This window comes from Pseudomonas sp. GW821-FHT03C07 (genome assembly GCF_059420925.1).
Genome location: NZ_JBWKUQ010000013.1, coordinates 1 through 55,867 on the forward strand (window position 1 = coordinate 1; position 55,867 = coordinate 55,867).

Here is a 55,867-nt window from a genome sequence, read left to right on the forward strand (position 1 = left end):
CCTATCTGCGTATGCAGGTAGGGGTTTTGTTTTTGTGCTGCGCAAATGTCCGGCGCCAGGTCCGGCCTCCTGTGGCGGCTGTTCGATCGTCATCGCCAGCAAGCTGGCTCCTACAGGGGGCGGGTGTTCCAGCGCAGGGATGGCGTCGTGCCCGGTCTTTGTAGGGGCTGGCTTGCCGGCGATGGCGGCCGCATGGGCGCTGCAAGGCTCAAGGGTCATATGCAAGCTCTCGGCGCATGGCTATCATGCCTGCCTCATTGTGAGTCGAGACCTGCATGCTGACGTTGTTGAAACTCCTCAAAGATGGTCGATTCCACTCCGGGCAAGCGCTGGGGGCGGCGTTGGGCGTCAGCCGTAGCGCTGTCTGGAAACAGCTCCAGCAACTGGAGGCGGAATTCGGGCTGGTTATCCATAAAGTCCGTGGTCGAGGTTATCAACTCGCCAGTCCATTGGTGTTGCTGAGTGAGCTGGAGATAGCCGCGGCACAACCCTCGGTCTCCTGGCCGGTGCATGTCTACGACACCATCGACTCAACCAATGCCGAGGCGCTGCGCCTGGTGGAGAAAGGTGTTGTTGCACCTTTCATCGTGGTGGCCGAGCGGCAAACCGCGGGGCGAGGGCGTAGGGGGCGGCCGTGGGTCAGCCCGTTCGCGGAAAATATCTATTACAGTCTGTTGCTCAGGATCGAAGGCGGCATGCGCCAGCTGGAAGGCCTGAGCCTGGTGGTCGGCCTGGCCGTTTTAAGCGCATTGCGTGAGCTCGGTATCGCCGGGGCGGGGCTGAAGTGGCCAAATGACGTGCTGGTCGACAACAAGAAGATCGCCGGCATTCTGCTGGAGCTGGTCGGCGACCCCGCGGATGTCTGTCACGTCGTTCTGGGTGTCGGGATCAACGTCAATATGCAGGTTGCCGAACAGGTGGATCAGTTGTGGACATCGGCTCGCCTGGAAGCGGGGCGCTCGATCGATCGCAATCAACTGATCGCCAGCCTCGGGGAAAAGTTGCGCTTTTACCTGGAGTGGCATCAGTCCTCAGGTTTTGCCGCGATCCAGGCCGAGTGGGAGCAGAATCATCTCTGGCAAGGGCGCAAGGTTGCCCTGGTTGCCGGGGTGAACCAGGTCGAAGGGATCGTGCTGGGCATCGATCAGCAGGGCGCCCTGCGTCTGCAGGTGGATGGCGTGGAAAAGGTTTTCAGTGGTGGCGAACTCAGTCTGCGCTTGCGTGATGATGCCTGAGTTCGAAGTCGCTAGCGGTTTTCGCAAGGGTTGGGCGCATTGGCTGCCCGCCCTGGTATTGGTTGGCTTGGCGGTGGCGTGTCCGCTCGATTGAGGTTCCTATGCGTTGGTTGTTTCTGTTGCTGCTGGTGCTCAATGGTGTCTATTACGTCTGGCACCAGCAGGAAGCGCCCTTGAGGGCCAAGGAAGTCGCCCCTCTTTCGCTGTATCGCAGCGCTCACCAGGATATCCAGTTGCTGAGCGAGTCGGATGGCGCCGGCGGGCGTCGCGCAGTCTCCGCGGCGCCGGAGCGCGAGGGTGATTGTGTCTATCTGGGCGCCGTGACTCGCCAGGATCTGGCGCAGACCATCGCCCAGCGCCTTCAGGGCAGCAATATCAAGGCGCGGGTCGGGCAGGTCAATCTGCCGGATTCAGCGGGCTACTGGGTACGCATCGCACCTGAAAGCCAGCATTTGCTGGACGATGCCCTGCTGCAGAGCCTTGCTAAAGAATTCAATGAGTTAAAACATAAAATAATGCCGTGCGAAGGCATTGCAACTGTCGAATAGTTTGAATAGAATGGCGCCCGCTTCGCAGTGAACACCTCTTGAGGGACTGGCTACGAAGCGTGTCAACGCAGCTAACCTCATAATTTAAATGAGAAAAATGCTTGACAGAAGGTCGACATGATGTAGAATGTCGGCTCGCTTAGGAGGGGTTCCCGAGCGGCCAAAGGGATCAGACTGTAAATCTGACGTCTACGACTTCGAAGGTTCGAATCCTTCCCCCTCCACCATATTTAAGCGTGAGCTGCAAGCTCCGCGGGTATAGTTTAGTGGTAGAACCTCAGCCTTCCAAGCTGATGATGCGGGTTCGATTCCCGCTACCCGCTCCAAGTTTGCTGTTTGTGCACCGTGTTTTGCTCTTGTAGCTCAGTTGGTAGAGCACACCCTTGGTAAGGGTGAGGTCAGCGGTTCAAATCCGCTCAAGAGCTCCATAATAACAAGGCAGATATGCAAATATCTGCCTTTGTTTTAATGGCTGATGCAGCTTGCTTAATTCTTCTCCTGAGGGTGATTTCGATGGCTAAGGAAAAGTTCGAACGTAATAAGCCGCACGTCAATGTGGGTACCATTGGTCACGTCGACCACGGTAAGACCACCCTGACCGCCGCTCTGACCCGGGTTTGTTCCGAAGTGTTCGGTTCGGCCAAGGTTGAGTTCGATAAAATCGACAGCGCCCCGGAAGAAAAAGCTCGCGGTATCACCATTAACACCGCTCACGTTGAATACGACTCGGCCGTGCGTCACTACGCACACGTTGACTGCCCAGGTCACGCCGACTACGTAAAAAACATGATCACCGGTGCTGCGCAGATGGATGGCGCGATTCTGGTTTGTTCGGCCGCTGATGGTCCGATGCCGCAAACCCGTGAGCACATTCTGTTGTCCCGCCAGGTTGGCGTTCCGTATATCGTGGTTTTCCTGAACAAGGCTGACCTGGTAGACGACGCTGAGCTGCTGGAGCTGGTTGAGATGGAGGTGCGCGATCTGCTGAGCACTTACGATTTCCCGGGTGACGACACTCCAATCATTATCGGTTCTGCCCGTATGGCGCTGGAAGGTAATGACGAAAACGGCATGGGTACTTCGGCTGTCAAGAAGCTCGTAGAGACTCTGGATAGCTATATCCCTCAGCCGGAGCGCGCAATCGACAAGCCGTTCCTGATGCCGATCGAAGACGTATTCTCGATCTCGGGTCGCGGCACTGTTGTAACTGGTCGTATCGAGCGCGGTATTGTTCGAGTTCAAGATCCACTGGAGATCGTTGGGTTGCGTGACACTGCTGTCACCACCTGCACCGGTGTTGAAATGTTTCGTAAGCTGCTCGACGAAGGTCGTGCAGGTGAAAACTGCGGCGTCTTGCTGCGCGGCACCAAGCGTGATGACGTCGAGCGTGGCCAGGTGCTGGTCAAGCCGGGTTCGGTCAAGCCGCACACCAAGTTCACCGCAGAAGTTTACGTTCTGAGCAAGGAAGAAGGCGGTCGTCATACGCCGTTCTTCAAAGGCTATCGTCCGCAGTTCTACTTCCGTACGACTGATGTGACTGGTAACTGCGAGCTGCCGGAAGGCGTCGAAATGGTAATGCCAGGTGACAACATTCAGATGACTGTCACTCTGATCAAGACCATTGCGATGGAAGATGGCCTGCGTTTCGCTATCCGTGAGGGCGGTCGTACCGTCGGCGCGGGTGTGGTAGCGAAAGTAATCGAATAAGTAGTTGAAATGCCTCTCTCAGGTCGACATAATGGTCGGCCTGATTCAAGTTTTAGGTCAGTAGCTCAATTGGCAGAGCGACGGTCTCCAAAACCGTAGGTTGGGGGTTCGATTCCCTCCTGACCTGCCAGATTCACTCGGTGTGTCTGGCTTTCTTTTCACAGGATTCTCTTAGATGACCTCCAACGCTGAAGCCCAAGGCTCTCGCTTCGATCTTCTCAAGTGGCTCGTAGTAGTCGCTTTGGTGGTGATTGGTGTTGTTGGCAACCAGTATTATCATGGTTCGCCGATCCTGTACCGCGTACTGGCTCTGCTTGTCATCGCTGCCGTAGCTGCCTTTGTAGGCCTGCAGACCGCGAAAGGCAAGTCGTTCTTCGTGCTGGCAAAGGAAGCTCGTACCGAGATTCGTAAAGTCGTATGGCCGACTCGCCAAGAAACCACGCAGACCACGTTGATCGTGGTGGCTGTTGTTCTGGTAATGGCGTTGCTGTTGTGGGGGCTTGATTCCCTGCTCGGCTGGCTTGTTTCCTCGATTGTAGGCTAAGGGTGTCCCGTGGCTAAGCGTTGGTACGTTGTGCATGCTTACTCGGGTTACGAGAAGCATGTGATGCGCTCGTTGGTCGAGCGTGTAAAGCTGGCAGGCATGGAAGATGGCTTCGGCGAAATTCTGGTCCCTACTGAAGAAGTAGTGGAGATGCGTAACGGCCAGAAGCGCAAGAGCGAGCGTAAGTTCTTCCCTGGCTATGTGCTGGTACAGATGGACATGAACGAGGGGACTTGGCACTTGGTCAAGGACACGCCTCGGGTGATGGGTTTCATCGGCGGTACCGCCGACAAGCCTGCGCCGATCACCGACAAAGAAGCAGAAGCGATTCTGCGTCGTGTCGCTGATGGTAGCGACAAGCCGAAGCCGAAGACGCTGTTCGAGCCGGGCGAAGTCGTACGTGTTACCGATGGTCCGTTCGCTGATTTCAACGGCACCGTCGAAGAGGTCAACTACGAAAAGAGCCGCATCCAGGTGGCTGTGCTCATTTTCGGACGCTCTACTCCGGTAGAGCTGGAGTTCAGTCAGGTCGAAAAGGTCTAGCTGAACAAGCATCCCAACCCCACAGTCCAAGGCTGTGGGGTTTTGTCGTCACTGGGATAAACGCGCAAGTAACCGGGGAGCCTTTCGAGGCGTTAGAACCCGTAATTGGAGTGCCTCATGGCCAAGAAGATTACCGCTTACATCAAGCTGCAAGTGAAGGCCGCTCAGGCCAACCCTAGCCCACCCGTCGGTCCAGCTCTGGGTCAGCACGGCGTGAACATCATGGAGTTCTGCAAGGCCTTCAACGCCCGTACCCAGGGTCTTGAGCCAGGTCTGCCGACGCCTGTGATCATCACTGTTTACAGTGACCGCAGCTTCACTTTCGAAACCAAGTCCACCCCGGCTTCGGTTCTGCTGAAAAAGGCCGCTGGCCTGACCAGCGGTTCCGCTCGTCCGAACACCGTTAAGGTTGGCACCGTGACCCGTGCTCAGCTGGAAGAAATCGCGAAAACCAAAAACGCGGATCTGACTGCAGCTGATATGGATGCAGCCGTGCGTACCATCGCCGGTTCTGCTCGTAGCATGGGCCTTAACGTGGAGGGTGTGTAATGGCTAAGCTGACCAAGCGCCAAAAGGCTATCGCCGGCAAAATCGAAGCAGGCAAGGCCTACAACTTTGTAGAAGCCGCTGCTCTGCTGTCCGAGCTGTCGACTGTCAAGTTCAGCGAGTCCTTCGACGTTGCTGTAAACCTGGGCGTTGACCCACGTAAATCCGACCAGGTCGTACGTAGCGCTACTGTGCTGCCACACGGCACTGGCAAGACCGTTCGCGTTGCTGTGTTCACCCAGGGCCCGGCTGCTGAAGCCGCTCTGGCTGCCGGCGCCGATCGCGTTGGTATGGACGACCTGGCTGCCGAAATGAAAGGCGGCGACCTGAACTATGACGTCGTTATTGCTTCTCCGGACGCAATGCGTGTTGTAGGTCAACTGGGTCAGATCCTCGGTCCACGTGGTCTGATGCCTAACCCGAAAGTCGGCACCGTAACCCCAGACGTAGCCACCGCGGTTAAAAACGCCAAGGCTGGTCAGGTTCGTTATCGCACCGACAAAAACGGTATTATCCACACCTCCGTTGGCAAGGTCGGCTTCGACGCCGTCAAGCTGAAGGAAAACGTTGAAGCCCTGATCGCTGACCTGAAGCGTATCAAACCAGCTTCCTCGAAAGGTATCTACGTCAAGCGCGTAACCCTGAGCACCACCATGGGTCCAGGCCTGGTCATCGACCAAGGTTCGCTGGAAGCGTAAGACGCGATGGGTGCAAGCGATTGCACTCATCGAAAAAAATTGGGGTCCCTGCCTGGCGGGGGCTATCCAAGACCGTAGGCGGCGCAAGTCTTAAACCTCAAGCCTACGCAGATGGTGCTCCCGGTTCCTTACCGAATCAGACACCAAAACGACATCCGGCCTCGGCCAGATGAAACGGTAACAAGCAGGAGTTAAACCCGTGGCAATTAAACTCGAAGACAAGAAGGCCATCGTCGCTGAAGTCAACGAGGCTGCCAAAGTCGCTCTGTCCGCTGTCGTGGCTGATGCCCGTGGCGTAACAGTAGGCGCGATGACCGGACTCCGTAAAGAGGCCCGCGAAGCTGGCGTATACGTACGTGTCGTACGTAATACCCTGCTCAAGCGCGCTGTTGAAGGCACCGAGTACTCGGTCCTCAACGACGTGTTCAAAGGCCCGACCCTGATTGCTTTCTCCAAGGAACACCCGGGCGCTGCTGCTCGTCTGTTCAAAGAGTTCGCAAAGGGTCAGGACAAGTTCGAGATCAAGGCAGCTGCGTTCGAGGGCAAGTTCCTCGCAGCCAATCAGATCGACGTACTGGCAACCTTGCCGACCCGTGACGAAGCAATCTCCCAGCTGATGAGCGTGATTCAAGGCGCTACCAGCAAGTTGGCTCGTACTCTGGCGGCTATTCGCGACCAGAAAGAAGCCGTTGCAGCCTAAGGCTGAGCACTTCTTTTCGCGTATTTTTGTTTATTTCGATGGTCGCGTAGGCCGTCCCCCAATTCAGGAAATACAGTAATGTCTATCTCCCAAGAAGATATCCTCAACGCCGTAGCTGAAATGTCGGTTCTGCAGGTTGTTGAGCTGATCAAAGCTTTCGAAGAAAAATTCGGTGTTACCGCTGCTGCTGCTTCGGCAGGTCCTGCTGCTGCTGCCGCTGTTGTTGAAGAGCAAACCGAATTCAACGTCATCTTGCTGGAAGCTGGCGAGAAGAAAGTTAACGTGATCAAGGCAGTACGTGAACTGACCGGTCTGGGCCTGAAAGAAGCCAAGGCTGTAGTTGACGGCGCTCCTGGCCTGGTTCTGGAAGCTGTTGCCAAAGACGCAGCTGACAAAGCCAAAGCAACACTGGAAGAAGCAGGCGCTAAAGTCGAGCTGAAGTAAGCTCTGACTTTGCGTCTCCAGCCCGAGCGTTAAGCGACAGGCTGATGGCTGGTGGCTCTTGCCACCGGCCTTTTTCCGTTACTGGCGGCCGACTCGGTCGGTGCCTCTGACGTGCTTCAACCACCCGATGCGGTGGCGCAAACCATGGGGTTTGCACGATTTTCTGGCTGCTCCCGTCGGGGAGGGGCCAAACAAGCAGGTGACCAAGCTGGGGAACGCTGATGGCTTACTCATATACTGAGAAAAAACGTATCCGCAAGGACTTTAGCAAGTTGCCGGACGTCATGGATGTGCCGTACCTCCTGGCCATCCAGCTGGATTCGTATCGTGAATTCTTGCAGGCGGGAGCGACTAAAGATCAGTTCCGCGACGTGGGCCTGCATGCGGCCTTCAAATCCGTTTTCCCGATCATCAGCTACTCCGGCAATGCTGCGCTGGAGTACGTCGGTTATCGCCTGGGCGAACCGGCATTTGATGTCAAAGAATGCGTATTGCGCGGTGTGACTTACGCCGTACCTTTGCGGGTAAAAGTGCGCCTGATCATTTTCGACAAAGAATCGTCGAACAAAGCGATCAAGGACATCAAAGAGCAAGAAGTCTACATGGGTGAAATCCCCCTGATGACCGAGAACGGTACCTTCGTTATCAACGGTACCGAGCGTGTGATCGTTTCCCAGCTGCACCGTTCGCCGGGCGTGTTCTTCGACCACGACCGCGGCAAGACGCACAGCTCCGGCAAACTGCTGTACTCGGCGCGGATCATTCCTTACCGCGGCTCGTGGTTGGACTTCGAGTTCGACCCGAAAGACTGCGTCTTCGTGCGTATCGACCGTCGTCGCAAGCTGCCGGCTTCCGTGCTGCTGCGCGCTCTGGGCTACGCTACCGAAGAAGTGCTGGACGCGTTCTACACCACCAACGTTTTCCACGTGAAGGGCGAAACCCTGAACCTGGAACTGGTGCCTCAGCGTCTGCGCGGTGAAATCGCCGTCCTCGATATTCTCGATGACAAAGGCAAGGTGATTGTCGAGCAGGGTCGTCGTATTACCGCTCGTCACATCAACCAGCTGGAAAAAGCCGCGATCAAAGAGCTGGAAGTGCCGCTGGACTACGTCCTGGGCCGCACCACCGCCAAGGTCATCGTGCACCCGGCTACCGGCGAAATCCTGGCTGAATGCAACACCGAGCTGAACTCCGAGATCCTGGCGAAAATCGCCAAGGCCCAGGTCGTTCGCATCGAGACCTTGTACACCAACGACATCGACTGCGGTCCGTTCATCTCCGACACGCTGAAGATCGACTCCACCAGCAACCAACTGGAAGCGCTGGTCGAGATCTATCGCATGATGCGTCCTGGTGAGCCACCGACCAAGGATGCCGCCGAGACCCTGTTCAACAACCTGTTCTTCAGCCCTGAGCGCTATGACCTGTCTGCGGTCGGCCGGATGAAGTTCAACCGTCGTATCGGTCGTACCGAGATCGAAGGTTCGGGCGTACTGAACAAGGACGATATCGTCGCGGTCCTCAAGACCCTGGTCGACATTCGTAACGGCAAAGGCATCGTCGACGACATCGACCACCTGGGTAACCGTCGTGTTCGCTGCGTCGGCGAAATGGCCGAGAACCAGTTCCGTGTTGGCCTGGTACGCGTTGAGCGTGCGGTCAAGGAACGTCTGTCGATGGCGGAAAGCGAAGGCTTGATGCCGCAAGACCTGATCAACGCCAAGCCAGTGGCTGCGGCGGTGAAAGAGTTCTTCGGTTCCAGCCAGCTGTCGCAGTTCATGGACCAGAACAACCCGCTGTCCGAGATCACCCACAAGCGCCGTGTCTCCGCACTCGGCCCTGGTGGTCTGACCCGTGAACGCGCCGGCTTCGAAGTCCGTGACGTACACCCGACGCACTACGGTCGTGTTTGCCCGATCGAAACGCCGGAAGGTCCGAACATCGGTCTGATCAACTCCCTGGCCGCCTATGCGCGCACCAACCAGTACGGCTTCCTGGAAAGCCCGTACCGTGTGGTGAAAGACGCCCTGGTCACCGACGAGATCGTGTTCCTGTCCGCCATTGAAGAGGCCGATCACGTGATCGCCCAGGCTTCGGCGACCATGAACGAGCAGAAGGTGCTGATCGACGAGCTGGTTGCCGTGCGTCACCTGAACGAGTTCACCGTCAAGGCGCCGGAAGACGTCACCTTGATGGACGTTTCGCCGAAGCAGGTTGTCTCGGTGGCGGCGTCGCTGATCCCGTTCCTCGAGCACGACGACGCCAACCGTGCGTTGATGGGTTCCAACATGCAGCGTCAGGCTGTACCGACCCTGCGTGCCGACAAGCCGCTGGTAGGTACCGGCATGGAGCGCAACGTTGCCCGTGACTCCGGCGTTTGCGTCGTGGCTCGTCGTGGCGGCGTGATCGACTCCGTCGATGCCAGCCGTATCGTGGTGCGTGTTGCCGATGACGAAGTTGAAACTGGCGAAGCCGGTGTCGACATCTACAACCTGACCAAGTACACCCGCTCGAACCAGAACACCTGCATCAACCAGCGTCCGCTGGTGCGTAAGGGTGATCGCGTTCAGCGCAGCGACATCATGGCCGACGGCCCGTCCACCGACATGGGTGAACTGGCGCTGGGTCAGAACATGCGCATCGCCTTCATGGCATGGAACGGCTTCAACTTCGAAGACTCCATCTGCCTGTCGGAACGTGTTGTTCAGGAAGACCGTTTCACCACGATCCACATCCAGGAACTGACCTGTGTGGCCCGTGACACCAAGCTTGGGCCAGAGGAAATCACTGCGGACATCCCGAACGTGGGTGAAGCCGCACTGAACAAGCTGGACGAAGCCGGTATCGTCTACGTCGGTGCCGAAGTCGGCCCGGGCGACATCCTGGTCGGCAAGGTCACTCCGAAAGGCGAGACCCAACTGACGCCGGAAGAAAAACTGCTGCGTGCGATCTTCGGTGAGAAGGCCAGCGACGTCAAAGACACCTCCCTGCGTGTACCAACCGGTACCAAGGGCACCGTTATCGACGTTCAGGTCTTCACCCGTGATGGCGTCGAGCGCGACACCCGTGCACTGTCCATCGAGAAGAGCCAGCTCGACGAGATCCGCAAGGACCTCAACGAAGAGTTCCGCATCGTTGAAGGCGCGACCTTCGAACGCCTGCGTTCTGCGCTGGTTGGCCACAAGGCCGAAGGCGGCGCTGGCCTGAAGAAAGGCCAGGAAATCACCGACGAAGTGCTCGACGGTCTGGAGCATGGGCAGTGGTTCAAACTGCGCATGACTGAAGATGCGCTGAACGAGCAGCTCGAGAAGGCCCAGGCCTACATCGTTGATCGCCGCCGTCTGCTGGACGACAAGTTCGAAGACAAGAAGCGCAAGCTGCAGCAAGGCGATGACCTGGCTCCGGGCGTACTGAAGATCGTCAAGGTCTACCTGGCAATCCGTCGTCGCATCCAGCCGGGCGACAAGATGGCCGGTCGTCACGGTAACAAGGGTGTGGTCTCCGTGATCATGCCGGTTGAAGACATGCCGCACGATGCCTATGGCACCCCGGTCGACGTCGTCCTCAACCCGCTGGGCGTACCTTCGCGTATGAACGTCGGTCAGATCCTCGAAACTCACCTGGGCCTGGCGGCCAAAGGTCTGGGCGAGAAGATCAACCGCATGATCGAGGAGCAACGCAAGGTCGCTGACCTGCGCAAGTTCCTGCACGAGATCTACAACGAAATCGGCGGTCGCAACGAGGACCTGGACAGCTTCACCGACCAGGAAATCCTCGACTTGGCGCACAACCTCAAGGCTGGTGTGCCAATGGCCACCCCAGTGTTCGACGGTGCCAAGGAAGTTGAAATCAAGGCCATGCTGAAACTGGCAGACCTGCCGGAAAGCGGCCAGATGCAACTGTTCGATGGTCGTACCGGCAACAAGTTCGAGCGTCCGGTTACCGTTGGCTACATGTACATGCTGAAGCTGAACCACTTGGTAGACGACAAGATGCACGCTCGTTCTACCGGTTCGTACAGCCTGGTTACCCAGCAGCCGCTGGGTGGTAAGGCGCAGTTCGGTGGTCAGCGTTTCGGGGAGATGGAGGTCTGGGCACTGGAAGCATACGGTGCCGCATACACTCTGCAAGAAATGCTCACAGTGAAGTCGGACGATGTGAACGGTCGGACCAAGATGTACAAAAACATCGTGGACGGCGATCACCGTATGGAGCCGGGCATGCCCGAGTCCTTCAACGTGTTGATCAAGGAAATTCGTTCCCTCGGCATCGATATCGATCTGGAAACCGAATAACACGTGACGCGAATCGAGAGCGGGGCTGTATGGCCCGCTCTCTGCTCCGCCAGGAGGAAAGGCCTTGAAAGACCTACTGAATTTGCTGAAAAACCAGGGTCAAGTCGAAGAGTTCGACGCCATCCGTATTGGATTGGCATCGCCTGAGATGATCCGTTCGTGGTCGTTCGGTGAAGTTAAAAAGCCGGAAACCATCAACTACCGTACGTTCAAACCTGAGCGTGACGGCCTGTTCTGCGCCAAGATTTTTGGCCCGGTCAAGGATTACGAGTGCCTGTGCGGTAAGTACAAGCGCTTGAAGCACCGCGGTGTGATCTGCGAGAAGTGCGGCGTTGAAGTCGCCCTGGCCAAGGTTCGTCGTGAGCGCATGGCGCACATCGAACTGGCTTCGCCGGTTGCCCACATCTGGTTCCTGAAGTCCCTGCCGTCGCGTATCGGCTTGCTGATGGACATGACCCTGCGTGATATCGAGCGCGTTCTCTACTTCGAGAGCTACGTCGTTATCGACCCGGGCATGACCACCCTTGAAAAAGGCCAGCTGCTGAACGACGAGCAGTACTTCGAAGCCCTCGAAGAGTTCGGTGATGACTTCGACGCCCGCATGGGTGCTGAAGCTGTCCGTGAACTGCTGCACGCGATCGACCTGGAACACGAGATTGGCCGTCTGCGCGAAGAAATTCCGCAAACCAACTCCGAAACCAAGATCAAGAAGCTGTCCAAGCGTCTGAAGTTGATGGAAGCCTTCCAGGGTTCCGGCAACCTGCCAGAGTGGATGGTGCTGACCGTTCTGCCGGTTCTGCCGCCAGACCTGCGTCCACTGGTTCCGCTCGATGGCGGTCGCTTTGCGACTTCCGACCTCAACGATCTGTATCGTCGAGTGATCAACCGTAACAACCGTTTGAAGCGCCTGCTGGACCTGTCCGCGCCTGACATCATCGTGCGCAACGAAAAGCGCATGCTGCAGGAAGCTGTGGATGCCCTGCTGGACAACGGTCGTCGCGGTCGCGCCATTACCGGTTCGAACAAGCGTCCTCTGAAATCCCTGGCTGACATGATCAAGGGTAAGCAAGGTCGTTTCCGTCAGAACTTGCTCGGTAAGCGCGTTGACTACTCGGGTCGTTCGGTTATTACCGTAGGTCCGACCCTGCGTCTGCATCAGTGCGGTCTGCCGAAGAAGATGGCCCTCGAGCTGTTCAAACCGTTCATTTTCGGCAAGCTGGAAATGCGTGGTCTCGCGACCACCATCAAGGCCGCGAAGAAGATGGTCGAGCGCGAACTGCCAGAGGTTTGGGACGTTCTCGCTGAAGTGATTCGCGAACACCCGGTCCTCCTCAACCGTGCGCCGACCCTTCACCGTCTGGGTATCCAGGCGTTTGAACCGGTACTGATCGAAGGTAAGGCTATCCAGCTGCACCCGCTGGTCTGTGCTGCGTACAACGCCGACTTCGACGGCGACCAAATGGCCGTGCACGTACCGCTGACGCTGGAAGCCCAGCTCGAAGCGCGTGCGTTGATGATGTCGACCAACAACATCCTGTCGCCCGCCAACGGTGAGCCAATCATCGTTCCGTCGCAGGACGTTGTATTGGGTCTGTACTACATGACCCGTGAGGCGATCAACGCCAAGGGCGAAGGTCGTATTTTCGCCGACCTGCAGGAAGTCGACCGCGTATTCCGCGCCGGCGAAGCCGCCCTGCACGCCAAGATCAAGGTTCGTATCAACGAAACCGTCAATGATCGTGATGGTGGCAGCGTCAAGAACACCCGTATCGTCGACACCACTGTCGGCCGTGCGCTGCTGTTCCAGGTGGTTCCGGCCGGCCTGTCGTTCGACGTCGTCAACCTGCCGATGAAGAAGAAGGCGATCTCCAAGCTGATCAACCAGTGCTACCGCGTGGTTGGTTTGAAAGAGACCGTGATCTTCGCTGACCAGTTGATGTACACCGGTTTTGCCTATTCGACCATTTCCGGCGTTTCCATCGGCGTTAACGACTTCGTTATCCCGGATGAAAAAGCCCGCATCATCGGTGCCGCCACCGACGAAGTGAAAGAGATCGAAAGTCAGTACGCCTCCGGCCTGGTCACCCAGGGCGAGAAGTACAACAAAGTGATCGACTTGTGGTCCAAGGCGAACGACGAAGTGTCCAAGGCGATGATGGCCAACCTCTCGAAAGAGAAGGTCATCGACCGTCATGGCGACGAAGTCGACCAGGAATCCTTCAACTCGATGTACATGATGGCCGACTCGGGTGCGCGGGGTTCCGCTGCACAGATTCGTCAGCTGGCCGGTATGCGTGGCCTGATGGCCAAGCCGGACGGTTCCATCATTGAGACGCCGATCACCGCGAACTTCCGCGAAGGCCTGAGCGTACTCCAGTACTTCATCTCCACTCACGGTGCTCGTAAAGGTCTCGCGGATACCGCGTTGAAAACCGCGAACTCCGGTTACCTGACCCGTCGTCTGGTAGACGTGGCGCAGGATCTGGTGGTGACCGAAGTCGACTGTGGCACTGAGCAAGGCTTGCTCATGACGCCGCACATCGAAGGCGGCGACGTTGTCGAGCCGTTGGGTGAGCGCGTTCTGGGTCGAGTGATCGCCCGTGACGTCTTCAAGCCGGGCACCGAGGAAATTATCGTTCCTGCCGGTACCCTGGTCGACGAGAAGTGGGTTGAATTCATCGAGCTGAACAGCATCGATGAAGTCATCGTGCGCTCGCCAATCAGCTGCGAAACCCGCTATGGCATCTGCGCCAAGTGCTACGGCCGTGACTTGGCTCGTGGTCACCAGGTGAACATCGGTGAAGCGGTCGGCGTTATCGCTGCCCAGTCCATCGGTGAGCCGGGTACCCAGCTGACCATGCGTACGTTCCACATCGGTGGTGCGGCAAGCCGGACCTCCGCAGCCGACAGCGTTCAGGTGAAGAATGGCGGTACCGTCCGTCTGCACAACCTGAAGCACGTTGAGCGAGTGGATGGCCACCTGGTTGCGGTGTCCCGTTCCGGTGAGCTGGCGATTGCCGACGACTACGGTCGTGAGCGCGAGCGCTACAAGCTGCCGTACGGTGCGGTGATTTCGGTCAAAGAAGGTGACAAGGTCGACGCTGGCGCAATCGTGGCCAAGTGGGATCCGCACACTCACCCAATCGTTACCGAAATGAAAGGTACCGTGACCTACGTGGGCATGGAAGAAGGCATCACGATCAAGCGTCAGACTGACGAATTGACCGGTATGACCAACATTGAAGTCCTCGACGCCAAAGACCGTCCAGCAGCCGGCAAGGACATTCGTCCTGCGGTGAAGATGGTCGACGACAACGGCAAGGATCTGTTGCTGCCAGGCACTGACGTTATCGCTCAGTACTTCCTGCCAGCCAACGCCCTGGTCGGTGTGGCGGATGGTGCGAAAATCGCGATCGGTGATGTTATCGCGCGGATTCCGCAAGAAACTTCGAAAACTCGCGACATCACCGGTGGTCTGCCGCGTGTTGCCGACTTGTTCGAAGCTCGTCGTCCGAAAGAAGCCTCGATTCTGGCTGAAGTCAGCGGCACCATCGCGTTCGGTAAAGAGACCAAGGGCAAGCGCCGTCTGGTCATTACCCCGAACGACGGTAGCGATCCGTACGAGGAGCTGATTCCGAAGTGGCGTCACCTGAACGTCTTCGAAGGCGAACAAGTGAACCGCGGCGAAGTCATCTCCGACGGTCCGAGCGATCCACACGATATCCTGCGTCTGCTGGGTGTGAGTGCGCTGGCCAAGTACATCGTCAACGAGATCCAGGACGTTTACCGTCTGCAAGGCGTGAAGATCAACGACAAGCACATCGAGACCATCCTGCGTCAGATGCTGCGTAAAGTTGAAATCGCTGAATCCGGCGATTCCACCTTCATCAAGGGCGACCAGATGGAGCTGACTCACGTTCTGGTAGAGAACGAGCGTCTGGCTGGCGACGACAAGTTCGTTTCCAAGTTCACTCGCGTTCTGCTGGGTATCACCAAGGCGTCGTTGTCGACCGAATCGTTCATCTCGGCGGCCTCTTTCCAAGAGACCACCCGCGTACTGACCGAAGCGGCCGTTACCGGCAAGCGCGACTACCTGCGCGGCCTGAAAGAAAACGTGGTTGTGGGTCGTCTGATCCCGGCCGGTACCGGTCTGGCTTATCACAGCGAGCGCAAGCGTCGTCGTGAACTGGACAAACCGTTGCGCGTAAGCGCCAGTGAAGTGGAAGCTGCACTGACCGAAGCGCTGAACTCTAGCGGTAACTGAGTTCCGCGGTAGTGAGAACAAGGCCCTGGTAGCCTCCGCCAACGCCATCGAGACATTTTTTGTTGCGATGGTCGGTGTGAGGAGATCGGGGCCTTGTCTTGACTGGGGGCAAGATCCTCTTTAGACTCTTGTACCCCTAAATTTGGCGGGAATTCGTTCCTGCCATTTTGCTTTTCTTGCAAGACAATAGCGTCGCAAGACAACAGTGGAGCTAGTAGATGGCAACTATCAACCAGCTGGTACGTCAGCCGCGTAAGCGTATCGTCGAGAAATCCGACGTACCTGCGCTGCAGAACTGCCCGCAACGTCGTGGCGTGTGCACTCGTGTGTACACCACCACGCCGAAAAAACCTAACTCGGCACTGCGTAAAGTATGCCGTGTGCGCCTGACCAACGGTTTCGAGGTTTCCTCGTACATCGGCGGTGAAGGCCACAACCTGCAAGAGCACAGCGTGGTGCTGATCCGTGGCGGTCGTGTAAAAGACTTGCCAGGTGTTCGTTACCACACCGTTCGCGGCTCCCTGGATACCTCCGGCGTCAAAGGTCGTAACCAAGGTCGTTCGAAATACGGTACCAAGCGTCCGAAGTAATCGGCCGTTTGCTGCAGTAACTGATTTTTATTTTTTTGAGTCGATAAGAGTAAGGTCGGGCGTACATCCACTGGGTGTCATGTTCCCGGGCTAACCTGAAGACCGTTTGAGGGCTTATCAATGCCAAGACGTCGTGTAGCAGCCAAGCGTGAGATTCTGGACGATCCGAAATACGGTAGCCAGATTCTCGCCAAATTCATGAACCACGTGATGGAAAGCGGCAAGAAAGCCGTGGCCGAACGTATCGTTTATGGTGCTCTGGATAAAGTTAAAGAGCGCAAAAACGCTGACCCCCTGGAACTCTTCGAGAAAGCACTCGACGCCATCGCTCCGCTGGTCGAAGTGAAGTCGCGCCGTGTAGGCGGTGCTACTTACCAGGTTCCGGTCGAAGTTCGTCCGTCCCGTCGTAACGCTCTGGCAATGCGCTGGTTGGTAGACTTCGCCCGCAAGCGCGGCGAGAAGTCCATGGCTCTGCGTTTGGCTGGCGAACTGATGGACGCCGCTGAAGGTAAAGGTGCTGCAGTTAAGAAGCGTGAAGACGTGCACCGTATGGCTGAAGCCAACAAGGCTTTCTCGCACTACCGCTTCTAATTTTAGCGTCACTCAATTTGCGAGGGCTTTATGGCTCGTACAACCGATATTAAACGCTACCGTAACATTGGTATCGTTGCTCACGTGGACGCGGGTAAAACCACGACTACTGAGCGCGTCCTGTTTTACACGGGCGTAAACCACAAAATGGGCGAGGTGCACGACGGCGCCGCGACCATGGACTGGATGGTGCAGGAGCAGGAGCGGGGTATTACCATTACCTCCGCTGCGACCACCGCATTCTGGGAAGGTTCTGCCAAGCAGTTTCCCAAGCACCGCTTCAACATCATCGATACCCCCGGCCACGTTGACTTCACCATTGAAGTAGAGCGTTCGCTGCGCGTACTCGACGGTGCGGTCGTTGTGTTCTGCGGTACTTCCGGTGTCGAGCCTCAGTCTGAAACCGTATGGCGTCAAGCCAACAAGTACGGTGTTCCACGTCTCGTTTACGTGAACAAGATGGACCGTGCCGGTGCGAACTTCCTGCGCGTTGTTGCGCAGATCAAGCAGCGCCTGGGTCACACTCCAGTGCCTATCCAGTTGGCTATCGGTTCCGAAGACAACTTCCAGGGTCAGATCGATCTGATGTCCATGGAAGCGGTCTACTGGGACGACGCTGACAAAGGCATGGCTGCTCGTCGCGAGCCGATCCCTGCAGAACTGCAGGAATTGGCTGAAGAGTGGCGTGGCAACATGGTTGAGGCTGCTGCCGAAGCCACTGAAGAGCTGATGAACAAGTACCTCGAAGGTGAAGAGCTCACCATCGAGGAAATCAAGGGCGGCCTGCGTCAGCGTACTATCGCTGGTGAGATCGTTCTGGCTGTTTGCGGTTCTTCCTTCAAGAACAAGGGCGTTCCCCTGGTTCTCGACGCTGTTATCGACTACCTGCCTGCACCTGTCGACATTCCTGCCATCAAGGGTTCCGACCCGGATGACGAGACTATCGCCATGGAGCGTCATGCAGACGACAGCGAACCGTTCTCCGCTCTGGCGTTCAAAATCGCCACCGACCCATTTGTGGGTACCCTGACCTTCGCTCGCGTTTACTCGGGCGTGTTGAGCTCCGGCGACGGCGTGATCAACTCGGTCAAGGGCAAGAAAGAGCGCGTGGGTCGTATGGTGCAGATGCATGCCAACACCCGTGAAGAGATCAAGGAAGTACGCGCTGGCGACATCGCGGCCTTGATCGGCATGAAGGACGTCACCACCGGTGACACCCTGTGCTCGGCTGACAAGCCAATCATCCTGGTTCGCATGGACTTCCCGGAGCCGGTTATTTCGGTTGCCGTTGAGCCGAAGACCAAGGATGACCAGGAAAAAATGGGTATCGCTCTGGGCAAACTTGCTCAGGAAGACCCATCTTTCCGCGTCAAAACTGATGAAGAGACTGGTCAAACGATCATCTCCGGCATGGGCGAATTGCACCTGGACATCCTGGTTGACCGGATGCGCCGTGAGTTCAACGTCGAAGCCAACATCGGTAAGCCTCAGGTTTCCTATCGTGAGAAAATCACGAAGAACTGTGAAATCGAAGGCAAGTTCGTTCGTCAGTCCGGCGGTCGTGGCCAGTTTGGTCACTGCTGGATTCGTTTTGCACCGGCTGACGAAGGTCAGGAAGGTCTGCAATTCGTGAACGAAGTGGTTGGTGGTGTGGTTCCTAAGGAATACATCCCGGCTATCCAGAAGGGTATCGAAGAGCAGATGAAGAACGGCGTTGTTGCCGGCTATCCGCTGATCGGCCTGAAGGCGACTGTGTTTGACGGTTCTTACCACGACGTCGACTCCAACGAGATGGCGTTCAAGGTGGCTGCTTCCATGGCGACCAAGCAACTCGCGTCCAAGGGCGGCGGTGTTGTGCTTGAGCCGATCATGAAGGTAGAAGTTGTAACACCTGAGGACTACATGGGTGACGTGATGGGTGACCTGAACCGTCGTCGTGGTCTGATCCAGGGTATGGAAGACACGGTTTCCGGCAAGGTGATCCGCGCCGAGGTTCCGTTGGGCGAAATGTTCGGTTATGCGACCGATGTTCGTTCCATGTCCCAGGGTCGCGCGAGCTACTCTATGGAATTCTCCAAATACTCCGAAGCTCCGTCGAACATCGTCGAAGCTCTCGTTAAAAAACAAGGCTGATTCAGCCCTTTAGGCTAGGAGTTAATTGTCGTGGCTAAAGAAAAATTTGATCGTTCCCTCCCGCACGTCAACGTTGGCACCATCGGTCACGTCGACCACGGTAAAACCACGCTGACCGCTGCTCTGACTCGTGTTTGCTCCGAGATTTTCGGTTCGGCCGTCGTTGATTTCGATAAAATCGACAGCGCACCAGAAGAAAAAGCTCGTGGTATCACCATCAACACCGCGCACGTCGAGTACAACTCGAAGATCCGTCACTACGCTCACGTTGACTGCCCAGGTCACGCTGACTATGTGAAGAACATGATCACTGGTGCTGCCCAGATGGACGGCGCGATCCTGGTTTGCTCGGCCGCCGATGGTCCGATGCCACAAACCCGTGAGCACATCCTGCTGTCCCGTCAGGTAGGCGTTCCGTATATCGTGGTTTTCCTGAACAAGGCTGACCTGGTAGACGACGCTGAGCTGCTGGAACTGGTTGAGATGGAAGTGCGCGATCTGCTGAGCACTTACGACTTCCCAGGTGATGACACTCCAATCATCATTGGTTCCGCGCGTATGGCGCTGGAAGGCAAAGACGACAACGAAATGGGCACCACTGCCGTTCGTAAACTGGTTGAAACCCTGGACAGCTACATCCCAGAACCAGTTCGTCTGACCGACAAGCCATTCCTGATGCCAATCGAAGACGTATTCTCGATTTCGGGTCGCGGTACTGTTGTGACTGGTCGTATCGAGCGCGGTATCGTTCGCGTTCAGGACCCACTGGAAATCGTTGGTCTGCGTGACACCACCGTCACCACCTGCACCGGTGTTGAAATGTTCCGTAAACTGCTCGACGAAGGTCGTGCAGGCGAGAACTGCGGCGTTCTGCTGCGTGGTACCAAGCGTGACGACGTTGAGCGTGGCCAGGTTCTGGTCAAGCCAGGTTCGGTCAAGCCGCACACCAAGTTCACCGCAGAAGTTTACGTTCTGAGCAAGGAAGAAGGCGGCCGTCATACTCCGTTCTTCAAAGGCTACCGTCCACAGTTCTACTTCCGTACGACTGACGTGACTGGTAACTGCGAGCTGCCAGAAGGCGTTGAAATGGTAATGCCAGGTGACAACATTCAGATGACTGTCACTCTGATCAAAACCATCGCGATGGAAGACGGTCTGCGTTTCGCTATCCGTGAAGGCGGTCGTACCGTCGGCGCTGGCGTCGTAGCCAAAATCATCGAGTAAGCTTCTCTTTTGAGATCGCTTCGATGCTTTGAAAAAACCCCCGCCTAGCGGGGGTTTTTTTATTAGGTTGACACCTATCTGGGCCGTCTATAGAATTGCGCCTCCTTTTAACGGGCGTATTGCGCTCGCTGGGAATAGCAGCCGGAGTCTGAAATCCAATGCAAAATCAGCAAATCCGTATCAGGTTGAAGGCTTTTGACCATCGCCTGATCGACCAATCCACCCAGGAAATCGTGGAAACCGCGAAACGTACTGGTGCTCAAGTGCGTGGTCCAATTCCACTGCCTACCCGTAAAGAGCGGTTCACCGTTCTGGTCTCCCCGCACGTCAACAAAGACGCGCGCGACCAGTACGAGATCCGTACTCATAAGCGTGTACTGGACATCGTCCAGCCAACGGATAAAACCGTTGATGCGCTGATGAAGCTTGATCTTGCGGCAGGTGTGGAAGTGCAGATCAGCCTCGGCTAAGACTCGGTCTTAGTCGTGTAACGCTCTGAAATGGGCGGCCATAGCGGGTGAAAGCCCCGTACACTCATGAGGTTTACAACATGACTATTGGTGTAGTCGGTCGTAAATGCGGTATGACCCGTATTTTCACCGAAGAAGGTGTCTCCATTCCGGTTACGGTCATTGAGATCGAACCGAATCGCGTCACCCAGTTCAAAACTGAAGAAACCGATGGCTATCGTGCAGTGCAAGTCACTGTCGGCGAGCGTCGTGCTTCGCGTGTTACAGCCGCTCAAGCTGGCCACTTCGCTAAAGCGAACGTTGCCGCTGGTCGTACCGTAATGGAATTCCGCCTTGAAGAAGGCGACTACCAGGCCGGCGATCTGATCAACGCTGAAATCTTCGCTGCTGGTCAACTGGTTGATGTAACCGGTCAGTCCAAAGGTAAAGGCTTCCAGGGTACGATCAAGCGCTGGAATTTCCGCGGGCAAGATAATACCCACGGTAACTCCGTGTCCCACCGCGTTCCAGGCTCTATCGGCCAGTGCCAGACTCCTGGTCGTGTATTCAAGGGCAAAAAAATGTCCGGTCATATGGGCGCTGAGCGCGTGACCGTGCAGTCCCTCGAAGTAGTGCGCGTGGACGCTGAACGCAATCTGTTGTTGGTCAAGGGCGCTGTTCCTGGCGCTACTGGCGGCAACTTGGTTGTACGTCCAGCAGCCAAGGCTCGCGGTTAAGGGGAAGCTGACATGCAATTAAATGTAAATGACGCTCAAGCGATCGAAGTTTCCGAACTGACATTTGGCGGCGAATTCAACGAGACGCTGGTTCACCAAGCAGTCGTGGCCTACATGGCCGGCGGCCGTCAGGGTAGCAAGCAGCAAAAGACCCGTTCCGACGTTTCCGGTGGCGGCAAGCGCCCATGGCGTCAGAAAGGTACTGGCCGTGCTCGTGCCGGTACTATCCGTAGCCCAATCTGGCGTGGCGGCGGTACCACTTTCGCAGCTCGTCCTCAGGATCACTCCCAGAAGCTGAACAAGAAGATGTATCGCGCAGCAATGCGTTCCATCCTTGCTGAGCTGGTGCGTACTGATCGTCTGGTCGTGGTTCAGGATTTCGCCGTTGAAACGCCGAAAACCAAAGACCTGCTGAACAAGCTGACTGGCATGAGTCTGACCGACGTTCTGATCGTGTCTGACGCTGTTGATCAGAACCTGTACCTGGCTGCTCGTAACCTGCCTCACGTCGATGTCCGTGACGTACAGGGTTCCGATCCAGTTAGTCTGATCGCATACGACAAGGTGTTGATCACCGTGTCGGCCGTGAAGAAATTCGAGGAGCTGCTGGGATGAACCAGGAACGCGTATTTAAAGTTCTGCTTGGCCCGCACGTTTCCGAGAAGGCTACGGTCCTGGCAGACAAGAAAGGTCAGTTCGTTTTCAAGGTTGCGACTGACGCAACCAAGCTGGAAATCAAGAAGGCCGTCGAAAGCCTGTTCAGCGTGAAAGTAGAGCGTGTGACTACCCTGAATGTCCTGGGTAAAAGCAAACGCACTGCTCGCGGTCTGGGCAAGCGTAATGACTGGAAGAAGGCAGTTATCTCCCTTCAGCCAGGCCAAGATCTCGATTTCAGCAGCAGTGCTGAGTAAGGAAGGGGTGCATCATGGCAATCGTTAAATGCAAACCGACTTCCCCTGGCCGCCGTTTTGTGGTCAAGGTGGTCAACAAGGAGCTGCATAAAGGCGCTCCTCACGCACCGCTGCTCGAGAAAAAATCGAAGACTGGTGGTCGTAACAACAATGGCCGTATTACCACTCGTCACATCGGTGGTGGTCATAAGCAGCATTATCGTCTGGTCGATTTCCGTCGCAACGACAAAGATGGCATCTCTGCCACTGTCGAGCGTATCGAATACGATCCAAACCGTACTGCTCACATCGCTCTGCTGCTGTACGCAGACGGCGAGCGTCGCTACATCATCGCCCCTAAAGGCGTGAGTGCTGGCGACCAGCTGATCGCAGGCGCTCTGGCTCCAATCAAGCCAGGTAACGCTCTGCAACTGCGCAACATCCCAGTGGGTTCCACCGTACACGGCATCGAATTGAAGCCAGGTAAAGGTGCACAGATCGCTCGTTCCGCTGGTGCTTCGGCTCAGCTGATCGCTCGTGAAGGTGTCTACGTGACCCTGCGTCTGCGCTCCGGTGAAATGCGTAAAGTGCTGTCGGAATGCCGTGCGACGCTGGGCGAAGTCTCGAACTCCGAGCACAGCCTGCGTTCCCTGGGTAAAGCCGGTGCCAAACGCTGGCGTGGCGTTCGCCCAACCGTTCGTGGTGTTGCCATGAACCCGGTTGACCACCCACATGGTGGTGGTGAAGGTCGTACCTCTGGTGGTCGTCATCCGGTATCGCCGTGGGGCTTCCCGACTAAGGGCGCGAAGACTCGTGGTAATAAGCGTACCGACAAAATGATCGTCCGTCGTCGCAAGTAAATAGAGGGATACGACAGTGCCACGTTCTCTGAAAAAAGGTCCTTTTATCGATCTTCACCTACTGAAGAAGATCGAAGTGGCGGCGGAAAAGAACGATCGCAAACCAGTTAAGACCTGGTCGCGCCGTTCCATGATCCTGCCACAAATGGTCGGTTTGACCATTGCAGTGCATAACGGTCGTCAACACGTCCCCGTTCTCGTGAACGAAGACATGGTCGGCCACAAACTGGGCGAGTTTGCCGGTACCCGCACATATCGTGGGCACGTGGCTGACAAGAAAGCCAAGCGTTAAGGGGTTAGGAAATGGAAGTAGCCGCTAAGTTGTCGGGCGCTCGAATCTCCGCCCAGAAAGCCCGCTTGGTCGCCGACCAGATCCGCGGGAAGAAGGTGGGCGAAGCGCTCAACTTGTTGGCTTTCAGCAGTAAGAAAGCCGCCGAGATCATGAAGAAAGTGCTGGAGTCGGCCGTAGCCAACGCCGAGCATAACGAAGGCGCAGACGTTGATGACCTGAAGGTCAGCACCGTTTTCGTCAACGAAGGGCGTTCGCTGAAGCGCATCATGCCACGTGCCAAAGGCCGGGCTGATCGCATCGTCAAGCGGTCTTGCCATATCACTGTCAAGGTTGCTGACAAGTAACGGAGTCGAAGAGATGGGTCAGAAAGTACATCCCATTGGCATTCGCCTGGGAATCGTCAAGGAGCACACCTCCGTCTGGTACGCAGACGGTCGGACTTATGCGGACTATTTGCTCGCAGATCTGAAAGTGCGTGAGTACCTCCAAGACAAACTAAAAAGCGCGTCCGTAAGCCGTATCGATATCCATCGTCCGGCCCAAACTGCACGCATCACCATCCACACCGCTCGTCCAGGTATCGTTATCGGGAAGAAGGGTGAGGATGTTGAGAAACTGCGTCAGGACCTGACCAAGCAAATGGGTGTGCCTGTGCACATCAATATCGAAGAGATCCGCAAGCCGGAGCTCGACGGTATGCTGGTTGCCCAGAGCGTAGCTCAGCAGCTGGAGCGTCGTGTGATGTTCCGTCGCGCCATGAAGCGCGCCGTACAGAACGCCATGCGCATTGGTGCCAAAGGCATCAAAATCCAAGTGAGCGGTCGTCTCGGCGGTGCTGAAATCGCACGTACTGAATGGTATCGCGAAGGTCGTGTGCCACTGCACACCCTGCGTGCCGACATCGACTATGCCAACTACGAAGCTCACACCACTTACGGTGTGATCGGTGTAAAGGTTTGGATCTTCAAAGGCGAAGTAATTGGTGGTCGCCAAGAAGAACTGAAACCACAAGCACCAGCGCCTCGTAAAAAAGCTGCTAAGTAAGGGGTACGCCAAATGTTGCAACCAAAGCGTACGAAGTTCCGCAAGCAGATGACAGGCCACAACCGTGGTCTGGCTCAGCGCGGTAGCAAAGTCAGCTTCGGCGAGTTCGCGCTGAAGTCTGTTGCTCGTGGTCGTCTCACCGCTCGTCAGATCGAGTCAGCGCGTCGTGCTCTGACCCGTCACGTAAAACGTGGCGGCAAGATCTGGATCCGTGTATTCCCGGACAAGCCTATTTCCAAAAAGCCCCTCGAAGTTCGGATGGGTAAAGGTAAGGGTAACGTGGAGTACTGGGTTGCCCAGATTCAGCCAGGCAAAGTCCTGTATGAAATCGAGGGTGTTACTGAAGAGCTGGCGCGTGAGGCTTTTGCCCTGGCTGCTGCAAAGCTGCCGCTCGCCACCGCTTTTGTTAAACGGACGGTGATGTGATGAAAGCGAATGAACTTCGTGAAAAATCAGCACAGCAGCTGAACGAGCAACTGCTCGGCCTGCTGCGCGACCAGTTCAATCTGCGTATGCAGAAAGCAACTGGCCAGTTGGGGCAGTCTCACCTGCTCTCGCAAGTTAAGCGCGATATTGCTCGTGTGAAGACTGTGCTCAACCAGCAGGCAGGTAAGTGATCATGGCTGAAGCCGAAAAGACCGTCCGTACGCTGACTGGCCGTGTTGTCAGCGACAAAATGGACAAGACCATCACCGTTCTGATCGAGCGTCGCGTAAAGCACCCGATCTACGGTAAATACGTTAAGCGTTCGACTAAGCTGCACGCGCACGACGAAACCAACCAGTGCCACATTGGCGACAAGGTCACGATTCGTGAAACTCGTCCGATGGCCAAGACCAAGTCTTGGGCGCTGGTTGATGTTCTCGAACGCGCTGTGGAAGTCTAAGGGCTAGGGGTCGGAGAAATTATATGATTCAGACTCAATCCATGCTCGATGTGGCCGATAACAGCGGCGCTCGCCGCGTTATGTGCATCAAGGTGCTGGGTGGCTCGCATCGTCGTTACGCTGGTATCGGTGACATCATCAAAGTAACCGTCAAGGAAGCAATTCCGCGCGGTAAAGTGAAGAAAGGCCAAGTGATGACTGCTGTTGTAGTCCGCACTCGCCATGGCGTCCGTCGTGCTGACGGCTCCATCATCCGCTTTGATGGCAACGCTGCTGTTCTGTTGAACAACAAGCAAGAGCCGATCGGCACCCGTATCTTTGGGCCAGTGACCCGTGAACTTCGTACTGAGAAGTTCATGAAGATCGTCTCGCTCGCCCCAGAAGTGCTGTAAGGAGATCCGACATGCAAAAGATTCGTCGTGACGACGAGATCATCGTGATCGCCGGCAAAGACAAAGGTAAGCGCGGTAAGGTGCTTAAGGTTCTCGCTGATGACCGTCTGGTCATCGGTGGTCTGAACCTGGTCAAGCGTCATACCAAGCCTAACCCGATGTCGGGCGTACAGGGCGGTATCGTCGAAAAAGAAGCGCCACTGCACGCTTCCAACGTCGCCATTTTCAACGGCGAAACCAACAAGGCTGACCGCGTTGGTTTCAAAGTAGAAGACGGCAAAAAAATTCGTGTCTTCAAGTCGACCCAAAAAGCGGTTGATGCTTGAACACTGCTAGGTAGAAGACCATGGCACGACTGAAAGAGATTTACCGGAAGGAAATCGCTCCGAAGCTTAAGGAAGAACTTAAGCTCGCGAACGTGATGGAAGTTCCGCGCATTACCAAGATCACCCTGAACATGGGTCTGGGCGAAGCGATCGGTGACAAGAAAATCATCGAGCACGCTGTGGCTGACCTGGAGAAGATCACCGGCCAGAAAGTCGTTGTGACTCACGCTCGCAAATCCATCGCTGGCTTCAAAGTCCGCGAAGGTTGGCCGATCGGTGTCAAAGTGACCCTGCGTCGCGATCGTATGTATGAGTTCCTGGATCGTCTGCTGTCGATCTCCCTGCCTCGGGTTCGCGACTTCCGCGGCCTGAATGCCAAGTCCTTCGACGGTCGTGGCAACTACAGCATGGGCGTGAAAGAGCAGATCATTTTCCCGGAAATCGATTACGACAAGATCGATGCTCTGCGCGGTCTGGACATTACCCTGACCACCACTGCCAAGAACGATGATGAAGGTCGCGCATTGCTGCGTGCTTTCAAATTCCCGTTCCGCAACTGATTGGAGTAGGAAAATGGCCAAGAAGAGCATGAAAAACCGTGAGCTGAAGCGTCAGCTCACCGTTGCCAAGTACGCCACCAAGCGTGCAGCACTGAAAGCTATCATCGTCGATCTGAACGCAAGTCCAGAAGCACGTTGGGAAGCTTCGGTTGCCCTGCAGAAGCAGCCACGTGACGCCAGCGCTTCGCGCATGCGTAACCGCTGCCGCATCACCGGTCGTCCGCACGGCGTTTACCGCAAGTTCGGCCTCGGCCGTAACAAGCTGCGTGAAGCGGCCATGCGTGGTGACGTACCAGGTCTGGTTAAAGCCAGCTGGTAAGCCATACCGCCCAAGTCGCGGTGGTCGGACTCGCAAGAACCGACCATTGGTGACCTTGAGTATGAAACAAGCCCCTTTTGGGGCTTGATTCATTTCTGGGGTGTGTCTAGAATGACCGGCTCGCCTGAGCCTGCACTTTTTACGTGTGGAGATACTCGGCGACAGTTGTAGCCGCAAGGCTAATTCTTTTTGTATCAGGAGCGTCTAGCCCATGAGTATGCAGGACCCGTTAGCGGACATGCTAACTCGAATCCGTAATGCCCAGATGGCTGAAAAGTCCGTCGTAAGCATGCCGTCTTCCACGTTGAAGGTGGCTGTAGCAAAAGTCCTGAAGGACGAAGGTTACATCGCGGGTTATCAGATCAGCAGCGAAACCAAGCCGTTGCTATCCATCGAGCTGAAATACTTCGAAGGCCGTCCGGTCATCGAAGAAGTGAAGCGCGTTAGCCGTCCAGGCCTGCGTCAGTACAAGTCCGTTGAGGATCTGCCGAAAGTTCGTGGCGGTCTTGGCGTGTCTATCGTCTCCACCAACAAAGGTGTGATGACGGATCGTGCTGCGCGCGCTGCCGGTGTCGGCGGCGAAGTTCTTTGCACTGTGTTCTAAGGGGGGATAAGCATGTCTCGCGTCGCTAAGAACCCCGTTAAGCTGCCAGCCGGTGTCGAAGTCAAATTCGCAGGCCAACAGCTTTCGGTGAAGGGTGCCAAGGGTACTCTTGAACTGAACATCCATTCGTCCGTTGAGATCGTTGAAGAAGCTGGTGAGCTGCGTTTCGCTGCTCGCAATGGCGATCAACAAACTCGCGCAATGGCCGGTACCACGCGTGCGTTGGTAAACAACATGGTCCAAGGCGTAAGCCAAGGCTTCGAGCGCAAGCTCCAGCTGGTCGGTGTTGGTTACAAAGCGCAAGCAAAAGGCACGGTGTTGAACCTGGCCCTTGGCTTCTCGCACCCAGTGGATTACGAACTGCCGGAAGGCATCACCGCTGAGACCCCTAGCCAAACCGATATCCTGATCAAGGGCATCGATAAGCAGCTGGTAGGTCAGGTGGCCGCTGAGATCCGCGACTTCCGTCCACCAGAGCCGTACAAAGGCAAAGGTGTGCGCTACGCGGACGAAGTCGTCCGTCGTAAAGAAGCCAAGAAGAAGTAGGGCATAGCAAATGACCGACAAAAAAGTTACTCGACTGCGTCGCGCTCGCAAAGCACGCCTGAAAATGCACGAACTCGAAGTCGTGCGTCTCTGCGTGTTCCGCTCTTCGCAGCACATCTACGCCCAGGTCATTTCGGCCGACGGCAACAAAGTTCTGGCAAGTGCCTCGACTTTGGACAAAGAACTGCGTGATGGTGCCACTGGCAACATCGACGCGGCCACTAAGGTTGGCCAGCTGGTCGCTACGCGTGCTAAAGCCGCTGGCGTCTCGCAGGTGGCTTTCGACCGCTCTGGCTTCAAGTATCACGGCCGCGTCAAGGCGCTGGCTGATGCTGCTCGTGAAGCTGGGCTGGAGTTCTAAGTTATGTCAAATAACGACCAAAAGCGCGACGAAGGCTACATCGAGAAGCTGGTTCAAGTTAACCGCGTAGCCAAAACCGTTAAAGGCGGCCGTATCTTCACCTTCACCGCGTTGACCGTGGTGGGTGATGGTAAGGGCCGTGTAGGCTTCGGCCGTGGCAAGTCACGTGAAGTGCCTGCCGCGATCCAGAAGGCTATGGAAGCTGCTCGCCGCAACATGATCCAGGTTGATCTGAACGGCACCACTCTGCAGTACGCCATGAAGTCCGCCCACGGCGCTTCGAAGGTTTACATGCAGCCTGCTTCTGAAGGTACCGGTATCATCGCTGGCGGCGCTATGCGTGCTGTCCTCGAAGTGGCTGGTGTGCAGAACGTTCTGGCCAAGTGCTACGGCTCGACTAACCCGGTAAACGTGGTTCACGCCACTTTCAAGGGTTTGAAGGCTATGCAGTCCCCTGAGTCCATTGCTGCCAAGCGCGGCAAAACTGCAGCGGAGATCCGTTGATCATGGCAACTGTAAAAGTAACGCTGATCAAAAGCATGACCGGCCGCATCCCTAACCACAGACTGTGCGTTAAGGGTCTGGGTCTGCGTCGCATCGGTCACACTGTAGAAGTCCTGGATACTCCCGAGAATCGCGGGATGATCAACAAGGCTTACTACATGCTGCGTGTAGAGGGTTAATCGATGAAACTCAATGATCTGAGTCCAGCGCCGGGTTCCCGTCGCGAAAAGCATCGTCCGGGCCGTGGTATCGGTAGCGGTTTGGGTAAGACCGGTGGCCGTGGCCACAAAGGTCAGACCTCCCGCTCCGGTGGCACCATTGCTCCAGGCTTTGAAGGCGGTCAACAGCCGCTGCATCGTCGCCTGCCGAAGTTCGGTTTCGTTTCCCTGAAAGCCATGGACCGCGCAGAAGTGCGTCTGTCCGAGCTGGCCAAAGTGGAAGGCGACGTCGTTACCGTGCAGTCCCTGAAAGATGCCAACGTGATCAACCAGAACGTACAGCGTGTGAAAATCATGCTGTCGGGCGAAGTGACTCGCGCAGTAACTATCAAGGGCATCGCAGCCACCAAAGGTGCGCGTGCGGCTATCGAAGCAGCTGGCGGCAAGTTCGAGGAATAAATGGCTAAGCAAGGTGCTCTCTCAGCGCTCAGCAAAGGCGGGTTATCCGAGCTCTGGGCTCGACTGCGTTTTCTATTCCTGGCGATTATCGTCTACCGGATAGGCGCGCACATCCCAGTTCCAGGTATCAACCCGGACCGGCTGGCGGACCTGTTTCGACAGAATGAGGGGACCATTCTTAGCTTGTTCAACATGTTTTCCGGCGGCGCGCTGGAACGGATGAGCATCTTTGCACTGGGGATCATGCCGTACATTTCGGCATCGATCATCATGCAACTGATGTCCGCCGTCAGCCCGCAGCTGGAGCAGTTGAAGAAGGAAGGTGAGGCTGGTCGTCGTAAGATCAGCCAATACACCCGCTATGGCACCGTCGTCCTGGCACTTGTTCAAGCCATTGGCATGTCCATTGGCCTGGCTAACCAGGGCGTCTCGTTTAGTGCTGGCTTCAGCTTCCATTTCGTTGCGGTGTCCACTTTCGTGGCCGGCGCGATGTTCATGATGTGGTTGGGCGAGCAGATTACCGAGCGCGGTGTGGGCAACGGTATCTCGATGTTGATTTTTTCGGGTATCGTCGCCGGTCTTCCGAGAGCAATCGGGCAGTCTTTCGAGTCTGCGCGTCAGGGTGATATCAATATCTTCGCCCTGGTTGCCATCGGTTTGTTGGCAGTAGCGATCATCGGTTTCGTGGTGTTCATTGAGCGTGGCCAGCGTCGTATTGCTGTTCACTACGCCAAGCGTCAGCAGGGCCGCAAGGTCTTCGCTGCGCAGACCAGCCACCTGCCGCTGAAGGTGAATATGGCCGGTGTTATTCCTGCTATCTTCGCGAGCAGCATTTTGCTGTTCCCGGCTTCGCTGGGTGCCTGGTTCGGTCAGTCTGAAGGTATGGGCTGGTTGCAGGACATCTCGCAGTCGATCGCTCCTGGTCAGCCGTTGAATATTCTGCTGTTTAGTGCAGGGATTATTTTCTTCTGCTTCTTCTATACGGCGTTGATGTTCAATCCGAAAGACGTAGCGGAAAACCTGAAGAAGTCCGGTGCCTTTATTCCGGGTATCCGTCCAGGCGAGCAGTCGGCGCGCTACATTGATGGCGTTCTGACCCGTTTGACCATGTTCGGTGCTCTTTATATGACGGCCGTTTGCCTGCTGCCCCAGTTTCTGGTGGTTGCGGCAAACGTTCCGTTCTACCTTGGCGGGACCTCGTTGCTGATCGTGGTCGTGGTTGTGATGGACTTCATGTCCCAAGTACAATCGCACCTCGTTTCGCACCAGTACGAATCCCTGATGAAGAAAGCCAACCTGAAGGGTTACGGCAGCGGCATGCTGCGCTGACCCATAAGGTTCGAGGAGTTGGTGATGAAAGTTCGTGCATCGGTGAAAAAGCTGTGCCGTAACTGCAAGATTATTCGCCGCGAAGGTGTGGTTCGAGTAATTTGCAGCGCGGAACCGCGTCACAAACAGCGCCAAGGCTGAGTGTGATCTGCTTAAAGCCCAGCAGCTAGTGCGCTGCTGGGTTGATTATTTGTTATTACAGCGATATTATCTCGCGCCCTATTTCTTGGCTTCCGGGGCGTAGGTAGCTGTCAATTGGAGTCCCACTGAATGGCCCGTATTGCAGGCGTTAACATTCCAGATAACAAGCACACTGTTATCTCGCTGACCTACATCTATGGTGTTGGTCGCACTACTGCACAGAAAATTTGTGCGGTGACTGGGGTCAACCCAGCCGCAAAGATCAAGGATCTGAGCGACGAGCAGATTGAACAGCTGCGTGGCGAAGTGGCGAAGTTCACCACTGAAGGTGACCTGCGTCGCGAAATCAACATGAAAATCAAACGCTTGATGGACTTGGGCTGCTACCGCGGTCTGCGCCATCGTCGTGGTCTGCCAGTACGCGGTCAGCGTACCAAGACCAACGCGCGTACTCGCAAAGGTCCGCGTAAGCCGATCCGCAAGTAATCGCACCAGCGAATCGACAGGAATCTAGTCATGGCAAAACCTGCTGCTCGTCCTCGTAAGAAAATTAAAAAGACAGTGGTTGATGGCATCGCCCACATCCACGCGTCTTTCAACAACACCATCGTGACCATCACCGACCGTCAAGGTAACGCTCTTTCCTGGGCTACCTCCGGTGGTTCGGGTTTCCGCGGTTCCCGCAAGTCCACCCCGTTCGCTGCTCAAGTAGCTGCTGAGCGTGCTGGTCAAGCTGCGCTGGAATATGGCCTGAAAAACCTCGACGTTAACGTCAAAGGTCCAGGTCCAGGTCGTGAGTCCGCTGTCCGTGCATTGAACGGCTGTGGCTATAAGATCGCCAGCATCACCGACGTGACGCCAATCCCGCACAACGGGTGCCGTCCGCCGAAGAAGCGCCGCGTGTAATCCAGGAGATTGTAAAGAATGGCTCGTTACATTGGTCCAAAATGCAAACTGGCTCGTCGCGAAGGCACCGATCTCTTCCTGAAGAGCGGCGTGCGCGCTATCGAATCCAAGTGCAACATCGAAGCAGCACCTGGTATCCACGGCCAACGCCGCGGTCGCCAGTCCGACTACGGCACCCAACTGCGTGAAAAGCAGAAGGTCCGTCGTATTTATGGCGTTCTTGAGCGTCAGTTCAGCGGCTACTACAAAGAAGCTGCCGGCCGTAAAGGCGCAACCGGTGAAAACCTGCTGCAACTGCTCGAATGCCGTCTGGACAACGTTGTATACCGTATGGGTTTTGGCTCGACTCGTGCCGAATCCCGTCAACTGGTATCGCACAAGTCGATCAGCGTTAACGGCAAAACCGTCAACGTCCCGTCCTACCAGGTTCGTGCTGGTGACGTGGTAGCTATTCGTGAGAAAGCTAAGAATCAACTGCGCATTGTCCAGGCTCTCGATCTGTGTGCCCAGCGTGGCCGCGTAGAATGGGTAGAAGTGGACACTGAGAAGAAGTCGGGCGTTTTCAAGAACGTGCCTGCTCGCAGTGACCTCTCCGCCGACATCAACGAAAGCCTGATTGTCGAGCTCTACTCCAAGTAAGGGCTAGAAAATAGGTGCATCCATGCAGATTTCGGTAAATGAGTTCCTGACACCCCGTCACATTGACGTGCAGGTTGTCAGTCCAACCCGCGCTAAAATCACCCTCGAGCCTCTCGAGCGTGGTTTTGGCCATACCCTGGGCAACGCGCTGCGCCGCATCCTGTTGTCCTCAATGCCAGGCTGTGCAGTAGTCGAGGCCGAGATTGACGGTGTGCTCCACGAGTACAGCGCCATCGAAGGTGTACAGGAAGACGTCATTGAAATCCTGTTGAACCTTAAAGGTTTGGCTATCAAGCTGCACGGCCGTGACGAAGTTACGCTGACCTTGTCGAAGAAGGGTTCGGGGGTGGTTACCGCTGCCGATATTCAGCTGGATCATGATGTCGAGATCGTTAACCCCGATCACGTAATCGCCAACCTGGCGTCTAACGGCGCCTTGAACATGAAGCTCACCGTAGCTCGTGGTCGTGGTTATGAACCAGCAGACTCGCGTCAGAGCGATGAAGACGAAAGCCGCAGCATTGGTCGCTTGCAGCTCGACTCTTCGTTCAGCCCGGTTCGCCGTATCGCTTACGTGGTGGAAAACGCCCGTGTCGAGCAGCGCACCAACCTGGACAAGCTGGTTATTGATCTGGAAACCAACGGTACTCTGGATCCTGAAGAGGCTATCCGCCGTGCTGCAACCATCCTGCAACAGCAGTTGGCTGCGTTCGTCGACCTCAAAGGTGACAGTGAGCCAGTGGTAATCGAGCAGGAAGACGAGATCGATCCGATCCTGCTTCGCCCGGTTGACGATCTGGAACTGACTGTACGTTCGGCTAACTGCCTTAAGGCGGAAAACATCTACTACATCGGCGACCTGATTCAGCGTACCGAAGTAGAGCTGTTGAAGACTCCGAACCTGGGCAAGAAATCCTTGACTGAAATCAAGGACGTTCTGGCCTCCCGCGGTCTGTCCCTCGGCATGCGCCTCGACAACTGGCCGCCTGCAAGTCTTAAGAAGGACGACAAGGCGACTGCCTGATCGTCGTAATCACCGAACGTTGTGTTTGGTAAGGAATGAACCATGCGTCATCGTAAAAGTGGTCGTCACCTGAGCCGCACCAGCTCGCACCGCAAGGCCATGTTTCAAAACATGGCAGTGTCGCTGTTCGAGCACGAGCTGATCAAAACGACTCTGCCAAAAGCCAAAGAACTGCGTCGCGTTGCTGAGCCGCTGATCACTCTGGCCAAAGTAGATAGCCTGGCTAACCGCCGTCTGGCTTTCGACCGTACTCGTTCGAAAGCTATCGTTGGTAAGCTCTTCAACGACCTGGGCAAGCGTTACGCTACCCGTGAGGGTGGCTACCTGCGCATCCTCAAGTGCGGTTTCCGCACTGGCGACAACGCGCCTATGGCGTACGTCGAGTTGGTTGATCGTGCTACTGCCGGCGAAGCTGTATCTGCCGAGTAAGACGTCAGTCTGAAACAAGAAACCGGGCCTAGTGCCCGGTTTTTTGTGTCTGCTATTAAGCAAAGATCATTCGATAGTGTATTTCTATTAAAGGCAATTATTTAATGAATTTGTAGGTGTCATGTTGATGGTCAATACTCCTCCTCAGCCGATTAGCCGGCAGCACCAAGACCGAGAGAGGAAGGATAAGCATGAGCCAGAACAAAACGCTGACCACCGCCAGCGGTGCGCCCGTTGCGGATAACCAGAATTCCCGTTCCGCCGGCCCCCGTGGCCCGCTGCTGCTCGACGACTTTCACCTGATCGAGAAGCTCGCTCACTTCAACCGTGAAAACATCCCTGAGCGCCGTGTCCACGCCAAGGGCTCGGGAGCCTACGGTACGTTCACCGTTTCCAAGGACATTACCCAGTACACCAGCGCCAAGCTGTTCGAGTCCGTGGGCAAGCAGACCCCGACCTTTCTGCGTTTCTCCACCGTCGGTGGCGAGCGCGGTTCGGCTGATACCGAGCGCGATCCACGGGGCTTCGCCCTGAAGTTCTACACCGAGGAAGGTAACTGGGACATTGTCGGCAACAACACACCGGTGTTCTTTATCCGCGATCCGCTGAAATTCCCCGACTTTATCCACACCCAGAAACGCCTGCCGCAAAGCAACCTGAAAAGCGCGCAGATGATGTGGGACTTCTGGTCGCACTCGCCTGAGGCGCTGCACCAGGTCACCATCCTGTTCTCTGACCGTGGGATCCCGGACGGCTACCGTCACATGCACGGCTTCGGCAGCCACACCTACAGCCTGATCAACGCCAAGGGCGAGCGTCACTGGGTGAAATGGCACTACAAGACCAAGCAGGGGATCAAGAACCTGGCACCGGCCGAGGCGGCCCGCCTGGCGGGTACCGATCCTGACTACGCCCAGCGCGATCTGTTCGGCGCCATCGAGCGCGGCGACTTCCCGAAATGGAGCGTGTGCATCCAGATCATGACCGAGGCCCAGGCCGCGGCGCATTACGAGAACCCTTTCGACGTGACCAAGACCTGGTCGCAGAAAGAGTTCCCGCTGATCGAAGTCGGCGAACTGGAGCTCAACCGCAATCCGCTGAACTACTTCGCTGAAGTCGAGCAGGCGGCGTTCGCTCCGAGCAACATGGTGCCGGGTGTCGGCCTGTCGCCGGACCGCATGCTGCAAGGCCGGGTCTTCGCCTATGCCGATGCCCACCGCTACCGTGTCGGCACCAATCACCAGCAACTGCCGGTGAATGCTCCACGCAGCCCGGTCAACAGCTACCAGCGTGACGGCTCCATGGCCTTTGGCAGCAACGGTGGCGCTGCGCCGAACTACGAGCCGAACAGCTACGTCGAAGCGCCCAAACAGGCTCCTCGCTACGCTGAGCCAGCCTTGGCCCTCAGTGGTGCGGCGGATCGTTACGATCACCGCGAAGATACCGACTACTACAGTCACGCCGGTGCGTTGTTCCGCCTGATGAGCGCCGAGCAGAAAGCGCTGCTGATCAGCAATATTGCCGGTGCGATGGCGGGTGTTTCCGACGATGTGGTCGAGCGTCAGTTGCAGCATTTCTTCAAGGCCGATCAGGCTTACGGTGAAGGCATTGCCAAGGCTTTGGGCGTAGTGCTGAACTAAGTCTAAACGAGAAGCAGAACCGCCCTCACTTGGGGCGGTTTTTGCGTTTTTTAGGCTGCTTTTCTCGGAAATTCTTCACATTATTTGCGCTTTTGCAGTGACCTTGCGGTCAGCTTGGTTCAAAATACAGCCTTTCAAGCAGGGAGATGTAGGGTTATGCAAGGTAACCAGGTCGTAGTCGATTACCTCAACACGTTGCTGACCGGGGAACTGGCGGCTCGTGATCAGTATTTCATCCATTCGCGGATGTACGAGGACTGGGGCTTCAGCAAGCTCTACGAGCGCATCAATCACGAGATGGAAGAAGAGGCACAACACGCCGATGCACTGATGCGACGGATCCTGATGCTGGAAGGCACGCCACGCATGCGTCCGGACGACCTGGATATCGGTACCACGGTGCCGGACATGTTCGCCGCCGACCTGCGCCTGGAATACAAAGTGCGTGCCGCGCTGTGCAAGGGCATCGAACTCTGTGAACTGCACAAGGATTACGTCACCCGCGAGATCCTGCGCCAACAGTTGGCCGATACCGAGGAAGATCACACCTACTGGCTGGAGAAGCAGTTGGGGTTGATCAAGTCCATCGGTTTGCAGAATTACCTGCAATCGCAGTTTTGAGAATGGCCGCTGCTGCGCAGCGGATCGCCAGCGAGCCGGCTCCTACGGTTCGGCGTTCACCGCAGAGGTATCGCCGTATCTGACCCTTGTAGGAGCTGGCTTGCCGGCGATAGCGATTTCAGCCTCAATAAAAAAGCCCCTGTCATCGCTCAATGACAGGGGCTTTTTCATTTCATGCGGTTACGCCCGATCGCGCAGCAACAGCGGCTTCAGGTAATGCCCGGTATGGGACTGCGACATCTCCGCAACCTGCTCCGGCGTACCGACCGCAATGATCTGTCCGCCCTTGGAACCACCTTCCGGCCCGAGATCCACCAACCAGTCGGCGGTCTTGATCACATCCAGGTTGTGCTCGATCACCACCACGGTGTTGCCGTGGTCACGCAGGCGATGCAGCACGTCCAGCAACTGCTGGATATCCGCGAAGTGCAGGCCGGTGGTTGGCTCGTCGAGGATATACAGGGTCTTGCCGGTGTCGCGCTTGGACAGCTCGCGGGACAGCTTGACCCGCTGCGCCTCGCCACCGGACAAGGTGGTCGCCGATTGCCCCAGCTTGATATACGACAGGCCCACATCCATCAGCGTCTGCAGCTTGCGCGCCAGCGCCGGAACCGCATCGAAGAACTCTCGCGCCTCTTCGATGGTCATCTCCAGCACCTCGTGGATGCTCTTGCCCTTGTACTTGATCTCCAGGGTTTCGCGGTTGTAACGCTTGCTCTTGCACACATCGCACGGCACATAGATGTCCGGCAGGAAGTGCATCTCCACCTTGATCAGGCCATCGCCCTGGCAGGCTTCGCAGCGCCCGCCCTTGACGTTGAACGAGAAGCGCCCCGGACCGTAACCCCGTGAACGGGATTCCGGCACGCCAGCGAACAGCTCGCGGATCGGCGTGAACAAGCCGGTGTAGGTCGCCGGATTCGAACGCGGGGTACGACCGATGGGGCTCTGGTCGATATCCACGACCTTGTCCAGGTGCTGCAGGCCGTTGATGCTGTCGTGGGCCGCGGCTTCCAGTGTGGTCGCGCCATTGAGCGCGGTGGCACTGAGGGGGAACAGGGTGTTGTTGATCAGTGTCGACTTGCCGGAACCGGACACGCCCGTCACGCAGGTCAGCAGGCCCAGCGGGATCTCCAGGTCGACGTTGCGCAAGTTGTTGCCACGCGCGCCCTTGAGATTCAGCACCTGCTTCTTGTTGCGCGGTGTGCGTTTGCCCGGTACTTCAATCTTCACCCGGCCGGACAAGTACTTGCCGGTCAACGAGTCTGGATGAGCCATGACCTCGGCCGGCGTTCCTTCGGCGACGATATGGCCGCCATGCACGCCCGCACCCGGGCCGATGTCGACCACATAATCCGCCAGGCGAATTGCGTCTTCATCGTGCTCGACCACGATCACAGTGTTGCCGATGTCACGCAGGTGCTTCAGGGTGCCGAGCAGACGGTCGTTGTCCCGCTGGTGCAAACCGATGGACGGCTCATCGAGGATGTACAACACCCCCACCAGGCCGGCACCGATCTGGCTAGCCAGGCGAATGCGCTGCGCCTCGCCGCCGGACAGGGTGTCGGCACTGCGGTCGAGGGACAGATAATCCAGGCCGACGTTGACCAGGAACTGCAGGCGCTCGCGGATTTCCTTGAGAATCTTGTCGGCGATTTCCCCACGGCGTCCGGTCAGCTTGAGCACGCCGAAGTATTCGCAGGCATCGCCGATCGGCAGGTTGGTCACCGCCGGCAGGGTCTTCTCGCCCACCCACACGTGCCGCGCCTCGCGACGCAGGCGGGTGCCGCGGCAATCCGGGCAGGGTTGGGTGCTGAGGAACTTGGCCAGCTCTTCACGCACGGTAGCCGATTCGGTTTCGCGGTAACGACGCTCCAGGTTCGGCACGATGCCTTCGAACGGGTGGGAGCGCTTGACGATATCGCCGCGGTCGTTGAGGTACTTGAAGTCGACGTTCTGGCTGCCGCTGCCTTGCAGAAGAAGTTTCTGCTGGTCCGCCGGCAACGTGTTGAACGGCACTTCCAGGCTGAAGCCGTAGTGGGCCGCCAGCGACCCGAGCATCTGGAAGTAATAGACGTTGCGCCGGTCCCAGCCGCGGATCGCGCCCTCGGCCAGGGTCAGCTCGCCATTGACCAGGCGCTTGGTGTCGAAGAACTGCTTCACCCCCAGGCCGTCACAGGTCGGGCAGGCGCCGGCCGGGTTGTTGAAGGAGAACAGCTTGGGTTCCAGCTCGCTGATGGCATGGCCGCAGATCGGGCAGGCGAACCGCGCGGAGAAGATCATCTCCTCGCCGGGTTCGTCGTCCATCGGCGCCACCAGGGCGATGCCGTCCGCCAGCTTCAGCGCGGTCTCGAAGGACTCGGCCAGGCGTTGTTGCAGATCGCCACGGACCTTGAAGCGGTCGACCACCACATCGATGGAGTGCTTCTTCTGCTTGTCGAGCTTGGGCACTTCGTCCAGTTCGCAAAGCCGGCCGTTGACCCGCGCGCGGACAAAGCCCTGCGCCCGCAGCTCTTCGAACACCGACAGATGCTCACCCTTGCGCTCGCGAATCACCGGCGCCAGCAACATCAGCTTGGCGCCTTCGGGCTGGGCCAGCACCAGGTCGACCATCTGGCTGACGGTCTGGGCCTCCAGCGGGATATCGTGGTCCGGGCAGCGCGGGGTGCCTACACGGGCATACAACAGGCGCAAGTAGTCGTAGATTTCGGTGATGGTACCGACCGTCGAGCGCGGGTTATGCGACGTCGACTTCTGTTCGATGGAGATCGCCGGCGACAGGCCTTCGATGGTGTCGACGTCGGGTTTTTCCATCATCGAGAGGAATTGCCGGGCATAGGCCGACAGCGATTCCACGTAGCGGCGTTGCCCTTCGGCATACAAGGTATCGAAGGCCAGTGACGACTTGCCGGACCCGGACAAGCCGGTGATCACGATCAGCTTGTCCCTGGGCAGGGTCAGGTCGATGTTCTTCAGGTTGTGGGTTCGAGCCCCACGAATCAGGATCTTGTCCAAGATGGCCTCGCACGGCGGGCGGTAAACGCAAGAGTATAAGGCTAAATACTGGATGGATGCACACTATCGGACGACAGTATTTCAGTCTTGCATGACAGCTCGCGACAAAGCGTCGCCATGTATCCCCTCTATCGATGGGACTGGTAGAATCGCCGCCGGTTCACACGAGGTTTTTCCATGCACGATCCCCACAGCGAACGCATGAGTGGTAGCGAGACCCGCGCGGCAAGCGGTCTGGCCCTGGTGTTCGCTTTCCGTATGCTTGGCATGTTCATGGTGTTGCCGGTTCTGGCTACTTACGGGATGGATCTCGCGGGGGCGACACCGGCCCTGATCGGCCTGGCGATCGGCGCCTACGGCCTGACCCAGGCGGTGTTCCAGATTCCCTTCGGGATCATTTCCGACCGCATCGGCCGCCGCCCGGTGATCTACCTGGGGCTGGTGGTCTTCGCCCTGGGCAGCTTGCTGGCGGCCAACGCCGACTCGATCTGGGGCGTGATCGCCGGCCGGGTCCTGCAGGGCGCCGGGGCGATTTCCGCGGCGGTGATGGCGTTGCTCTCGGACCTGACCCGCGAACAGCACCGGACCAAGGCCATGGCGATGATCGGCATGACCATCGGTCTGTCGTTCGCCGTGGCGATGGTGGTCGGCCCCTTGCTGACCCGCGCCTTCGGTCTGTCAGGCCTGTTCCTGGCCACCGGCGGCATGGCGTTGCTGGGCATCCTGATCATCGCCTTCATGGTGCCGCGCTCCACCGGTCCGCTGCAGCACCGTGAGTCCGGCGTGGCCCGCCAGGCGTTGTTGCCGACCCTCAAGCATCCCGACCTGCTGCGTCTGGACCTGGGGATTTTTGTGCTGCACGCGATGTTGATGTCCAGCTTCGTCGCCTTGCCTCTGGCCTTGGTGACGAAGGCCGGGCTGCCGAAGGAGCAGCACTGGTGGGTGTACCTGACTGCGCTGCTGATTTCCTTCTTCGCCATGATTCCGTTCATCATCTATGGCGAGAAAAAACGCAAAATGAAACGAGTTTTACTCGGTGCCGTGACGACCCTGATGCTCACTGAGCTATTCTTCTGGGAGTTCGGCGACAGTTTGCGGGCCCTGGTGGTAGGGACGGTGGTGTTCTTCACCGCGTTCAATCTGCTGGAAGCCTCCTTGCCGTCGTTGATCAGCAAGGTTTCACCGGCGGGCGGCAAGGGCACGGCGATGGGGGTGTATTCCACCAGCCAGTTCCTCGGTTCCGCGCTCGGCGGGATCATGGGCGGCTGGATGTTCCAGCATGGCGGTTTGTCGGCGGTTTTCCTTGGATGCGCCGGTCTGGCTGCCCTCTGGCTGGCCTTTGCTGTTACCATGCGCGAACCACCCTATGTGACGAGCCTGCGCGTGCCGTTATCGCCTGAAGCGATCCGCGAAGCAGGTCTGGTCGAGCGCCTTAAGGCACTCGTAGGGGTAACCGATGCAGTAGTGGTGGCCGAAGAGGCTGCCATTTACATCAAATTGGACACCGAATTGTTGGATCGCACGACCCTTGAGCGCCTGGTCAATGAGCCAGCGCCCCAAGCGTGCGAAGCCTAGGAGAACGTTATGGCCCGTGGGGTTAACAAAGTCATATTGGTCGGCACGTGCGGCCAGGATCCTGAAGTTCGCTACCTGCCCAATGGCAACGCCGTGACCAACCTGAGTCTGGCGACCAGCGAACAATGGACCGACAAGCAGACCGGTCAGAAGGTCGAGAAGACCGAGTGGCACCGTGTGTCGATGTTCGGCAAGGTGGCCGAGATTGCCGGCGAGTACCTGCGTAAAGGTTCGCAGGTCTACATCGAAGGCAAGCTGCAGACCCGCGAGTGGGAAAAAGACGGCATCAAGCGCTACACCACTGAAATCGTCGTCGACATGCAGGGCACCATGCAGTTGCTGGGCGGCCGTCCACAACAGGGCGACCAACAAGGCGGCGGCTACGACCAGTCCGCGCCACGGCAGCAGGCTCCTCGCCCACAACAGGCTTCGCGTCCACAGCAGTCGGCCCCGCAGCAATCACGTCCGGCTCCACAGCAGGCCGCACCGCAGCCGGCTCCGGATTTCGACAGCTTTGATGACGATATTCCGTTCTAGGGTATAGCTTAGACCTAAAGTGTAAAATTTTTCCCTGAAAGCCCCAAGAATCAAGCGCTTGGGGCTTTTTCTTTGCCCCGATAAATGTAAGATTTTGAGCCGTGAGTATCCCTCGCTGGCGAGTTTCACGCCAGCGGCGTGCTACAGATGCAAGCTGGCGAATCCAAAGTTTAGCCTAAGGGGGGTTGTTAGCTGCACAGCTAATGATACGATTATGGCTAACGTTTAGCTGATCTGGCTTTTTTGCTGCGCAGCTAATGATGCTTTGGAGGCTAAGGTTATGGACCATTACCCACATCGCTCGGGATTCGAATTCGAAAGGCGGATGCTGGATGCGCTGGTGGAGGCTCTCACTGAGGCGTTCGGCGCCGAAGCCTCGGTGCAAGACGCTTCACACGAGTTCGCTTCATCTGCGTCTGATTCTGAGCTTGATGGCGTGGTCGTGATCAAGAGTCAGAGTAAAACCCTATTGATATTCGTAGAAGTCAAAAGGGAGGTCTACCCAAGAGACTTAAGGAACGCTGTTTACCAGCTCAATAGGTGTATGCGCGACCGCCATCCTCGTCATGAAGCTATTGGATTGCTCGCGGCAGGCGTACTGAGCCCCGGAGCTAAGCAGGAGCTTAAGGAGCAGAATATCGCCTCATTCGAACTGGGAGGAAGTCTTTACCTTAGGCACGATGGCTGGTTCATCAATATCGAAAAGCCTTCTCACCGCTCCAAAAAAAACACCCAAGGCATTGATCTTTTTACTGACGCTCGTGAAAGCGTTATCCACGCGCTTTTGATGAATAGTAATGGGTGGCTTACAGGTACAGAGCTGGCCGAGCAAGCTGAGACCTCTGCGTACACCTGTTCCCTGGTCCTGCAAGAGCTGACGTTGCGTGAGTGGGTGGAGTCTGCTGGTGGAGGACCGAGCAAGCGCAGAATGCTAGTTCGACCTGAAAAGCTTTTGGACGCCTGGTCTGAGCAGTGGCAGGAGCGCAAAGAAAAGAAGTCGAAATGGTACACCTTTGTCGAAAATCCCAAGCACCTGCTGGCTCACTTGGCGGATCGAATAGATCGTCAGAGAGTGGATTTTCCGTGGGCATTCACAGGAACCGCTGCTGCTAATGTCTTTGCCCCATTGCTGACCAGCACTGAGGGGGCAGAAATTATTGTGCCCAAAGGCTACACAGATAGGATGGCTGACGCCCTTGGCCTTAAGCCTGTCGGCAAAGGGGCGAACGTCACGCTTATCGAGCGCGAACCTGCGAGCTTGCTTTACCGGAATAGACACCCAGACCACCCTGCATTTTTCGCAAGCCCATACATCCTGTACTTAGACCTGCTGGATGGCCGTGGTCGAAATAGAGAACTAGCTGATCACCTCAAGCATCATTTGGACTCTTCATGGCAACGGAATTAAAACCACGTACTGCGGCTGGTTACAATCCGGACGTTACCTCGGCGTGCGAGAGGACTTTGCTCACGCTGCTAAGCGCTTTCGGGAATCTCAAAGACACCCTGCGATTGGTTGGTGGGCTTGTTCCTCGCTATCTCACTCCGGCGGCCCCGCCAGATATTCCGATGCACGCGGGTACGTCGGACGTAGATATCGTGTTGAACCTGGAGGTACTTGCTGTTGGCAATGAGTACGCGAGCCTTGCTGAGCAATTAAATGCGCGTGGGTTCACCCGCTGGGTCGAAGATGGAAGGGCCGCGTCTTGGCGCTGGCGCCGCAAGGTCGATGAGCATATCGAGGTAGTCGTAGAGCTTCTTCGGGATGCAGGTGATCAGGCACCTGGCAGGTCAATCAGCGTTGATGGGGAGAGGGTATCGGCGCTCACGATCAAACACGCCAGGATCGTCCACGACTGGTATCAGGAGAGGCAGATTGGTGCCCAGCTTCTGGATGGTGATGGCCTGTCGGTCGATATCGTGCGGTATGCGGATGTTCCCGCATTTGTGATTCTGAAGGCACTTGCGTTGGACCAGCGCCAAGAAAGGAAAGATGCTGCCGACATCATTCATGTGGTCAGGTACTCAGGCTCGGTAAAGGAAGTCGCAGCCCTATTTGTTGAGCGCATACGTTCCGAACAGCACCCGGAGGCGGTGAAGGAGGGACTAGCGGCGTTAGCGAGACGTTTTGGGGATGATGAGCATGGAGACGGCTTTGAAAAGGTGGGGGCTGTTGCCTACGCACGTTTCTACGGCGACGACGACGAGGATGAGCGCGTTGGTAGGCAGCGTTTTGCAGCAGGCTTGATCCAAGGCTTGCTGGCGGAGATCGAAGTCCAGTTAATCGAGGCCTCGTAAGGTTACTCGGTTCGGTAGCATGGGGCCTTCTACGCGGCTCCATGCTTCACCGATATCTGCAAGCTAGGTGTTCGGTCCCGGAATGTGACTGGCGGGGGTATTTAAGTCGAAAAGTTTCAATCGGTATAGAGGATTGTTCAGGGTAAGCGTCTGCTGATCACCCCTGGCTACGTTGAGCTTTTAGCTCGTGCTACTCCTTGGCTAAAAATTGTTTGGCGATCATTGCCACTGCCTCCGCCGGAGACGTCAGGGCTGTGTCTATATCAAACGGGGCGTTATCCCACGGCTCATATTCATGATCCAATACAGACTGCCAGGTGGGCGGCGTCAGCCCAGGAATATCAATCTTCCTGGCTTCTACCCGTCGCTGATGTTCATGTTTATCAGAGCAAACCACCTGGATATTCACTAATGGAACACCCGCGTGTATGGCGATTTCGTTCCACGCTTTACGGCTTTCGATTACTGGGTTAACGCAGTCGACTATGACAGTACTGCCAAAACGAAGATTGCTCAGCGCAAGCTCATTGGCGACCATGTAACCGCTTCGCCCCACGTCTTGTGCCAGAGCACCGGAATTTCGGATAGCCTGCTCAATCGTATCGATCCGCAGATACACGGCACTTGTTCTGGTGGCAAGGCCACTTGCGATAGTCGTTTTTCCGGTACCAGGAAGGCCGCTGAAGACAATGAGCATTCTATGTCCTTCGGTTAGTGGGTGAACCCAGTTTAGGTGCCCGCTGAGACCGTGAAACATATTCAGCCAAGCCCATGATGAAAATCTTAATTTTTGGTTCGATCCCGCAGTTTTTCTTTAGCCGGCCAATAAAATCTTAAGATTTGCAGAAAACCTTAACTTTTTCTTAAGTCGCCGACGCGATCTTCTACTCACTCACCTCCCGCGAAGCCTTCCCCAGGGTTTCCCACAATTCCCGCATGGTCGGGTTCTGGTTCGTCAGTGAACAATAAGCGCGAATCTCCAGGCCGGTATTCCATTCATTACCACCGGCCTTCACCAGTTGCCCGCTACCCACGGCCGGCGCGGCCGCGCTCTGCGGTAGCCAGGCCACACCGTAGCCTTCGATGGCCATCTGCATCAGCAGCATGGTCATGTCGGCCTCGTAGCAATGGGTCAGTTCGCAAGGCGTGGCCGCGTTCTTGAGGATCAGGTCGGCCACTCGTCCGAGAAAGGTCGTGGCGGTGTAGGCCAGGTAGGGGACGGGTTTTCCAGCCTTTCCGGGCAGTCGATACAGCGGCTTGCCGCTACGGTCCGGCGCACAGAAAGGCAAAAAGGCGTCCCGACCCAGGGGCAGGCTGGCGAACTTGTCGGCGTCGATCAGGATCGGCGCCTGGGGGTGGTGGTAAACGATCATCAGGTCGCAATTGCCTTCTGCCAGGGCAATCACCGCGTCGTGGATATTTGCCGCGACCACCCGCACGTTGAACGGCTCGTGATGCTTTTGAAATTGCGCCAGCCATTTGGGCAGAAAGGTGATCGACAGGCTGTGGCCCGCCGTGATCTGAATCGAACGCCCAGGCATTTTTTCGTCCTGGCGCAGGGTTGAGCGTAATTCCAGCAGGGCCGCCAGTGCCTCGCGGCCCTGTTCGCAAAACAGTTGGCCGGCCTGGGTCAATTGCACCGGGTAGGTGCCGCGGTCGACCAGTTGCGCGCCGACCCAGTCTTCCAGCGAGCGAATCCGTCGCGATAGCGCCGATTGGGTGACGCAGCGCACCTCGGCGGCCCGGGAAAAATTCTTGTATTGCTCGATCGCCAGCAGATCGTCCAGCCACTTGATTTGCATGCTGCCCACCTCGGTCGCGGTGAGCAGAAGTCTACGTCAGCAATTGGCGGGCTTCGTCGGCTTTTTCTTAACTATTCCAAAAGCGCATCGGGCGATGGCTATTACTCATCATCTGCCGATCCGGCTCACCCTAGAATCGACCCATGGACACGCTCCCCTGTAGGCGCTGGCTTGTCGGGACGCCGCATCGCAGCGATGAGGCCCGTGAGTCTTGCATCGATCAGGCGGCCGCCATCGCCAGCAAGCTGGCTCCTACAAGGGACCGAGGTGTTTGTAAGTGATGTATTTGGGCGCGACGCCGTAGAGCGGCCGGGCCAACGATCTTTTTCCTGCCAAGCAAAAAAACCGACAACAGACTTGAGGGAAACACCATGAGCAAAAACAGATTGCCCCGTCATATCGCCATCGGCATTGCCGCCGGGGTCCTGGTCGGCTGGCTGTGCCATCACTTCGCGGCGGACGCCAAGTCGGCCAAGGATATCGCCGCTTACTTCTCGATGGTCACCGATATCTTCCTGCGCCTGATCAAGATGATTATCGCGCCCCTGGTGTTCGCCACCCTGGTGGGCGGTATCGCCAGCCTCGGCAGTTCGCGGTCGGTGGGCCGTATTGGCACCCGGGCCATGGCCTGGTTTATCAGTGCGTCGCTGATCTCGCTGCTGATCGGCATGTTGCTGGTGAACCTGTTCCAGCCAGGTGCCGGGATGAACCTGCATGTCGACCAGGGCGCGGTCGCGGCCCAGGTGGTGAATACCGGCGACTTCAGCCTCAAGGTGTTTGTCAGTCACGTATTCCCACGCAGCATTGCCGAGGCCATGGCCAACAACGAGATTCTGCAGATTGTGGTGTTCTCGCTGTTTTTCGGTTTCGCGTTGGCGGGGCTGAAGCAGGCCGGCTTCACCCGCATCACCAGCCTGGTGGATGAGCTGGCCAAGGTGATGTTCAAGATCACCGACTACGTCATGGCCTTCGCGCCCATCGGCGTGTTCGCCGCCATCGCCAGTGCGATCACCACTGAAGGCCTCGGCCTGCTGCTGGACTACGGCAAGCTGATCGCGGAGTTCTACCTGGGTATCGCGCTTCTCTGGGCGGTGCTGTTCGGCGCCGGTTACCTGTTTCTCGGACGTTCGGTGTTCACCCTCGGCAAGCTGATCAAGGAGCCGATCCTGTTGGCGTTTTCCACCGCCAGCAGTGAGTCCGCCTACCCGAAAACCATGGAGGCCCTGGAGAAGTTCGGCGCGCCGAAACGTGTCTCCAGCTTCGTCTTGCCCCTCGGCTACTCGTTCAACCTCGACGGTTCGATGATGTACCAGGCCTTTGCCATCATGTTCATCGCCCAGGCCTACAACATTGAACTGAGCTTCACCCAGCAGTTGCTGATCCTGCTGACCCTGATGGTCACCAGCAAAGGCATGGCCGGTGTCGCCCGGGCTTCGGTCGTGGTGGTGGCCGCGACCCTGCCGATGTTCAACCTGCCCGAAGCCGGCCTGTTGTTGATCATCGGCATCGACCAGTTCCTCGACATGGCTCGCACCGCGACCAATGTGGTCGGCAACAGTATCGCCACTGCGGTGGTCGCCCGCGCCGAGCAGGTGCATGAGACCGAGGCGGAAGGCGGCGAGCTGCCCGCCGTCGAATCCGTTGTACTTGCACGTACCCCGGCTACTGCGGTTTGAGAGTCTCGACCATGAATACCCAAGGCAAAACATCCGTGGCGCTGCCAGTTGCCCGCAAGCTGGGCATCGTCGGCGGCCTTGGCTCGCTGGCCGGCGGCGATCTGTTCTTCAAGCTGGTCAAGTCCAGGGCGGTGCTGGCGGATCAGGGGCGCTACCATTTCCTCTTCGAGCAGCATCCGTTCAAGGACGTGCTGCTGCCCCTGGACCGCGAAGCGAGCATGACCGCGCGCAAGTTCTATGTGTTCCAGGTCTGCCAGTCCTTCGAGGCGGGCGGGGTCGACGCGGTGGTGCTGCCCTGTTTCGCCAGCCAGACGTTCCGTGAAGAAATCCAGCAGGAACTGGGGATTCCCGTTCTCGACCTGATGGCGGCCCTGGCGGAACATATTCGCCGGATCGCCGAGCCAGGCACGCGGCTGGGGATTCTGGCCTCGGATTATGTGCGTCACTCCGGTTTGTTCGAACGCTACCTGGGCGGCGATTTCCAGCTGGTCTATCCACCCGAATCGGAGCAGCGCACCCTGATGGACGCCATGTACGGCCTTAACGGGATCAAGGATGGCTATCTGCAAGGCGTACCGCTGGAAGGCGTGTACCAGGCCTGCCTGGCGCTGCAGGTGCAGGGTGCGAACCTGATCGTGCCGGGGCTGACCGAGCTTTCGCTGGTCTGCGCCGATTTGCAGCGGCGCGGCCTGAGCGTGCTCGACATCAACGAGATCTATGCCGCCGCCGTGACCAGCGCCGACGATGAGCCGCCGCAGGTACCCTTCAAACTGGGAATCGTCGGCGGTGTCGGCCCTGCGGCCACCGTGGACTTCATGGCCAAGGTGGTCCGCCACACCCCGGCGGGCCGCGACCAGGAACATATCAAGATGGTGGTCGAGCAGAACCCGCAGATCCCGGATCGCACGGCCAACCTGCTGTTCGCCGAAGCCGACCCGACCCTGGCGCTCTACGCCACCTGCAAGCGCCTGGAAAGTGCCGGCGCGCAGGCCATCGCGATCCCGTGCAACACCGCCCATGCCTTTGTTGAACGACTCCAGCCTTACCTGCGAGTACCGATCGTCAACATGCTCAGTGAAACCGTCGAGGCGATTGCCCGGCAGCACGGCAGTGGCAAGCACATCGGCTTGCTCGCCACCTCGGGCACGGTGCAGAGCCAGGTCTACCACCAGGCCGCCCGCCATGCCGGCTTGCCCCTGCTGATTCCCGGCTTCGACTATCAGGAACTGGTGATGAACGCCATCTATGGCGAGCGCGGCATCAAGGCCGGTTTCACCGATGGCCTGTGCAAGGAGCAATTGCTGCTGGCGGTCGAGCATCTGTGTGAGCAGGGGGCCGAGGTGATCATCCTCGGCTGCACGGAGCTGCCCCTGGTGCTTAGCCACTGCGAAGACTTTCAGGTACGCGGCCATCGTGTGGCGCTGGTGGACCCGACGACCGTTCTGGCGCTGCGTTGTGTCAGTCTGGCGGGTTCCGATGGCGGATGGGGTCACTACATCTCTGCCCACTGAGACTAGCGATACCAGTGTTCGATGGCCTGCAGCAGTTGTGCAATGGCGTCCCAGAGGGGCGTATCACCGGCCTTGGCGCCGATGGCCTGCTCAAGCGCTTTTGCTGTCTCGGCAATCGCCTGGGCGCCCATCATCAATCCGGCCCCTTTGATCCGGTGAGCTCGGTGGCTGGCCTCGGGAAAATCTGCGCGGCTGACCGCATCCTGGAGCGCCGCCAAGTCTTTTTCCAGGGCTTCGCGGTACAGCGACTGCAACATGGCGGCGTCGTAATGCGGCACTGGCGGGGCGGCGGGCGAGGGTTCATGGTCAAGCCATAACTGCAACAGATTGCGCAGCGCGTCCAGGTACAGCGGCTTCTTCAGCACCCCGTCCATGCCACTGTCCATGCAGCGCTTCTGGTGGGCCGGGCCGCTCTGCACGGAGAGGGCGATGATCGGCAAATAGTCCGGCCCACGCTCCCGCGCCCGAATGCGCCGTGCAACCTCGTAACCGCTGATTCCCGGCATGCAGCAATCCAGCAGCAGCAGTCGGATGGGCTGTTGCTCTATGACCTGCAAGGCTTGCGCGCCGCTCGACACCACCACGGCGCGGATGCCCAGTATCTTGAGTTGTTCGTTGAGGATAAAACGGTGGGCGGGCTGATCGTCCACGACCAGCACGGCGCCGGGTTCAACGCCGATCCGAGCGCTTCGTCCGGCATTGCCAACGGCCTCGTTACCTGACAGTGGCGTTATTCCTGAGAAACGGATTCCCGGGTTTGATGGAAGATCTTGAACAGCTCGCTGTCGTTCTTGATGCCGAGCTTGCGATAAGCCGATTGCTTTTGTGTGCTGATGGTATTGGCGCTGCGCGAAAACTTCGCGGCGATTGCGTTCACGGACATGCCATCGAGGAAACAACGCAGCACTTCCTGTTCTCTCGGCGAGAGATTGGAGCTCTGGGCCAACGAGCTGGACAGTTCGGGACTCGAACCCAGGTGGGCCAGAGGGAAACCTGATTGCGCCTCCGTTATTTTTGCGGTCATGGAGGGCTGTAGGTAAATCCGACCTTGGGCGACGGTTCGAATGGCGCTGGCCAGTTCACCCAGGTTCTGCACCTTGCCCAGGAAACCCCGGCTCCCGGCCTTCAGCGCCAAGGCAACGGTGGCTGGCGTGTAGTGCGAGGACAGGACCAGCGGCTTGCATTTACCGAAGCGTCGCCTGAGCACCCGAATCAGGTTGATACCGTCGATTTCCGAAGGCCCCAGGATGAAATCGATCACCACCACATCCGCTGGCCGCTGCGCCAGTGCCGTGACCAGCTCCCGACCAGTTCCAAAGGACCCTATCACTTCAAGATCCGCTTCTTTGGCCAGGCCGATTTCGATCCCTTGTCGAACCACCTCATGGTCGTCTAACAACATAACGGTGTATGGGGTTGAAAACGAAGGGGACATGAAGAGGATCCGTGTTGTAAGTGTAATTCTTTGTAAGAATTATCTGTCTTTATGGTCAAGTTATAACGTATGCGCGCATAGGCTGCAATGTGCGCTTCGGCATGGCAACGCAGCGCTTGAGGTCCTTCCGAAAGTCTAGTGTGAGGGCGTTTGGTACGGTTGGGGGGCGGGTGTATGAGTTTTCGAGAAATCACGAATGAATACTCGTGATTTCTCGATGGGTAATACCACCGCGCAGGACCAAAGTAGGGTTTCCCCCGCCGACGAGGTACGCCCGGAACCTAGGTACCGAGCCTCAATCATTGCCGGGGGCTCCTTAAACCTACGAACGGGAACGCCATGAAAATTACTGCACTCTCCTCCGTCGCTGTTTCTCTGGCCCTGGCCGCCGCGGTATCGCTGCCGGTATCCGCCAACGACGGCGTGATCAATTTCAGCGGTCTGGTGACCGATGTGACTTGCACCGTCGAGGGCGCTGCGCCGGGTACCGGTGCCGTGGTCAAGGACGTGAACCTGGGCGGCGTCTCCGCTTCGCGTCTGGCGAATGCCGGTGATCGCGCCAACCTGACCGGTTTCACCATTCGCATTGGCGCGCCGGGCGAGGGCGCCTGCACCAACGGGCGCACCGCCATGGTCGCGTTCGATCCGACCAGCCCGGCAATCGATGTTGCCACCGGTCGTTTGAACATCGACGGCCACGACGACCCGACCGACACCGACACCGCGAAGAACGTCCAGGTCGAAGTGACCAACCGTGACGGTACGCCGATCAACGTCTACAGCGAAAAATCCGAAGGGGTGGTCATCGCTGACAACCAGGCGATTATCCCGCTGGCCGCGCAGATGTACTCCAGTGGGCTGGCCCGCGAGGGTACGGTCAATACCCGTGTCGGCTTCATGGTCGTGTACGCCGACTAAGGGGTGCTCAGGTCTGCGTACGCAGACCTTGCCTGCCTCGGACCTGCGATAGCCCCGCGGGTCCTTCCCTCGGACCCGAAGAGAACCCAGCCGATGAAAAGCATGGCCCGCTTCGCTTTTGCCTCCTGTGCTTTTGCCCTGCTAGCGCTGCAGATGTTGCCCACCCACGCCGGCGTGATCATTCATGGCACGCGGGTGATCTATCCCGCCGAACAGCAGGAAGTCATCGTGCGCCTGGAGAACAAGGGTAGCCGTCCGGCACTGGTGCAGACCTGGCTGGATGCTGGCGACCTGCGCTCCACGCCGGCGACCGCGCAAGCGCCGTTCACCCTGACTCCGCCCATCTTCCGTATTGAGCCGCATCAGCAACAGGCCGTACGCCTGCGCTATTCCGGCGAGCCATTGCCGACCGATCGCGAAAGTCTGTTCTGGCTGAACGTGCTGGAAGTGCCGCCGACTTCCGCCGATGCCGCGCAAAAGAACCAGATCGAATTGTCTTTCCGTACGCGCTTGCGGGTGTTCCTGCGGCCACCAGCGTTGCCGTATTCGGTCAACAACGCCGCGGCGAAACTGCAGTGGAAACTGGTGCCCCATGACCAGGGCTATGCGCTGCAAGCCACCAATCCGACGCCGTACCACGTGTCGCTCGCCTCGGTCGACTTGCTCGGCGATGGCAAGCGTTACAGCAAGGCGGCGAACAAGGCGGCCAACGACAGCCTGTTGCTGCCCTCCGGTGACGTCAAGCTGTTTGCCTTGCCCGGACTACCGACCCGGCCCAATGGCGCGGCGAAGGTCGAGTTCACCGCCGTCAGCGACTTCGGCGCCCGCGTGCGCCACTCGGCCAACCTGGTTTTTTGATAGCGGATAACCCATTACATGAATGCGATTCCGATTTCCCGCGCCCTGGCGTCGTTCATGGCCCTGATGATGGCGCTGCTGGTGGCCGTTCCGCTGCACGCGAGTGTTGTTATCAGCGGCACGCGCGTGGTCTACCCACAGCACGAAAAGGAAGTGACGGTCAGGCTCGAAAGCAAGAACCAGAAACCGGTTCTGCTCCAGGTATGGCTGGACAATGGCGATGAACAATCCACGCCGGATCTGGCCGGGATTCCGTTTCTGCTGACGCCGCCGATCTTTCGCATGGAGCCGGACCAGCACCAGGTGCTGCGCCTGGCCTATACCGGCGAGCCGTTGCCGCAGGAACGTGAGAGTCTGTTCTGGCTCAACGTGCTGGAGGTGCCTTCCCAGGGGCTGGATACCGAGCAGAGCAACCAGTTGCAGTTGGCTTTCCGCACTCGGATCAAGCTGTTCTTTCGCCCGACGAAGCTGCCCTACGAGGTCGAGGCGGCTGCGGCGAAACTGCAATGGCGACAGGTTTCCAGCGAGCGGGGACAGATGTTGGAAGTCTACAACCCGACGCCTTATCACCTGAGCTTCGATCAGATCGATCTGGTCGCGGCGGGGCAGCGGCATGCCCGGGAGCTCGGTGCGTCGGGAGCCGAGAACATGGTGGTGCCCAATGGCCACAACCGTTTTCTGTTGTCGGGCCTGAAGTCACTGCCGAGTAGCGCGATGACCGCCGAGTTTCAGACGATCGATGATTTCGGCGTCAGGGTTTCGCACACGGCCAGGATCACACCATGACGGCCTGTCTCCCGCCGTAGCACCCCATAGGACACCAGCGTCCACCGCATCGGATTGACCCACGTCATCCAGTTGATCGCCCAAGCCCGTTTTTGCCCATTCATCGAGGCAGGAATTCGCTTTGCCGAAATTCGGACAGCAGCTACTTTTTGGAACGGTACACATGAGTTCGAACACGTCAGCCAGAGCAGGAAATTGGCCCCTGTCACGCCAACGATTGACGCTTATCGCCCGCAGCCTGCTGCTGCTTAGTGGGGCTCAGGCCATGGTGAGCCATGGGGTCGAACATGTGGCGTTCAACCCGGCTTTTTTCCCGGGTGGGGCGGCCGGTTTGCAGGTCGATATTTCCCGGTTCAACCAGGGCAATGTCGTACTGCCGGGGACCTACCGTTCCGATGTCTACCTCAACGATCAGTGGATCGGGCGTGAAACCCTGACCTTCGCCGCGGTCGAGGGGCAGGACGCGGCGCAACTGTGCCTGGAGCGTGATGCATTGCTCACGTTCGGCATCGACCTCGACGGTGTCGCCGAGCAGGCCGCGAAGGCTGGCGAAACACCGCCGGCAACGTTTCCCGCCGAGTCGGTCTGCGGCGATATCGCCACCTACATACCGGGCGCCAGCGCCCGCTTCGACTCGGGAGAGAGCCGCCTGAGCCTGCAGATTCCACAGGTTTATCTGTCACGCAAGGCACGCGGTTATGTCAGTCCGCAGCAGTGGGACAGCGGAGTCGATGCGGCCTTTGTGCGTTACAACGTCAACACCTATGCCACCGAGGCCAATGGTCGCTCGCTCAACTCCAGTTATCTGGGGCTGAACACCGGGCTCAACCTGGGCGACTGGCACTTTCGTCATAACGGCAGCTACAGCCGTTCCAATGGCGGCGGCTCTGGCTATCAGAGCAGTGCCAGTTATGTGCAGCGCGAACTGGCCCCATTGCAATCGCAGATGATGGCGGGCGAAATCTATACCTCGGGCGAGTTGTTCGACAGTGTCCGCCTGCGTGGTGCCAGCCTGTTTACCGATGACCGCATGCTGCCGGATTCCCTGACCGGTTTTGCCCCGGTGGTGCGTGGGGTGGCCGAGACCAACGCCCGGGTCAGCGTGCGTCAGCGCGGCATCCTGTTGGACGAGGTCAGCGTGGCGCCCGGCCCGTTCGTGCTCGACGACCTGTTCCCCACCGGTTACGGCGGCGATCTGGAAGTCACCGTTACCGAGGCCGACGGTCGCCAGCGCCAGTTCATCGTCCCCTTTGCCGCCAATGCCAACCTGTTGCGTCCTGGCTACAACCGTTATGCGCTGAGCGTTGGGCAACTGGATGAGGTCGGCCTGCGGCATCCGCCAAGGCTGATGCAGGCGACCTACCAGCACGGCCTCAGCAACCTGCTGACCGGCTACACCGGAGCGGTGCTCGGCGAGGACTATCACGCGCAATTGTTCGGCGCGGCGTTCAATACCCCGTATGGCGCGCTGTCATTCGACCTGACGAACTCCAACGCACGGATCCCGGGGCACGGTTCGCGCCAGGGGCAAAGTGCGCAGCTGCGTTACAGCAAGAATTTCGCCGCCACCGGCACCCATTTCGCCCTCGGCGCGTACCGCTATTCCACCGAGGATTTCCTCAGCGTGCGCGATGCCGCGCGGGTCCGCGACCTCGCGCTCGAGGGGCTCGACCTGGACCGGGTTTCGCGGCTGCGTGACCGCATGGACGTCAGCCTCAACCAGAGCCTGGGCAATGGCTCGGTCTATCTCACCGGGTCCTCGCAGAACTACTGGAACCGCAAGAACGGCAACCTGACCTTCACCACTGGCTACACCGGCACCTGGAAGGGCTTGCACTACACCATCGGCGCCCAGCGCAGCCGCGACCTGCTCAGTGACCGGGTCGACAAGCAGATTGATTTGACCCTGAGCATGCCGCTGGGCGGCGGTGTTCGTTCGCCGACCCTGACCACCGCGGCCTACCACGGCGATCAGAGCAGCGGCGAGCGGGTCAGCCTCGGCGGCAGCTTCGGCGAGCGCAGCGAGTTCGTCTATGGGGCCAGTGCCAACCATGCCCAGGGCAATGGCAGCGGTGCCAGCGCCGACCTGCAGTACCTCGGTCGACATGGCGTGGTGTCCGGTAGCTATGGCCAGAGCAGCGACTACCGTTCGGCGTCGCTGGGCATGACCGGCGGCATTGTCGCTCATCCGGGCGGCGTGACCCGGGCCTCGGAGCTGGGCGACACCCTCGGCGTCATCCAGGTGCCTGATGCCACGGGCGCACGGGTCAACGGCAACCACGGCGCGCAAGTGGGGGAGAACGGTTTTGCCGTCGTGCCCCATCTCACCCCGTATCGCAAGAACGTCGTCGAACTGGACCCCAAGGACCTGTCCGTCGATGTGGAACTCAAGACTGCCGCGCTGAACGTGGCACCACGCGCCGGCTCCGTGGTGATGCTCAAGTACGAGACCGTCAGCGGCCAGGCCATGCTGATCACGGCGCTACGCGAGGACGGCAGCCCGCTGCCATTCGGCGCCGATGTATTCGATGAAAACGGCGCCAGTGTCGGCATGGTCGGGCAGGGCGGCAAGGCGTTTGTCCGCGTGCCTCGGGAGCAGGGGCAGTTGACGGTCAAATGGGGTTCCCTGGCCACGGCGGCGTGCCGTCTCGACTACGACCTGGCCCCGGGGCATTCGGCTGCCGGCGCTGAACGCCTGCGCCTGCTGGACGGGGGCGATTGTCGAAGCGATGTCGCCATCGCCTCGGAGGAAGTGCCTGGGGCGGACGAGCGCGACACCACCGATGAAACCAGTTGATCGGAGCGTGAACAGCCACCCCCGACGCCGACCAATGCCTTATTTCATTCTTGCGGGACTGAACATGAAACCTTCCACCTCATTCATTCCGACACTGCTGGTCCTTGGCCTGCCGCTTGCCGCCCACGCGTGCGATTATTACCCGAACGGCCGAACCAGCGTGTCCTTTCCGGCCACCATCACCGTGCCGTCCACTTTGCCGGTGGGCGGGTTGATCGCCAGCCAGGTATTTACCGGCGCCTATCCAAGTGGTGTCAGTACCTGCAATGCCCCCGTCTCGCAGGTGGAAACCGGGCGTTATACCGATGCGGATGTGGTGACGGTACCGGGGGTGAGTGGTCGCGTTCATCGGACGAATGTTCCTGGCGTTGGCATCCAGATCGTGGCGACGCTTCTCTCCGGGGCCACCTATCACCTCAATATGAGAAGCCAGGCGGCAACGCTTCCGGCGGCACAATATCGGCATGACATCCGCACGATG

Annotated in this window: 61 protein-coding genes and 4 tRNA genes (1 of these 65 cut by a window edge); 60 read left to right on the forward strand and 5 right to left on the reverse strand. The window is 57.8% G+C overall.

What is annotated here, in order from left to right; genetic code table 11:
* The first annotated feature begins 275 nt into the window (after positions 1-275).
* The 49 genes from birA (at position 276) to bfr (ending at position 36,178) form a co-directional block, all read left to right on the forward strand.
* Complete coding sequence (birA, locus tag AC07VG_RS22435; RefSeq protein WP_495021893.1) at positions 276-1,235, forward strand: bifunctional biotin--[acetyl-CoA-carboxylase] ligase/biotin operon repressor BirA; 960 nt, start codon at positions 276-278, stop codon at positions 1,233-1,235.
* 101 nt (positions 1,236-1,336) lie between these two features.
* Entirely contained in the window at positions 1,337-1,783 is a 447-nt protein-coding gene (locus AC07VG_RS22440) for an SPOR domain-containing protein (protein WP_495003072.1), read from the forward strand.
* A 142-nt stretch (positions 1,784-1,925) separates the two neighbouring features.
* A tRNA-Tyr gene (locus AC07VG_RS22445) sits at positions 1,926-2,010 on the forward strand.
* A gap of 25 nt (positions 2,011-2,035) precedes the next feature.
* Positions 2,036-2,109 (forward strand) — tRNA-Gly (locus tag AC07VG_RS22450).
* Positions 2,110-2,135: 26 nt separating this feature from the next.
* Positions 2,136-2,211, forward strand: a tRNA-Thr gene (locus AC07VG_RS22455).
* An 85-nt stretch (positions 2,212-2,296) separates the two neighbouring features.
* The gene (tuf, locus tag AC07VG_RS22460; RefSeq protein ID WP_495021894.1) at positions 2,297-3,490 is read left to right on the forward strand and encodes an elongation factor Tu; all 1,194 of its coding nucleotides are present in this window, start codon (positions 2,297-2,299) and stop codon (positions 3,488-3,490) included.
* Positions 3,491-3,544: 54 nt separating this feature from the next.
* A tRNA-Trp gene (locus AC07VG_RS22465) sits at positions 3,545-3,620 on the forward strand.
* Positions 3,621-3,665: 45 nt separating this feature from the next.
* A complete protein-coding gene (gene secE / locus AC07VG_RS22470; RefSeq protein WP_100944346.1) occupies positions 3,666-4,034 on the forward strand; it encodes a preprotein translocase subunit SecE in 369 nt (122 codons plus the stop codon).
* 9 nt (positions 4,035-4,043) lie between these two features.
* On the forward strand, positions 4,044-4,577 hold the full coding sequence (gene nusG, locus AC07VG_RS22475) for a transcription termination/antitermination protein NusG (protein WP_003186097.1): 534 nt from the start codon (positions 4,044-4,046) through the stop codon (positions 4,575-4,577).
* A gap of 117 nt (positions 4,578-4,694) precedes the next feature.
* Entirely contained in the window at positions 4,695-5,126 is a 432-nt protein-coding gene (rplK, locus tag AC07VG_RS22480) for a 50S ribosomal protein L11 (RefSeq protein WP_003176435.1), read from the forward strand.
* The gene (gene rplA / locus AC07VG_RS22485) at positions 5,126-5,821 is read left to right on the forward strand and encodes a 50S ribosomal protein L1 (RefSeq protein ID WP_218227233.1); all 696 of its coding nucleotides are present in this window, start codon (positions 5,126-5,128) and stop codon (positions 5,819-5,821) included. The genes rplK and rplA overlap by 1 nt, the downstream gene beginning before the upstream one ends.
* Positions 5,822-6,020: 199 nt before the next feature.
* Entirely contained in the window at positions 6,021-6,521 is a 501-nt protein-coding gene (gene rplJ / locus AC07VG_RS22490; RefSeq protein ID WP_177095582.1) for a 50S ribosomal protein L10, read from the forward strand.
* Positions 6,522-6,599: 78 nt separating this feature from the next.
* The gene (rplL, locus tag AC07VG_RS22495; RefSeq protein WP_495003074.1) at positions 6,600-6,965 is read left to right on the forward strand and encodes a 50S ribosomal protein L7/L12; all 366 of its coding nucleotides are present in this window, start codon (positions 6,600-6,602) and stop codon (positions 6,963-6,965) included.
* Between the two features lie 221 nt (positions 6,966-7,186).
* A complete protein-coding gene (gene rpoB, locus AC07VG_RS22500; protein WP_495003075.1) occupies positions 7,187-11,260 on the forward strand; it encodes a DNA-directed RNA polymerase subunit beta in 4,074 nt (1,357 codons plus the stop codon).
* Between the two features lie 64 nt (positions 11,261-11,324).
* Positions 11,325-15,524, forward strand: coding sequence for a DNA-directed RNA polymerase subunit beta' (rpoC, locus tag AC07VG_RS22505; protein WP_100944351.1), 4,200 nt, complete (start codon positions 11,325-11,327; stop codon positions 15,522-15,524).
* A 218-nt stretch (positions 15,525-15,742) separates the two neighbouring features.
* Entirely contained in the window at positions 15,743-16,114 is a 372-nt protein-coding gene (gene rpsL / locus AC07VG_RS22510) for a 30S ribosomal protein S12 (protein WP_003186084.1), read from the forward strand.
* Positions 16,115-16,234: 120 nt separating this feature from the next.
* Positions 16,235-16,705 (forward strand): 30S ribosomal protein S7, encoded by a 471-nt coding sequence (gene rpsG / locus AC07VG_RS22515; protein ID WP_495003076.1) that lies wholly within the window; start codon positions 16,235-16,237, stop codon positions 16,703-16,705.
* Positions 16,706-16,735: 30 nt separating this feature from the next.
* Complete coding sequence (gene fusA, locus AC07VG_RS22520) at positions 16,736-18,838, forward strand: elongation factor G (protein ID WP_495003077.1); 2,103 nt, start codon at positions 16,736-16,738, stop codon at positions 18,836-18,838.
* 30 nt (positions 18,839-18,868) lie between these two features.
* A complete protein-coding gene (gene tuf, locus AC07VG_RS22525; protein WP_495003078.1) occupies positions 18,869-20,062 on the forward strand; it encodes an elongation factor Tu in 1,194 nt (397 codons plus the stop codon).
* A gap of 158 nt (positions 20,063-20,220) precedes the next feature.
* Positions 20,221-20,532, forward strand: coding sequence for a 30S ribosomal protein S10 (gene rpsJ, locus AC07VG_RS22530; RefSeq protein WP_003186070.1), 312 nt, complete (start codon positions 20,221-20,223; stop codon positions 20,530-20,532).
* 80 nt (positions 20,533-20,612) lie between these two features.
* Positions 20,613-21,248, forward strand: coding sequence for a 50S ribosomal protein L3 (gene rplC, locus AC07VG_RS22535; RefSeq protein WP_007253310.1), 636 nt, complete (start codon positions 20,613-20,615; stop codon positions 21,246-21,248).
* A 12-nt stretch (positions 21,249-21,260) separates the two neighbouring features.
* Positions 21,261-21,863, forward strand: a complete 603-nt coding sequence (gene rplD / locus AC07VG_RS22540) for a 50S ribosomal protein L4 (RefSeq protein WP_121135086.1) — start codon at positions 21,261-21,263, stop codon at positions 21,861-21,863.
* Positions 21,860-22,159 (forward strand): 50S ribosomal protein L23, encoded by a 300-nt coding sequence (gene rplW, locus AC07VG_RS22545; protein WP_002555488.1) that lies wholly within the window; start codon positions 21,860-21,862, stop codon positions 22,157-22,159. The genes rplD and rplW overlap by 4 nt, the downstream gene beginning before the upstream one ends.
* Before the next feature lie 14 nt (positions 22,160-22,173).
* Positions 22,174-22,998: a 50S ribosomal protein L2 gene (rplB, locus tag AC07VG_RS22550; protein WP_103495383.1), complete on the forward strand. Its 825-nt coding sequence runs from the start codon at positions 22,174-22,176 to the stop codon at positions 22,996-22,998.
* 16 nt (positions 22,999-23,014) lie between these two features.
* Positions 23,015-23,290: a 30S ribosomal protein S19 gene (gene rpsS / locus AC07VG_RS22555; RefSeq protein ID WP_002555486.1), complete on the forward strand. Its 276-nt coding sequence runs from the start codon at positions 23,015-23,017 to the stop codon at positions 23,288-23,290.
* Positions 23,291-23,301: 11 nt separating this feature from the next.
* Positions 23,302-23,634, forward strand: coding sequence for a 50S ribosomal protein L22 (rplV, locus tag AC07VG_RS22560; protein ID WP_003103908.1), 333 nt, complete (start codon positions 23,302-23,304; stop codon positions 23,632-23,634).
* A 13-nt stretch (positions 23,635-23,647) separates the two neighbouring features.
* Entirely contained in the window at positions 23,648-24,334 is a 687-nt protein-coding gene (gene rpsC, locus AC07VG_RS22565) for a 30S ribosomal protein S3 (RefSeq protein WP_008065719.1), read from the forward strand.
* A gap of 12 nt (positions 24,335-24,346) precedes the next feature.
* Positions 24,347-24,760 carry a 50S ribosomal protein L16 gene (gene rplP / locus AC07VG_RS22570; protein WP_003232424.1) on the forward strand — a complete coding sequence of 138 codons (414 nt, stop codon included), beginning with the start codon at positions 24,347-24,349 and terminating at the stop codon, positions 24,758-24,760.
* On the forward strand, positions 24,760-24,951 hold the full coding sequence (gene rpmC / locus AC07VG_RS22575) for a 50S ribosomal protein L29 (RefSeq protein WP_002555481.1): 192 nt from the start codon (positions 24,760-24,762) through the stop codon (positions 24,949-24,951). The genes rplP and rpmC overlap by 1 nt, the downstream gene beginning before the upstream one ends.
* Positions 24,952-24,953: 2 nt before the next feature.
* On the forward strand, positions 24,954-25,220 hold the full coding sequence (gene rpsQ, locus AC07VG_RS22580; protein WP_003194644.1) for a 30S ribosomal protein S17: 267 nt from the start codon (positions 24,954-24,956) through the stop codon (positions 25,218-25,220).
* 23 nt (positions 25,221-25,243) lie between these two features.
* A complete protein-coding gene (rplN, locus tag AC07VG_RS22585) occupies positions 25,244-25,612 on the forward strand; it encodes a 50S ribosomal protein L14 (RefSeq protein ID WP_002555479.1) in 369 nt (122 codons plus the stop codon).
* 11 nt (positions 25,613-25,623) lie between these two features.
* Complete coding sequence (rplX, locus tag AC07VG_RS22590; RefSeq protein WP_071553151.1) at positions 25,624-25,938, forward strand: 50S ribosomal protein L24; 315 nt, start codon at positions 25,624-25,626, stop codon at positions 25,936-25,938.
* A gap of 20 nt (positions 25,939-25,958) precedes the next feature.
* Positions 25,959-26,498, forward strand: coding sequence for a 50S ribosomal protein L5 (gene rplE / locus AC07VG_RS22595; RefSeq protein WP_495003079.1), 540 nt, complete (start codon positions 25,959-25,961; stop codon positions 26,496-26,498).
* A gap of 13 nt (positions 26,499-26,511) precedes the next feature.
* On the forward strand, positions 26,512-26,817 hold the full coding sequence (rpsN, locus tag AC07VG_RS22600; protein WP_100944356.1) for a 30S ribosomal protein S14: 306 nt from the start codon (positions 26,512-26,514) through the stop codon (positions 26,815-26,817).
* A 211-nt stretch (positions 26,818-27,028) separates the two neighbouring features.
* The gene (rpsH, locus tag AC07VG_RS22605; RefSeq protein WP_003228724.1) at positions 27,029-27,421 is read left to right on the forward strand and encodes a 30S ribosomal protein S8; all 393 of its coding nucleotides are present in this window, start codon (positions 27,029-27,031) and stop codon (positions 27,419-27,421) included.
* 12 nt (positions 27,422-27,433) lie between these two features.
* Positions 27,434-27,967: a 50S ribosomal protein L6 gene (gene rplF / locus AC07VG_RS22610; RefSeq protein ID WP_003176412.1), complete on the forward strand. Its 534-nt coding sequence runs from the start codon at positions 27,434-27,436 to the stop codon at positions 27,965-27,967.
* 10 nt (positions 27,968-27,977) lie between these two features.
* Entirely contained in the window at positions 27,978-28,328 is a 351-nt protein-coding gene (gene rplR, locus AC07VG_RS22615) for a 50S ribosomal protein L18 (protein ID WP_003186037.1), read from the forward strand.
* A gap of 3 nt (positions 28,329-28,331) precedes the next feature.
* On the forward strand, positions 28,332-28,832 hold the full coding sequence (gene rpsE, locus AC07VG_RS22620) for a 30S ribosomal protein S5 (RefSeq protein WP_100944357.1): 501 nt from the start codon (positions 28,332-28,334) through the stop codon (positions 28,830-28,832).
* Between the two features lie 2 nt (positions 28,833-28,834).
* Positions 28,835-29,011, forward strand: coding sequence for a 50S ribosomal protein L30 (rpmD, locus tag AC07VG_RS22625; protein WP_010438202.1), 177 nt, complete (start codon positions 28,835-28,837; stop codon positions 29,009-29,011).
* A 3-nt stretch (positions 29,012-29,014) separates the two neighbouring features.
* Positions 29,015-29,449 carry a 50S ribosomal protein L15 gene (gene rplO / locus AC07VG_RS22630; RefSeq protein WP_010220318.1) on the forward strand — a complete coding sequence of 145 codons (435 nt, stop codon included), beginning with the start codon at positions 29,015-29,017 and terminating at the stop codon, positions 29,447-29,449.
* A complete protein-coding gene (secY, locus tag AC07VG_RS22635; RefSeq protein WP_100944359.1) occupies positions 29,450-30,778 on the forward strand; it encodes a preprotein translocase subunit SecY in 1,329 nt (442 codons plus the stop codon).
* A gap of 24 nt (positions 30,779-30,802) precedes the next feature.
* Positions 30,803-30,919 (forward strand): 50S ribosomal protein L36, encoded by a 117-nt coding sequence (rpmJ, locus tag AC07VG_RS22640; RefSeq protein WP_002555468.1) that lies wholly within the window; start codon positions 30,803-30,805, stop codon positions 30,917-30,919.
* A 129-nt stretch (positions 30,920-31,048) separates the two neighbouring features.
* Positions 31,049-31,405 carry a 30S ribosomal protein S13 gene (rpsM, locus tag AC07VG_RS22645; protein ID WP_003186020.1) on the forward strand — a complete coding sequence of 119 codons (357 nt, stop codon included), beginning with the start codon at positions 31,049-31,051 and terminating at the stop codon, positions 31,403-31,405.
* A 30-nt stretch (positions 31,406-31,435) separates the two neighbouring features.
* The gene (gene rpsK / locus AC07VG_RS22650; RefSeq protein ID WP_007924177.1) at positions 31,436-31,825 is read left to right on the forward strand and encodes a 30S ribosomal protein S11; all 390 of its coding nucleotides are present in this window, start codon (positions 31,436-31,438) and stop codon (positions 31,823-31,825) included.
* 18 nt (positions 31,826-31,843) lie between these two features.
* On the forward strand, positions 31,844-32,464 hold the full coding sequence (gene rpsD, locus AC07VG_RS22655; RefSeq protein ID WP_017123253.1) for a 30S ribosomal protein S4: 621 nt from the start codon (positions 31,844-31,846) through the stop codon (positions 32,462-32,464).
* Between the two features lie 22 nt (positions 32,465-32,486).
* Positions 32,487-33,488: a DNA-directed RNA polymerase subunit alpha gene (locus AC07VG_RS22660; protein WP_003176403.1), complete on the forward strand. Its 1,002-nt coding sequence runs from the start codon at positions 32,487-32,489 to the stop codon at positions 33,486-33,488.
* A 42-nt stretch (positions 33,489-33,530) separates the two neighbouring features.
* Positions 33,531-33,917 (forward strand): 50S ribosomal protein L17, encoded by a 387-nt coding sequence (gene rplQ / locus AC07VG_RS22665; protein ID WP_100944360.1) that lies wholly within the window; start codon positions 33,531-33,533, stop codon positions 33,915-33,917.
* A gap of 191 nt (positions 33,918-34,108) precedes the next feature.
* Complete coding sequence (locus AC07VG_RS22670) at positions 34,109-35,557, forward strand: catalase (protein WP_495003080.1); 1,449 nt, start codon at positions 34,109-34,111, stop codon at positions 35,555-35,557.
* A 156-nt stretch (positions 35,558-35,713) separates the two neighbouring features.
* Positions 35,714-36,178 (forward strand): bacterioferritin, encoded by a 465-nt coding sequence (bfr, locus tag AC07VG_RS22675; protein ID WP_495003081.1) that lies wholly within the window; start codon positions 35,714-35,716, stop codon positions 36,176-36,178.
* 180 nt (positions 36,179-36,358) lie between these two features.
* Here bfr and uvrA read toward each other — a convergent pair whose 3' ends face one another.
* On the reverse strand, positions 36,359-39,193 hold the full coding sequence (uvrA, locus tag AC07VG_RS22680; RefSeq protein WP_495021895.1) for an excinuclease ABC subunit UvrA: 2,835 nt from the start codon (positions 39,191-39,193) through the stop codon (positions 36,359-36,361).
* Positions 39,194-39,370: 177 nt separating this feature from the next.
* Between uvrA and AC07VG_RS22685 the strand changes: the two genes are divergently transcribed.
* The 4 genes from AC07VG_RS22685 (at position 39,371) to AC07VG_RS22700 (ending at position 43,603) form a co-directional block, all read left to right on the forward strand.
* Positions 39,371-40,768: an MFS transporter gene (locus AC07VG_RS22685; RefSeq protein ID WP_495003083.1), complete on the forward strand. Its 1,398-nt coding sequence runs from the start codon at positions 39,371-39,373 to the stop codon at positions 40,766-40,768.
* A gap of 9 nt (positions 40,769-40,777) precedes the next feature.
* Positions 40,778-41,305 carry a single-stranded DNA-binding protein gene (locus AC07VG_RS22690; protein ID WP_495003084.1) on the forward strand — a complete coding sequence of 176 codons (528 nt, stop codon included), beginning with the start codon at positions 40,778-40,780 and terminating at the stop codon, positions 41,303-41,305.
* A 280-nt stretch (positions 41,306-41,585) separates the two neighbouring features.
* Entirely contained in the window at positions 41,586-42,713 is a 1,128-nt protein-coding gene (locus tag AC07VG_RS22695; protein ID WP_495003085.1) for a type IV toxin-antitoxin system AbiEi family antitoxin, read from the forward strand.
* A complete protein-coding gene (locus AC07VG_RS22700; protein WP_495021896.1) occupies positions 42,698-43,603 on the forward strand; it encodes a hypothetical protein in 906 nt (301 codons plus the stop codon). Before AC07VG_RS22695 ends, AC07VG_RS22700 begins: the two co-directional genes overlap by 16 nt.
* A gap of 190 nt (positions 43,604-43,793) precedes the next feature.
* On the opposite strand, the gene AC07VG_RS22705 is transcribed toward AC07VG_RS22700, so the two are convergent.
* On the reverse strand, positions 43,794-44,300 hold the full coding sequence (locus AC07VG_RS22705; protein ID WP_495021897.1) for a P-loop nucleotide/nucleoside kinase family protein: 507 nt from the start codon (positions 44,298-44,300) through the stop codon (positions 43,794-43,796).
* Positions 44,301-44,487: 187 nt separating this feature from the next.
* Positions 44,488-45,405, reverse strand: a complete 918-nt coding sequence (locus AC07VG_RS22710) for a LysR substrate-binding domain-containing protein (protein ID WP_495021898.1) — start codon at positions 45,403-45,405, stop codon at positions 44,488-44,490.
* A 371-nt stretch (positions 45,406-45,776) separates the two neighbouring features.
* Between AC07VG_RS22710 and AC07VG_RS22715 the strand changes: the two genes are divergently transcribed.
* The gene (locus AC07VG_RS22715) at positions 45,777-47,081 is read left to right on the forward strand and encodes a dicarboxylate/amino acid:cation symporter (RefSeq protein WP_495003089.1); all 1,305 of its coding nucleotides are present in this window, start codon (positions 45,777-45,779) and stop codon (positions 47,079-47,081) included.
* 11 nt (positions 47,082-47,092) lie between these two features.
* Positions 47,093-48,592, forward strand: a complete 1,500-nt coding sequence (gene cuyB, locus AC07VG_RS22720; RefSeq protein WP_495003090.1) for a cysteate racemase — start codon at positions 47,093-47,095, stop codon at positions 48,590-48,592.
* A gap of 2 nt (positions 48,593-48,594) precedes the next feature.
* Here cuyB and AC07VG_RS22725 read toward each other — a convergent pair whose 3' ends face one another.
* Together AC07VG_RS22725 and AC07VG_RS22730 are read right to left on the reverse strand one after the other, a co-directional pair.
* Positions 48,595-49,242 carry a response regulator gene (locus tag AC07VG_RS22725; RefSeq protein WP_495003091.1) on the reverse strand — a complete coding sequence of 216 codons (648 nt, stop codon included), beginning with the start codon at positions 49,240-49,242 and terminating at the stop codon, positions 48,595-48,597.
* A gap of 80 nt (positions 49,243-49,322) precedes the next feature.
* Complete coding sequence (locus AC07VG_RS22730) at positions 49,323-49,994, reverse strand: response regulator (protein ID WP_495003092.1); 672 nt, start codon at positions 49,992-49,994, stop codon at positions 49,323-49,325.
* A gap of 372 nt (positions 49,995-50,366) precedes the next feature.
* Here AC07VG_RS22730 and AC07VG_RS22735 point away from each other — a divergent pair, with 372 nt between their 5' ends.
* The 5 genes from AC07VG_RS22735 to AC07VG_RS22755 all read left to right on the forward strand — a co-directional run.
* A complete protein-coding gene (locus AC07VG_RS22735; RefSeq protein WP_495003093.1) occupies positions 50,367-50,945 on the forward strand; it encodes a fimbrial protein in 579 nt (192 codons plus the stop codon).
* Between the two features lie 93 nt (positions 50,946-51,038).
* On the forward strand, positions 51,039-51,803 hold the full coding sequence (locus AC07VG_RS22740) for a fimbrial biogenesis chaperone (RefSeq protein ID WP_495003094.1): 765 nt from the start codon (positions 51,039-51,041) through the stop codon (positions 51,801-51,803).
* Between the two features lie 18 nt (positions 51,804-51,821).
* Positions 51,822-52,589 (forward strand): fimbrial biogenesis chaperone, encoded by a 768-nt coding sequence (locus AC07VG_RS22745; RefSeq protein WP_495021899.1) that lies wholly within the window; start codon positions 51,822-51,824, stop codon positions 52,587-52,589.
* A gap of 163 nt (positions 52,590-52,752) precedes the next feature.
* Entirely contained in the window at positions 52,753-55,386 is a 2,634-nt protein-coding gene (locus tag AC07VG_RS22750) for a fimbria/pilus outer membrane usher protein (protein ID WP_495021900.1), read from the forward strand.
* A 34-nt stretch (positions 55,387-55,420) separates the two neighbouring features.
* Positions 55,421-55,867 carry the beginning of a fimbrial protein gene (locus AC07VG_RS22755; protein WP_495003097.1) on the forward strand. 543 nt of this gene lie beyond the right edge of the window, so 447 of the gene's 990 nt are visible here — the first part of the coding sequence; its start codon is at positions 55,421-55,423; its stop codon lies off the right edge, out of view.

Bases quoted from the DNA above. Each gene is read 5' to 3' on its own strand.
- birA (WP_495021893.1), top strand. From the start codon at position 276: ATGCTGACGTTGTTGAAACTCCTCAAAGATGGTCGATTCCACTCCGGG.
- AC07VG_RS22440 (WP_495003072.1), top strand. From the start codon at position 1,337: ATGCGTTGGTTGTTTCTGTTGCTGCTGGTGCTCAATGGTGTCTATTAC.
- tuf (WP_495021894.1), top strand. From the start codon at position 2,297: ATGGCTAAGGAAAAGTTCGAACGTAATAAGCCGCACGTCAATGTGGGT.
- secE (WP_100944346.1), top strand. From the start codon at position 3,666: ATGACCTCCAACGCTGAAGCCCAAGGCTCTCGCTTCGATCTTCTCAAG.
- rplK (WP_003176435.1), top strand. From the start codon at position 4,695: ATGGCCAAGAAGATTACCGCTTACATCAAGCTGCAAGTGAAGGCCGCT.
- rplA (WP_218227233.1), top strand. From the start codon at position 5,126: ATGGCTAAGCTGACCAAGCGCCAAAAGGCTATCGCCGGCAAAATCGAA.
- rplL (WP_495003074.1), top strand. From the start codon at position 6,600: ATGTCTATCTCCCAAGAAGATATCCTCAACGCCGTAGCTGAAATGTCG.
- rpoB (WP_495003075.1), top strand. From the start codon at position 7,187: ATGGCTTACTCATATACTGAGAAAAAACGTATCCGCAAGGACTTTAGC.
- rpsL (WP_003186084.1), top strand. From the start codon at position 15,743: ATGGCAACTATCAACCAGCTGGTACGTCAGCCGCGTAAGCGTATCGTC.
- rpsG (WP_495003076.1), top strand. From the start codon at position 16,235: ATGCCAAGACGTCGTGTAGCAGCCAAGCGTGAGATTCTGGACGATCCG.
- fusA (WP_495003077.1), top strand. From the start codon at position 16,736: ATGGCTCGTACAACCGATATTAAACGCTACCGTAACATTGGTATCGTT.
- rpsJ (WP_003186070.1), top strand. From the start codon at position 20,221: ATGCAAAATCAGCAAATCCGTATCAGGTTGAAGGCTTTTGACCATCGC.
- rplC (WP_007253310.1), top strand. From the start codon at position 20,613: ATGACTATTGGTGTAGTCGGTCGTAAATGCGGTATGACCCGTATTTTC.
- rplD (WP_121135086.1), top strand. From the start codon at position 21,261: ATGCAATTAAATGTAAATGACGCTCAAGCGATCGAAGTTTCCGAACTG.
- rplW (WP_002555488.1), top strand. From the start codon at position 21,860: ATGAACCAGGAACGCGTATTTAAAGTTCTGCTTGGCCCGCACGTTTCC.
- rplB (WP_103495383.1), top strand. From the start codon at position 22,174: ATGGCAATCGTTAAATGCAAACCGACTTCCCCTGGCCGCCGTTTTGTG.
- rplV (WP_003103908.1), top strand. From the start codon at position 23,302: ATGGAAGTAGCCGCTAAGTTGTCGGGCGCTCGAATCTCCGCCCAGAAA.
- rpsC (WP_008065719.1), top strand. From the start codon at position 23,648: ATGGGTCAGAAAGTACATCCCATTGGCATTCGCCTGGGAATCGTCAAG.
- rplP (WP_003232424.1), top strand. From the start codon at position 24,347: ATGTTGCAACCAAAGCGTACGAAGTTCCGCAAGCAGATGACAGGCCAC.
- rpmC (WP_002555481.1), top strand. From the start codon at position 24,760: ATGAAAGCGAATGAACTTCGTGAAAAATCAGCACAGCAGCTGAACGAG.
- rpsQ (WP_003194644.1), top strand. From the start codon at position 24,954: ATGGCTGAAGCCGAAAAGACCGTCCGTACGCTGACTGGCCGTGTTGTC.
- rplN (WP_002555479.1), top strand. From the start codon at position 25,244: ATGATTCAGACTCAATCCATGCTCGATGTGGCCGATAACAGCGGCGCT.
- rplX (WP_071553151.1), top strand. From the start codon at position 25,624: ATGCAAAAGATTCGTCGTGACGACGAGATCATCGTGATCGCCGGCAAA.
- rplE (WP_495003079.1), top strand. From the start codon at position 25,959: ATGGCACGACTGAAAGAGATTTACCGGAAGGAAATCGCTCCGAAGCTT.
- rpsN (WP_100944356.1), top strand. From the start codon at position 26,512: ATGGCCAAGAAGAGCATGAAAAACCGTGAGCTGAAGCGTCAGCTCACC.
- rpsH (WP_003228724.1), top strand. From the start codon at position 27,029: ATGAGTATGCAGGACCCGTTAGCGGACATGCTAACTCGAATCCGTAAT.
- rplF (WP_003176412.1), top strand. From the start codon at position 27,434: ATGTCTCGCGTCGCTAAGAACCCCGTTAAGCTGCCAGCCGGTGTCGAA.
- rplR (WP_003186037.1), top strand. From the start codon at position 27,978: ATGACCGACAAAAAAGTTACTCGACTGCGTCGCGCTCGCAAAGCACGC.
- rpsE (WP_100944357.1), top strand. From the start codon at position 28,332: ATGTCAAATAACGACCAAAAGCGCGACGAAGGCTACATCGAGAAGCTG.
- rpmD (WP_010438202.1), top strand. From the start codon at position 28,835: ATGGCAACTGTAAAAGTAACGCTGATCAAAAGCATGACCGGCCGCATC.
- rplO (WP_010220318.1), top strand. From the start codon at position 29,015: ATGAAACTCAATGATCTGAGTCCAGCGCCGGGTTCCCGTCGCGAAAAG.
- secY (WP_100944359.1), top strand. From the start codon at position 29,450: ATGGCTAAGCAAGGTGCTCTCTCAGCGCTCAGCAAAGGCGGGTTATCC.
- rpmJ (WP_002555468.1), top strand. From the start codon at position 30,803: ATGAAAGTTCGTGCATCGGTGAAAAAGCTGTGCCGTAACTGCAAGATT.
- rpsM (WP_003186020.1), top strand. From the start codon at position 31,049: ATGGCCCGTATTGCAGGCGTTAACATTCCAGATAACAAGCACACTGTT.
- rpsK (WP_007924177.1), top strand. From the start codon at position 31,436: ATGGCAAAACCTGCTGCTCGTCCTCGTAAGAAAATTAAAAAGACAGTG.
- rpsD (WP_017123253.1), top strand. From the start codon at position 31,844: ATGGCTCGTTACATTGGTCCAAAATGCAAACTGGCTCGTCGCGAAGGC.
- AC07VG_RS22660 (WP_003176403.1), top strand. From the start codon at position 32,487: ATGCAGATTTCGGTAAATGAGTTCCTGACACCCCGTCACATTGACGTG.
- rplQ (WP_100944360.1), top strand. From the start codon at position 33,531: ATGCGTCATCGTAAAAGTGGTCGTCACCTGAGCCGCACCAGCTCGCAC.
- AC07VG_RS22670 (WP_495003080.1), top strand. From the start codon at position 34,109: ATGAGCCAGAACAAAACGCTGACCACCGCCAGCGGTGCGCCCGTTGCG.
- bfr (WP_495003081.1), top strand. From the start codon at position 35,714: ATGCAAGGTAACCAGGTCGTAGTCGATTACCTCAACACGTTGCTGACC.
- AC07VG_RS22685 (WP_495003083.1), top strand. From the start codon at position 39,371: ATGCACGATCCCCACAGCGAACGCATGAGTGGTAGCGAGACCCGCGCG.
- AC07VG_RS22690 (WP_495003084.1), top strand. From the start codon at position 40,778: ATGGCCCGTGGGGTTAACAAAGTCATATTGGTCGGCACGTGCGGCCAG.
- AC07VG_RS22695 (WP_495003085.1), top strand. From the start codon at position 41,586: ATGGACCATTACCCACATCGCTCGGGATTCGAATTCGAAAGGCGGATG.
- AC07VG_RS22700 (WP_495021896.1), top strand. From the start codon at position 42,698: ATGGCAACGGAATTAAAACCACGTACTGCGGCTGGTTACAATCCGGAC.
- AC07VG_RS22705 (WP_495021897.1), bottom strand. From the start codon at position 44,300: ATGCTCATTGTCTTCAGCGGCCTTCCTGGTACCGGAAAAACGACTATC.
- AC07VG_RS22710 (WP_495021898.1), bottom strand. From the start codon at position 45,405: ATGCAAATCAAGTGGCTGGACGATCTGCTGGCGATCGAGCAATACAAG.
- AC07VG_RS22715 (WP_495003089.1), top strand. From the start codon at position 45,777: ATGAGCAAAAACAGATTGCCCCGTCATATCGCCATCGGCATTGCCGCC.
- cuyB (WP_495003090.1), top strand. From the start codon at position 47,093: ATGAATACCCAAGGCAAAACATCCGTGGCGCTGCCAGTTGCCCGCAAG.
- AC07VG_RS22730 (WP_495003092.1), bottom strand. From the start codon at position 49,994: ATGTTGTTAGACGACCATGAGGTGGTTCGACAAGGGATCGAAATCGGC.
- AC07VG_RS22735 (WP_495003093.1), top strand. From the start codon at position 50,367: ATGAAAATTACTGCACTCTCCTCCGTCGCTGTTTCTCTGGCCCTGGCC.
- AC07VG_RS22740 (WP_495003094.1), top strand. From the start codon at position 51,039: ATGAAAAGCATGGCCCGCTTCGCTTTTGCCTCCTGTGCTTTTGCCCTG.
- AC07VG_RS22745 (WP_495021899.1), top strand. From the start codon at position 51,822: ATGAATGCGATTCCGATTTCCCGCGCCCTGGCGTCGTTCATGGCCCTG.
- AC07VG_RS22750 (WP_495021900.1), top strand. From the start codon at position 52,753: ATGAGTTCGAACACGTCAGCCAGAGCAGGAAATTGGCCCCTGTCACGC.